Source organism: Caballeronia sp. TF1N1 (genome assembly GCF_022878925.1).
In the GTDB taxonomy this organism is placed as follows: domain Bacteria; phylum Pseudomonadota; class Gammaproteobacteria; order Burkholderiales; family Burkholderiaceae; genus Caballeronia.
In genome coordinates this window covers 458,054-515,724 of sequence record NZ_CP084627.1, presented here as the reverse complement: position 1 = coordinate 515,724, position 57,671 = coordinate 458,054, and the positions used below count along the sequence as shown (strand labels likewise).

43 protein-coding genes (2 of these 43 running past the window's edge) are annotated in these 57,671 nt (G+C 62.4%); 15 read left to right on the top strand and 28 right to left on the bottom strand.

The features are described from left to right. From LDZ28_RS16345 to LDZ28_RS16330, 4 genes are all read right to left on the bottom strand, one after another. On the bottom strand, positions 1 to 66 hold the beginning of the coding sequence (locus LDZ28_RS16345; RefSeq protein WP_244829438.1) for a hypothetical protein. Its footprint begins 111 nt before the window's first position; 66 of the gene's 177 nt are visible here — the first part of the coding sequence; it begins with the start codon at positions 64 to 66; the stop codon falls past the left edge of the window. Between the two features lie 204 nt (positions 67 to 270). Then, entirely contained in the window at positions 271 to 2,775 is a 2,505-nt protein-coding gene (locus LDZ28_RS16340) for a fimbria/pilus outer membrane usher protein (protein WP_244829437.1), read from the bottom strand. Between the two features lie 309 nt (positions 2,776 to 3,084). Continuing rightward, the gene (locus LDZ28_RS16335; RefSeq protein ID WP_244829436.1) at positions 3,085 to 3,798 is read right to left on the bottom strand and encodes a molecular chaperone; all 714 of its coding nucleotides are present in this window, start codon (positions 3,796 to 3,798) and stop codon (positions 3,085 to 3,087) included. A gap of 120 nt (positions 3,799 to 3,918) precedes the next feature. Beyond that, the gene (locus tag LDZ28_RS16330; RefSeq protein ID WP_244829435.1) at positions 3,919 to 4,485 is read right to left on the bottom strand and encodes a fimbrial protein; all 567 of its coding nucleotides are present in this window, start codon (positions 4,483 to 4,485) and stop codon (positions 3,919 to 3,921) included. Positions 4,486 to 5,066: 581 nt separating this feature from the next. On the opposite strand from LDZ28_RS16330, the gene LDZ28_RS16325 reads away from it, so the two are divergent. After that, positions 5,067 to 6,005, top strand: a complete 939-nt coding sequence (locus LDZ28_RS16325; RefSeq protein ID WP_244829434.1) for a DMT family transporter — start codon at positions 5,067 to 5,069, stop codon at positions 6,003 to 6,005. Between the two features lie 4 nt (positions 6,006 to 6,009). On the opposite strand, the gene LDZ28_RS16320 is transcribed toward LDZ28_RS16325, so the two are convergent. Further along, positions 6,010 to 6,210, bottom strand: a complete 201-nt coding sequence (locus LDZ28_RS16320; protein WP_244829433.1) for an XRE family transcriptional regulator — start codon at positions 6,208 to 6,210, stop codon at positions 6,010 to 6,012. A 586-nt stretch (positions 6,211 to 6,796) separates the two neighbouring features. On the opposite strand from LDZ28_RS16320, the gene phaP reads away from it, so the two are divergent. Continuing rightward, entirely contained in the window at positions 6,797 to 7,366 is a 570-nt protein-coding gene (gene phaP / locus LDZ28_RS16315; RefSeq protein WP_244829432.1) for a TIGR01841 family phasin, read from the top strand. Positions 7,367 to 7,414: 48 nt separating this feature from the next. Here phaP and LDZ28_RS16310 read toward each other — a convergent pair whose 3' ends face one another. Next, complete coding sequence (locus tag LDZ28_RS16310; RefSeq protein ID WP_244829431.1) at positions 7,415 to 7,780, bottom strand: DOPA 4,5-dioxygenase family protein; 366 nt, start codon at positions 7,778 to 7,780, stop codon at positions 7,415 to 7,417. Between the two features lie 131 nt (positions 7,781 to 7,911). Between LDZ28_RS16310 and LDZ28_RS16305 the strand changes: the two genes are divergently transcribed. The 3 genes from LDZ28_RS16305 (at position 7,912) to LDZ28_RS16295 (ending at position 11,871) form a co-directional block, all read left to right on the top strand. Then, entirely contained in the window at positions 7,912 to 10,320 is a 2,409-nt protein-coding gene (locus tag LDZ28_RS16305; protein WP_244829430.1) for an ATP-dependent DNA helicase, read from the top strand. A gap of 248 nt (positions 10,321 to 10,568) precedes the next feature. Then, positions 10,569 to 11,066 (top strand): hemerythrin domain-containing protein, encoded by a 498-nt coding sequence (locus tag LDZ28_RS16300; protein ID WP_244829429.1) that lies wholly within the window; start codon positions 10,569 to 10,571, stop codon positions 11,064 to 11,066. Between the two features lie 82 nt (positions 11,067 to 11,148). Then, positions 11,149 to 11,871: a 2OG-Fe(II) oxygenase gene (locus LDZ28_RS16295; RefSeq protein WP_244829428.1), complete on the top strand. Its 723-nt coding sequence runs from the start codon at positions 11,149 to 11,151 to the stop codon at positions 11,869 to 11,871. A gap of 16 nt (positions 11,872 to 11,887) precedes the next feature. On the opposite strand, the gene ribA is transcribed toward LDZ28_RS16295, so the two are convergent. Together ribA and LDZ28_RS16285 are read right to left on the bottom strand one after the other, a co-directional pair. Next, positions 11,888 to 12,556, bottom strand: coding sequence for a GTP cyclohydrolase II (gene ribA / locus LDZ28_RS16290; RefSeq protein WP_244829427.1), 669 nt, complete (start codon positions 12,554 to 12,556; stop codon positions 11,888 to 11,890). Between the two features lie 125 nt (positions 12,557 to 12,681). Then, positions 12,682 to 13,377 (bottom strand): NADPH-dependent F420 reductase, encoded by a 696-nt coding sequence (locus LDZ28_RS16285; RefSeq protein WP_244829426.1) that lies wholly within the window; start codon positions 13,375 to 13,377, stop codon positions 12,682 to 12,684. A 178-nt stretch (positions 13,378 to 13,555) separates the two neighbouring features. Between LDZ28_RS16285 and ahpC the strand changes: the two genes are divergently transcribed. Further along, a complete protein-coding gene (ahpC, locus tag LDZ28_RS16280; protein ID WP_244829425.1) occupies positions 13,556 to 14,119 on the top strand; it encodes an alkyl hydroperoxide reductase subunit C in 564 nt (187 codons plus the stop codon). A 164-nt stretch (positions 14,120 to 14,283) separates the two neighbouring features. Continuing rightward, complete coding sequence (gene ahpF, locus LDZ28_RS16275; protein ID WP_244829424.1) at positions 14,284 to 15,858, top strand: alkyl hydroperoxide reductase subunit F; 1,575 nt, start codon at positions 14,284 to 14,286, stop codon at positions 15,856 to 15,858. A 215-nt stretch (positions 15,859 to 16,073) separates the two neighbouring features. Here ahpF and LDZ28_RS16270 read toward each other — a convergent pair whose 3' ends face one another. Both LDZ28_RS16270 and LDZ28_RS16265 read right to left on the bottom strand, forming a co-directional pair. Beyond that, a complete protein-coding gene (locus tag LDZ28_RS16270) occupies positions 16,074 to 17,303 on the bottom strand; it encodes a sensor histidine kinase (protein ID WP_244829423.1) in 1,230 nt (409 codons plus the stop codon). A gap of 239 nt (positions 17,304 to 17,542) precedes the next feature. Then, positions 17,543 to 18,478 (bottom strand): LysR family transcriptional regulator, encoded by a 936-nt coding sequence (locus tag LDZ28_RS16265; protein WP_244829422.1) that lies wholly within the window; start codon positions 18,476 to 18,478, stop codon positions 17,543 to 17,545. Positions 18,479 to 18,643: 165 nt separating this feature from the next. Between LDZ28_RS16265 and LDZ28_RS16260 the strand changes: the two genes are divergently transcribed. The 3 genes from LDZ28_RS16260 to LDZ28_RS16250 all read left to right on the top strand — a co-directional run bounded on the left by LDZ28_RS16260 (position 18,644) and on the right by LDZ28_RS16250 (position 24,778). Beyond that, the gene (locus LDZ28_RS16260; protein WP_244829421.1) at positions 18,644 to 20,227 is read left to right on the top strand and encodes an aldehyde dehydrogenase (NADP(+)); all 1,584 of its coding nucleotides are present in this window, start codon (positions 18,644 to 18,646) and stop codon (positions 20,225 to 20,227) included. 727 nt (positions 20,228 to 20,954) lie between these two features. Further along, positions 20,955 to 23,099 (top strand): zinc ribbon domain-containing protein, encoded by a 2,145-nt coding sequence (locus tag LDZ28_RS16255; protein WP_244829420.1) that lies wholly within the window; start codon positions 20,955 to 20,957, stop codon positions 23,097 to 23,099. Positions 23,100 to 23,635: 536 nt separating this feature from the next. After that, positions 23,636 to 24,778 (top strand): TAXI family TRAP transporter solute-binding subunit, encoded by a 1,143-nt coding sequence (locus LDZ28_RS16250; protein WP_244829419.1) that lies wholly within the window; start codon positions 23,636 to 23,638, stop codon positions 24,776 to 24,778. 62 nt (positions 24,779 to 24,840) lie between these two features. Here the strand turns inward: LDZ28_RS16250 and LDZ28_RS16245 are convergent, their stop codons facing one another. From LDZ28_RS16245 to LDZ28_RS16235, 3 genes are all read right to left on the bottom strand, one after another. Beyond that, entirely contained in the window at positions 24,841 to 26,292 is a 1,452-nt protein-coding gene (locus LDZ28_RS16245; protein ID WP_244829418.1) for a PLP-dependent aminotransferase family protein, read from the bottom strand. A gap of 77 nt (positions 26,293 to 26,369) precedes the next feature. After that, positions 26,370 to 26,633, bottom strand: coding sequence for a helix-turn-helix domain-containing protein (locus tag LDZ28_RS16240; RefSeq protein WP_244829417.1), 264 nt, complete (start codon positions 26,631 to 26,633; stop codon positions 26,370 to 26,372). Continuing rightward, positions 26,634 to 28,091 carry a PLP-dependent aminotransferase family protein gene (locus LDZ28_RS16235; RefSeq protein ID WP_244829416.1) on the bottom strand — a complete coding sequence of 486 codons (1,458 nt, stop codon included), beginning with the start codon at positions 28,089 to 28,091 and terminating at the stop codon, positions 26,634 to 26,636. Positions 28,092 to 28,233: 142 nt separating this feature from the next. On the opposite strand from LDZ28_RS16235, the gene LDZ28_RS16230 reads away from it, so the two are divergent. Beyond that, the gene (locus LDZ28_RS16230; protein ID WP_244829415.1) at positions 28,234 to 30,555 is read left to right on the top strand and encodes an FdhF/YdeP family oxidoreductase; all 2,322 of its coding nucleotides are present in this window, start codon (positions 28,234 to 28,236) and stop codon (positions 30,553 to 30,555) included. 455 nt (positions 30,556 to 31,010) lie between these two features. Here the strand turns inward: LDZ28_RS16230 and LDZ28_RS16225 are convergent, their stop codons facing one another. Genes LDZ28_RS16225 through LDZ28_RS16215 form a run of 3 tightly spaced genes read right to left on the bottom strand, consistent with a single transcriptional unit; the run spans position 31,011 to position 36,205 of the window. Further along, the gene (locus tag LDZ28_RS16225) at positions 31,011 to 33,746 is read right to left on the bottom strand and encodes a glucosidase (RefSeq protein ID WP_244829414.1); all 2,736 of its coding nucleotides are present in this window, start codon (positions 33,744 to 33,746) and stop codon (positions 31,011 to 31,013) included. Between the two features lie 51 nt (positions 33,747 to 33,797). Beyond that, complete coding sequence (locus LDZ28_RS16220) at positions 33,798 to 35,732, bottom strand: amylo-alpha-1,6-glucosidase (RefSeq protein ID WP_244829413.1); 1,935 nt, start codon at positions 35,730 to 35,732, stop codon at positions 33,798 to 33,800. Continuing rightward, complete coding sequence (locus LDZ28_RS16215; protein WP_244829412.1) at positions 35,729 to 36,205, bottom strand: nuclear transport factor 2 family protein; 477 nt, start codon at positions 36,203 to 36,205, stop codon at positions 35,729 to 35,731. The genes LDZ28_RS16220 and LDZ28_RS16215 overlap by 4 nt, the downstream gene beginning before the upstream one ends. 409 nt (positions 36,206 to 36,614) lie before the next feature. Here LDZ28_RS16215 and LDZ28_RS16210 point away from each other — a divergent pair, with 409 nt between their 5' ends. Further along, positions 36,615 to 37,994, top strand: coding sequence for a hypothetical protein (locus tag LDZ28_RS16210; protein ID WP_244829411.1), 1,380 nt, complete (start codon positions 36,615 to 36,617; stop codon positions 37,992 to 37,994). 4 nt (positions 37,995 to 37,998) lie between these two features. Here the strand turns inward: LDZ28_RS16210 and LDZ28_RS16205 are convergent, their stop codons facing one another. From LDZ28_RS16205 to uvrA, 3 genes are all read right to left on the bottom strand, one after another. After that, entirely contained in the window at positions 37,999 to 39,279 is a 1,281-nt protein-coding gene (locus LDZ28_RS16205; RefSeq protein WP_244829410.1) for a DUF445 domain-containing protein, read from the bottom strand. Positions 39,280 to 39,285: 6 nt separating this feature from the next. Further along, on the bottom strand, positions 39,286 to 39,723 hold the full coding sequence (locus LDZ28_RS16200) for an ACT domain-containing protein (RefSeq protein ID WP_244829409.1): 438 nt from the start codon (positions 39,721 to 39,723) through the stop codon (positions 39,286 to 39,288). A 61-nt stretch (positions 39,724 to 39,784) separates the two neighbouring features. Beyond that, positions 39,785 to 45,607, bottom strand: coding sequence for an excinuclease ABC subunit UvrA (uvrA, locus tag LDZ28_RS16195; RefSeq protein WP_244829689.1), 5,823 nt, complete (start codon positions 45,605 to 45,607; stop codon positions 39,785 to 39,787). A 426-nt stretch (positions 45,608 to 46,033) separates the two neighbouring features. On the opposite strand from uvrA, the gene LDZ28_RS16190 reads away from it, so the two are divergent. Together LDZ28_RS16190 and LDZ28_RS16185 are read left to right on the top strand one after the other, a co-directional pair. After that, positions 46,034 to 48,019, top strand: a complete 1,986-nt coding sequence (locus LDZ28_RS16190; protein ID WP_244829408.1) for a glycoside hydrolase family 28 protein — start codon at positions 46,034 to 46,036, stop codon at positions 48,017 to 48,019. Between the two features lie 466 nt (positions 48,020 to 48,485). Continuing rightward, entirely contained in the window at positions 48,486 to 48,911 is a 426-nt protein-coding gene (locus LDZ28_RS16185) for a methyltransferase domain-containing protein (RefSeq protein WP_370652207.1), read from the top strand. Positions 48,912 to 48,917: 6 nt separating this feature from the next. On the opposite strand, the gene LDZ28_RS16180 is transcribed toward LDZ28_RS16185, so the two are convergent. Next, on the bottom strand, positions 48,918 to 50,042 hold the full coding sequence (locus LDZ28_RS16180) for a succinylglutamate desuccinylase/aspartoacylase family protein (RefSeq protein ID WP_244829407.1): 1,125 nt from the start codon (positions 50,040 to 50,042) through the stop codon (positions 48,918 to 48,920). Positions 50,043 to 50,070: 28 nt separating this feature from the next. Next, positions 50,071 to 50,835: a transporter substrate-binding domain-containing protein gene (locus LDZ28_RS16175; protein WP_244829406.1), complete on the bottom strand. Its 765-nt coding sequence runs from the start codon at positions 50,833 to 50,835 to the stop codon at positions 50,071 to 50,073. Positions 50,836 to 50,953: 118 nt separating this feature from the next. On the opposite strand from LDZ28_RS16175, the gene LDZ28_RS16170 reads away from it, so the two are divergent. Further along, on the top strand, positions 50,954 to 51,871 hold the full coding sequence (locus LDZ28_RS16170) for a LysR family transcriptional regulator (RefSeq protein WP_244829405.1): 918 nt from the start codon (positions 50,954 to 50,956) through the stop codon (positions 51,869 to 51,871). Here the strand turns inward: LDZ28_RS16170 and LDZ28_RS16165 are convergent. The 7 genes from LDZ28_RS16165 to LDZ28_RS16135 form a co-directional block, all read right to left on the bottom strand. Next, positions 51,856 to 52,359 carry a DUF6496 domain-containing protein gene (locus LDZ28_RS16165; RefSeq protein ID WP_244829404.1) on the bottom strand — a complete coding sequence of 168 codons (504 nt, stop codon included), beginning with the start codon at positions 52,357 to 52,359 and terminating at the stop codon, positions 51,856 to 51,858. The two genes, LDZ28_RS16170 and LDZ28_RS16165, sit on opposite strands and share 16 nt — an antisense overlap. A 72-nt stretch (positions 52,360 to 52,431) precedes the next feature. After that, on the bottom strand, positions 52,432 to 54,273 hold the full coding sequence (locus LDZ28_RS16160; RefSeq protein ID WP_244829403.1) for a VWA domain-containing protein: 1,842 nt from the start codon (positions 54,271 to 54,273) through the stop codon (positions 52,432 to 52,434). Beyond that, the gene (locus LDZ28_RS16155; protein WP_244829402.1) at positions 54,273 to 54,950 is read right to left on the bottom strand and encodes a TadE/TadG family type IV pilus assembly protein; all 678 of its coding nucleotides are present in this window, start codon (positions 54,948 to 54,950) and stop codon (positions 54,273 to 54,275) included. The genes LDZ28_RS16160 and LDZ28_RS16155 overlap by 1 nt, the downstream gene beginning before the upstream one ends. Then, complete coding sequence (locus tag LDZ28_RS16150) at positions 54,947 to 55,429, bottom strand: TadE/TadG family type IV pilus assembly protein (RefSeq protein WP_244829401.1); 483 nt, start codon at positions 55,427 to 55,429, stop codon at positions 54,947 to 54,949. Before LDZ28_RS16150 ends, LDZ28_RS16155 begins: the two co-directional genes overlap by 4 nt. 5 nt (positions 55,430 to 55,434) lie before the next feature. Further along, the gene (locus tag LDZ28_RS16145) at positions 55,435 to 56,331 is read right to left on the bottom strand and encodes a lipopolysaccharide assembly protein LapB (protein WP_244829400.1); all 897 of its coding nucleotides are present in this window, start codon (positions 56,329 to 56,331) and stop codon (positions 55,435 to 55,437) included. Further along, entirely contained in the window at positions 56,328 to 57,287 is a 960-nt protein-coding gene (locus LDZ28_RS16140) for a type II secretion system F family protein (RefSeq protein WP_244829399.1), read from the bottom strand. The genes LDZ28_RS16145 and LDZ28_RS16140 overlap by 4 nt, the downstream gene beginning before the upstream one ends. Next, on the bottom strand, positions 57,284 to 57,671 hold the final stretch of the coding sequence (locus LDZ28_RS16135) for a type II secretion system F family protein (RefSeq protein ID WP_244829398.1). The gene runs 587 nt beyond the window's last position; the window shows 388 of its 975 coding nt (coding positions 588-975); its start codon lies off the right edge, out of view; it ends in the stop codon at positions 57,284 to 57,286. Before LDZ28_RS16135 ends, LDZ28_RS16140 begins: the two co-directional genes overlap by 4 nt.

The window sequence follows — 57,671 nt, the reverse complement described above, 5'->3', positions numbered from 1 at the left end:
CGCGGCCGCCGCGCGTAACGCCCTGCAGTGCGCGGCATGCCGGAGCGTCGCCAGCAAGCGCACCATTTGCCTTGGTCCGGTCCTCATGCCCACCTCCCAGAGAGTTGAGAATCTACTTTAACTCTAGGCGGTAAATGCTCGCGTGCAAAGGTGCGAATTGAAATTAAGACGGGTTCGGGTTGGCAACTTCAAACAGCTCGGGCTTTCACGCGCGCCGGACTCTCGGAGGCCCGGTCGCAGTTGCAAGCTCCTCCAACTTGCACGTTCATGTCAGAACGCGTTTGCCGCCATCACCGTGCGCGGCAAGCAATGCGCTTCGATCGATGCATACCCCGCGTCCGCCTTGCCGCTCTTGGCAGGCAACGAATAATCGACGCTGCATTGTTCGCCCGCGTGATCGCCCCACTTCACTACGAGCGTGCCCTTCTCGTCGATACCGCGCGCGAAAATGCGGCTGTCCTGCGCGACGACGCCCGCCACGCGGCCTTCGCCATCCACGACTTCCGCGCCGAACGGCAACGCTTCGCCATTCAGACGCGGCGCGCGAATCAGCGCTGCGCGTCCCGTCACCGTCTTGTATTTCAACATGACGATGGAACCGAGATGCGGCGCCGACTTCTCGGATGTCGATGCAAACTCGACATCGGTCGACGTGCCCTTCGGATCGATATCGACGCTGTTCATGTCGTACGGCGTGAGATACGGCACGACCGCGTAGCCATGCGAATCGACCTTCACGCCACTCGCGCTCGACACGCTCGCGCCTTCCGCGCCCTTTGCCTCGACGATTCCGAACGTGTCGCCGACCGTCTGCGAAAACGTCACGCCGCCGGGGTGCGCGACGATCGAACCGCTCACGCCCGCCGACACCTGCGAAGAATTGGCTCCCGCACTCGCGGATGCCGTGACCTGTCCATGCGCGCCGTGATACGCGCCGCTCGCGCCAGCGTTCATGTTCGCCGACGAACTCGCGCTCTGACCGCCTGAGCCGTAGACGTTGTATGAATACTGATTCTCGGCGCCCGCGTTGCCGCTTAGACTCGTCTGCACGCTAGCCGAGCCGTTGCTCGCGCTTAGATTCGTCGTCAGTTGTGGCGAGTGTTGCGAATGACCGAGCGGGATCGTCGTGCTGACCATGATCTGGTTCGAAGGCGTGCCGTCCGCGTCGGTCGAGCGGCCCGCCGTAATGCTGTAAGTGCCGTACTTGAAACTGTTCGAGTAACCCGCCTGATAGAACACGTCGCGCCCCGGCCGATTCCAGTAGCTTTGCGCCGATGTCGTCAGAAACACCGAACCGTGATCCTTCAACGGCTGATTGATGCTCACCTGCAGGCGGCCGCGGTTACGATCGGTGGGCGTGCCGCCGAACATGGCTTCGTCGCGGACGCGGGCGGCATCGCTCAGATTGAGATAGCCCGCGTCCGAGTAGCGATACGCGCCAAAGGTGACGTTGGTGCCGGTCGGATCGATAAACTTGTTGTAACCCACGTGCAGACTGCGCCCTTTCTGCATGGAAGCGCCCGGGACTTGCGTGCGCGCGGAGGTGATGTCGGTCGCGAAAGCGCCGAACTTCGTGTTGAGCGCGGCGCCGAAGTTAGCCGCGACATAGCCTTCCGATGCAATCGCGCCGCCGTACAGCGTGACCTGATTGGTCAGCCCGCGTTGCAACGTGAATTGCGCAAAGCCCGGTTTCGTGTGCAACGACTCATCGCGCAACTGGCCGGCCGTGACGGCGAAGCGCGTCGTGCCCGCGCGCAGCGACTGTGCCACCGATGCGTACGGCACTTCGAAATGTTTCGCGCGGCCATCGGCCTCGGTAACGGTGACGTCCAGATCGCCGCCGTAACCGGTGGCGTACAGATCGCGAATCTCGAACGGTCCCGGCGACACGCTCGTCTCATAGATCACCTGGCCGTTCTGACGCACCGTCACGCGCGCATTCGATTCCGCCGTGCCGCGCACCACAGGCGCATAGCCGCGCAGCGATTCAGGCAACATGCGGTCGTCGGTGGCAATCTGCGCGCCGCGAAACGCAATGCTGTCGAACACCTCGCCGGTGGTCTGCGCGTCGCCGAGCGTCGCTTGCGCCTTGAACTTCGGCACGTCGTGCTGGACATAGGTCGCGATGTCGTCGAACTGGGTCGCCTGGCCTGTGCCGGACGTGATCGACGATTGATGCCGAAAGTGCCATCCGCCGATGTTCACGCCCGCGTTGAGGCCGAGGTATTCCTGCGTAGCGTGCATACCGCCGCTGTCGCTGCGGTACGCATTGGCGTTGTAGCTGAGAAAGCCGGCGTTCACGCCGTTGTCCCACAACTCGGGCGACACATAGCCGCGAGCCGCATTGCGCAGATACTTTTGCGGGATCGACAACGTTAGCGTCTGCTCGGCGAAGTCGAAGCTGACGGAGGCATCGGGCACGAGCGAGGTCAGCTCGACGCATGCATTCGCATCGGCCGATGCAGTGTCGGCGGCATGATCGGCTGCGAGCTTCGTGAAGTCCAGACCATAGACTTCGAGCATCTTGCGCGTGAGGCACGGCGTCGCGTTTTCTCCAACATGCGAGGCGTTGAAGCGCACGTCCTCGCGCGCGACACGGTTGCCGTTGACCACGATGTCGACTGCATACGCGCCCGGCGATACAACGTTACCGCGCGAGAAACGCGCGACGTCGACGCCGCTTGTCGAATCCATTTGCAGGAAGGTCGTATCGAATTCGGCTGCCTTCTTCGGTTCGTTCGCGAGCGCGCTTACCGGATGCATCCAGGCAGCCATGCCAAAGGCGCATAACACGATCGCCGCAACCGGTCGCAGCACGAACGAAGATGCTGTAAAGCCGTTGGAAATCCGCTGCTGACTTGATTGCGACGATTGCATGGAGATAGCCGGGTGCATGAGGCGCGAGACATTTGCCGATCCACCGATGCTACGAATTAACGAGATGAAAGTAGCTAGGACGAATTCTATTTTTGAGACGCGAAACACCATGTAAACAAAAGAAAAGCGCGCATCGAACAAGATGCGCGCTGTTAATTTCGAGACGTTGCGATAGGTCGCTGGAGGTCTGCCCGAATGGGCTTCCGATCAAGGCGCGAGTTCGGCATCGCCTTCGATGGCGCCGCCGTAATCGCTGATGGCGATGTAATGGACCTTGCCGCCATGCACGTCGCTCATCTTCGGCACGGGGATGACTGCATCGCCACGCGGCGGAACCATGCCGCCGGTTTCGTTCTTGAAGGTGCGTCCGTTCGACGTCACGCCAATCTCGCTGAACGAAACGTGATACGCGCTCGGATTCGTAATGGAGAGCGCGTCGCCACCGCCTTGCCGCGCGGGCACGACTTTCCACTTGAGCATGCGCGGTGAATCCTCGGGCTTGCCGGACAGCTTCGCCGGGCGCACGAACATCTTGATGCGCGTGCGATACGCCAGTTGCAGCGTGTTGACATCGGCTTTCACCTCCGCCTTGGGCGGCACGTCGAGCACGTTGAGCCAGAACACCGACTCGCGATCCTGAGGCAACGCTTCGCCGCCATACATGACGCGCAATGTCTGCGACTTGCCCGCATCCATCCGAAAGATGGGTGGCGTGATCACGAAGGGCGTCTTGCTGTCGGCGGGCTTGGTGTCGGCGTTGCCGCTATCCATCCAAACCTGCACGAGCGCCGGGTGCGAGCTGTCGTTGTTCAGCTTCACGGTGACTTCACGCTGATCCAGCGGATACACCACGCGCGTCGCGCCGATTGTCACACTGGCGTGCGCGGAGCCCGCGACCATCGCGGCAAGGAGACCTGCCATGGCGAGCGATCGTTTCATCGATTTCATTGCGGCCATCACTCGACGGTTGATGTCATTCACTGCAACCGGACGCTTGCCGAATCAAAACGTGGCGCGCGCCCGGACCCTGCATCGATGGCTTTACTGATACTGAATGGAGTACTGGACCATCGTGTTGACCGCGCCCGGCTGAGCCTGACCCGTCGCATAGTACTGCGCGAAGTAGTTGAGGTTGCCCGCGCCGGCCGAGATCGATGCGCCGTTGACCGCGACATCGTTATTGGCGTTGGTGAGGATGTTGATCGGCTGCATTTGCGAGTTCAAGAGACGCACTTGCACGTTGGTCGCCGGCTGCGTCAGCGCCTGATTGATCAGATTGCCGCTGCTTTGGTCAACGGTGGAACCGTTCTCGAAGTGCGCCACTGCCTTGGTGGCCGAGCCCGTGCAGCCGGTCAATTGCAACTGGATGTCGCCGAGCTTGGAAACGCCCGCCGTGGCGCCAGCCGACGCAAGCGCGCTTGCGGAAACGGTCGGCAACGTAGCCGTCACGTTTGCCGGCGAACCGGCAGCCGTGCCATTGATCGAGCAGGTCGTATCCGACACCGCGCCGTTGATGGTGATCGTGCCGTCGGCGGCGTTGGCGTTCATCGACGCAAGGGCGACCATCATCGAGAAGAGTGCGGCGCTGAGGGAAATAGCTTTCTGCATGAAGAAACTCCGGGAAACGAATAATGAATGTTTGACGCTTGACGCGGCCATCGACAAGTTGCTGCTTGCGTCGTTCAAGGTGCGTGGCGTTGAGAGAATAATAAGCAGGCAGAGCTAGGATTGATCTAATCTAATTCTCAAAAACGCCATCCATTTTTTTCGGAACTAACTCAATAAAGCTTCACCCTCAGAATAAGAGACGCGGCGACCGGACAATTCGAGATTGCCGAAATTCAGCGGTTCGCTTTCTTGAACTTTGCTGAATGGGTTTATAGACGGACCAGATTCGATTTCGAGACATATCGGCGAGACTTTTGAGAAACGACGGCGACGCGCACCGAGCGCCTTCGCGTCCCGAAAAAGTGCGCGCGTGCTTTGTTCGAACCGTCTAGTTCATTTGTCGACGCGCCGTGACCTGAGCACAACACGACGGAAAAGAAGATTACTGTCGGCTTGCCACGAGCGGTCGACGTCCGCAAAATGGAAGCAACGGCTTAAAACGCCGTCATCCATAAGAGACTGCCCGACGGAGCGCAGCCTTTTTCGAGGCGCGCCCGCGATCAGGCGAACAACGGACACCCATGGCAACCATTGAGGGCAAAGCGCGTTTCCGCATTGATACCGATAACACGGTAGCCGGCATCGCGATCATGGTCTTGACGACCGCTACCTTCGCCGCGAGCGATTCCACCGTCAAGGTCATCGGCACGGCGGTTCCCATACTGGCGCTTCTTTGGGTGCGCTATCTATTCCAGATGATCGTGCTCGGCGTGTGGCAAGCGCGGCTCGGCACGCTCAAGCTCTTTCGCACCGACAGCCTGAAGCTGCAGATCGTTCGCGCTTTACTGCTGCTCACCAACTCGGCGTGTACTTTCGCTGGCTTGCGGCATCTGCCGCTTCCCGTGACGACATCCCTTGCGATGCTCGCGCCGCTCATCTCCACCCTGCTCGCCGCACTCGTGCTCAAGGACCATGTCCCGCGCAGCAAATGGGCAATGGTCGTGCTCGGGTTCATCGGCATGTTGCTGGTGGTGCGGCCGGGTGGCAGCCAATTCACGTGGACCGTTGTCTTTCCGATCGGTGCGGCCACGACGTTTGCGTGCTTTCAGGTGGTATCGAGCCATCTGTCGCGCGTCGATGACGCCGTCACCACCAACTTTCTGACGGCGCTCGTCGCAACCATCGTGCTGTGCACGTTGATGTGGATGGATCAGTCGCAAATGCTGCCGGAACTGGCGCTCGTGGAATGGAAAAGCTGGCTGCTCGTGGCGCTCATGGCAACAATGGCGACCATCGGCCAGCTTTTGATGTTGCAGGCGCTCAGGCGCGCGGCACTGTCGGTGCTGACGCCCTTCTCCTATTCCCAACTTGCTTTCGCGGCCTTTTTCAGCTGGGTGTTATTCGGTCAGGTGCCTGACCGATGGATGGCTATCGGCATGTGCGTGATCGCCGCGAGCGGTATTGGAACCGTGCTCATGCATGGGCGCAAACCGGCAGTGTTGCCGGATTCGACGCCCTAAACGCTTAGCCCGCGACTTGCGCTTGATGTGTTTGCTGCGCCTGGCCTGTGCAAAGCCAGTGCACGTCGATGTCCAGTTGCCTGGCAATACGGTTGAACGCATGCAGCGGCGGCACCGTGATGCCGCGCCGCCAGAAATGCACGTCGTGCTCGGTTACGTCGAGCCAGTCCGCGGCCTTGGCGGAACTGACGTTGGCTTTCTGCATTGCCCGATCGAGCCGCGCGGCAATGGCGCGGCGCAGAGCGTTATCTTCGTGACTACGTTCAAGGTGTCCGATGGTTTGGGAATGTCGCCCCATTTTCTGTCCGTTCTCTCGATTTATAACTACTGCCGTTCAGCGCCGGCTCTTTAGCGCAAGTTCGCATGCTAGATAATCACGGTGACGCGACGGTGACAGGAAAAAGTCCTTTCGATGTTCACGCGCGGACGCCGTTTGTTGCAGTGCGAGATTTTTTCAAGATAGCGTCAGAGCGTCAAGTAGGGGAAACAACGTTATGCGCGGGTTGTTACTCGTGGTTTACCTTGAGCAGGCAAACGGGAGATATCTTAAGCACGCCCGTTCGTTCTTGTTTCTCCGCGATTAGGTGGTCCGTTCGTATTATCCGCCTAGTTCAAAATCAGCGAGATAATCAGACGCGATTGAAACTTGACTTTCTTCGGATACGAATTCAAATCGCCATCGGTTAATAAAAAAGGCAATTGACACGCCTCGCGCTATCCCTACAATAGAGCGTTCGCTGCACCGCACAAATCGATCGTCTTTCAAAACGCAACGTCCAATGGAGTCCAGCATGAGCAGTCTTGCGCCTGAAAATCTCATCGCGTCACAGAAAGCAGGATTCGACGCCAGCTTCGGTCTCGCTACACGAGCCGTGGAAGGTTTCGAGAAACTCATCGACCTGAACACGCGCACGTTCAAGACGGCGCTGGATGAACATCAGAACTTCGTTGCTCGTGTGTTTTCCGTACGCGATCCGAAAGAGTTCTTTGCTTTGCAAAGCCAACAATCTCAGGCCGGCGCTCAACGCGTCGCGGCTTACTGGCAGAGCTTCCACGAAATCGCGGCAGGCGTGCGCGGCGTTTATGTGGAAGCGGCGCAGGACCAGTTGGAGAAGTCGCAGCGCAACGCGCAGGCGCTTGTCAGCACGCTTGCGAGCAGCGCGCCAGCCGGCAGCGAAGCGGTGGTGAATGCGTGGAAGTCGGCTATCGACGCCGCAACGGAATCTGCAAATTCGGCTTATGAAGCGGCGAGAAAGTCCGCGCGTCAGGTGGTGGAAGCGGCAGAAACCGATGCGAGCGTCGCGACGCAGGGCGCAGTGCGGGTTGTGTCGTCGAAGGGAACGAGCGTCAAAAAGGCTTGAGCGTTTTCAAGCAACGAGAAAGGGCGGACCACTCCGCCCTTTTTTCATTTATTTCCAGCCATCCAGCCGCAATTCATGCGATCGGCCAATCCACACCGCGGAATCGCGATGATCGCGCAATTCGTCCTCGGTATTCGGATGCATGAAAACATCGAGCGCGCCGTGATTCAAGGTGAGCCATTCGAAAATCGGCACGAGATCTTCGCGACCAAAGCCGAGTTGAAACGACCACATCGGGTGCGGTCCAACCGGACGTTCATGAAAGCGTCCCAAGATAAGCTTGCCGGTTTCAAGTTCCGCCGCAAAGTGCGTCGAGATGACCTCCCAAATTGCCCAGGCCGCGTCGCGGCTCGCGGCATCGAAATAAATATGCGCGTGCCAGCCTTTGATTGCGGATGTGTTGATTGCATGCATTGTTTCGGTCGCGCGCGGCAATATTGAGATGTCCGTCATTCTAGCGAAACGCCAATCGCCACGACATTTCATGCCTTAAAGGCAGCAACGCATTTGTTGCGGCGAATGACGGAAATGCTAGACTACTGTACATGCATACAGCCTCTGACTCGGCCGCCAATCTGGCGTGCGGCGATCCTGCTTACACCGTCGCTGTGCGCGCGCTTTGCGAATTCACGTCGAAACAGGGCGATCTCGATTTGCGCTTCACGCCAGCGCCAAGCGCGCAGGAAGGCATTGCCGGACATGTGACGGTCGCAAGCCGGCGGCCAGCTGGTTATCTCAAGGAAATTTCCCTCGCCGAAGACTTCGGTCCGTTGCGCGTGCGCGGCCGCGCGGATGGTTTCGATCCGGTGCGCAATCGGCTGGAAGAAGTCAAAACGTATCGAGGCAAGCTGGAATCGATGCCGCAGAATCATCGGCATCTGCATTGGGCACAGGCGCGCGTGTATGCGCATCTCATGTGCAAGAAGCTCGGTCTCGATGAGATCGAAGTCGCGCTCGTTTATTTCGATATCGTCGAACAGACTGAAAGCGTGCTTGTGGAGACGCAAACCGCGCTGGCGTTAAAGGCGCATTACGAGGATCAATGCACGCGGTTCATCGCGTGGGCCGAACAGGAGATGCGGCACCGTGCGGCGCGCGAGGCGGCGCTTACCGCGCTGGTGTTTCCGCACACGGAGTTTCGGCCTGGGCAGCGGGCCCTTGCCGAGGCGGTCTATCGCGCGGCCGCATCGAGCCGATGTTTGCTTGCACAGGCGCCGACGGGTATCGGCAAGACGGTCGGCACGTTGTTTCCGCTGCTCAAGGCTTGGCCGAAGCAGCAGTTGGACAAGATCTACTTTCTCACGGCGAAAAGCGCGGGGCGGCAGCTTGCGCTCGATGCGCTCGGAACGATCGTCGGGGCGGCGGAAAAAACAGCGGCGCCAGCGGACGCGGCAACGGCAAAAGCCAAAGCGACCGCCACGCCCTTTCCCTTACGTGTAATCGAACTCGTCGCCCGCGACAAAGCCTGCGAATATCCCGACCGCGCGTGTCACGGCGATTCGTGCCCGCTCGCGCGCGGCTTCTACGACCGCCTTCCCGCCGCGCGCGCCGATGCCCTCGCGCGTGCACACCTGGACCGCGCGTCGACAGCCGAAGTCGCGCGACACCACGAAGTCTGTCCGTACTATCTGAGCCAGGAGCTCTCGCGCTGGGCCGATGTCATCGTCGGCGACTACAACTATTACTTCGACACCAGCGCAATGCTTTTCGCCCTAGCTGAAACGAACCGCTGGCGCGTGTCGGTACTCGTCGATGAAGCGCACAACCTGATCGATCGGGCGCGCGGCATGTATTCCGCATCGCTCGATCGCGCCTCGTTCGATGCAATGCGCCGCGCCGCGCCGCCGCTTCTGAAAAAAACGCTTGCGCGCGTCGCCCGAACCTTCAGCGACACGAGCCGCGAACAGGAAACCGCGGGCATCGACTACGCGCCGCTCGCCGAACCGCCCGCCCAGTTGCTGACCGCGCTCGGCCAGGCGGTTTCGCTGATGACGGAAATGCTCGGCGAGCAAGCCGACCTCTTCTCGCCCGACACCATGCGCTTTTATTTCGATGCCGTGCACTTCACGCGCATCGCGGAGCGCTTCGGTTCGCATTCGATCGTCGATATCTCGCTTTCTGGCCACGCGTCGGCGAAGAAGCGCAATGTCGTGCTGTGCCTGCGCAACGTGATTCCCGCGCCGCATCTCGCCGGGCGTTTCGCGAGCGCCCACAGCGTCGCGTTGTTTTCCGCGACGCTCACGCCCACGCACTTCTACGCCGACACGCTCGGCTTGCCGGAAACGAGCGCGTTCATCGACGTGGAGTCGCCGTTCTCAGCGGATCAACTCGATGTACGCGCCATCGCCGATGTCTCGACGCGCTATCGCGACCGCCGGCAATCCGTTGCGCGCATCGCCGACATGATCGCGGCGCAGTACGGTCTCGCGGAAGGCAACTATCTGAGCTTTTTCAGCAGCTTCGAATATCTGGCGCAAGTCGCGGCGGAATTCGCGGTACGTCATCCCGGAATTCCGAGTTGGCAGCAGTCACGCGCGATGAGCGAAGCCGCGCAGCACGACTTTCTCGCGCGCTTCGTTCCGGATGGACGCGGCGTCGGTTTCGCGGTGCTGGGCGGCGCGTTTGGCGAGGCGGTGGATCTGCCGGGCACGCGGCTCATTGGCGCCTTCGTCGCGACGCTCGGTCTGCCGCAACTCAATCCTGTCAATGAGCAGATGAAAGTGCGGATGCAGGACGCTTTCGGCGCCGGCTATGACTACGCTTATCTTTTTCCGGGCTTGCAGAAGGTCGTGCAGGCGGCCGGACGCGTGATTCGCGGGCCGCAAGACCGTGGCGTGCTCTACCTGATCGACGACCGCTTTGCGCGCTCGGAAGTGCGGCGTCTGTTGCCGGCGTGGTGGCGGGTCAATGTCATGCGCGAGCGGGACCTGTCGGCGCTTTCGTCGTCGGCATGATGCGGCGTTAAGGCGGACGTTCATTCATGTCGCTCCGTGCTCCGGTTTTGTTCGCGCAGCACGCAGGCCGGCATGACGCGCTCCTATCCGCTTAAAGCCATGCCAACCTTATCTTTGCCTGCTTCGAGCGCGGGCACCGGGTTTGCTCTAGAAAACCTGCCCAGAGGCAACTAAAAGCGACCCGAAGGCACCCCCAAGGCGCGACAGACGCCCCAAAGGTTTCGCCCCGTCCCCACAGGAGAAACGATATGACCGCCGCGCAAGCACCGCATCCGCAAGACGCACTTGCCATTCTCGAAGCCGACCATCGCGCTGTCGAGCAGCTATTCGACGCCTTCGAACGCGCCGAAAAAGACGATCTCGAACGCAAGACGACGCTGGTTCAGCGCGCGTGCGAGTTGTTGTCGATCCATTCGATCGTCGAGGAAGAGTTGCTTTATCCCGCCGCCCGCACCGCACTCGGCACGGACGAGAAAATCGATGTCGACGAAGCCTACGTCGAACACTTTCTGGTCAAGACGCTGATCGAAAAGTTTTCGCAGATCAAGGCCGGCGACGAAGGTTTCGACGCGACCTTCAAGGTACTGTCGGAGAACGTCAAGCATCACGTGGAAGAAGAAGAAACCGAGCTGTTTCCGGAAATCCGCAAGACGAAGAGTGTCGATCTCATCGCGCTCGGCAAGAAGATCGAAGCGCGCAAGGAAGCCTTGCAGAACCGCATAACCGAAGTCGCGACCGCGCATTGAATTGCGCAGCAATTCCCGGAGTGCGTGAGCGCGGTTCAGGACGCACACTGTGCGGCAATCACGCCAATCCGGAGAACTGCAGATGAAGGTGCTGGACAGAGACATCAACGCGCGCGTCGATGCACTCGACTGGACGGATATCGAGCATCAACTCGATTCCCAAGGCTCGGCCATTGCGCCGGGCCTTTTTTCGCGTGAAGAGTGCGCGACGCTCGCCGCGCTGTACGACGACGACGCGACCTTTCGCAGCCGTATCGTGATGGAACGTTACTCGTTCGGGCGCGGCGAGTACAAATACTTCGCGTATCCGTTGCCCGAGACGCTGCAAACGGTGCGCAGCACGGTGTATCCGCATCTCGCGCCCATTGCGAATAAATGGCACGAGGTAATGGGGATCGAAACGCGCTTTCCACCGGTGCATGGAGAGTTCATCGAGCGTTGTCATTACGCCGGACAGACGCGGCCGACGCCGCTTCTCCTACGCTACGTTCCCGGCGACTACAACTGTCTGCATCAGGATCTGTACGGCGAACACGTTTTTCCGATCCAGATGGCAGTTCTACTTTCTGCGCCCGAACAAGACTTCACCGGCGGCGAATTCGTGATGACGGAACAGCGTCCGCGCATGCAATCGCGCGCCGAAGTCGTACCGCTCGCGCAAGGCGACGCGGCGTTCTTCGCCGTACACCAGCGGCCGGTGCAGGGATCGCGCGGGCCGTATCGCGTGAACATGCGGCATGGCGTGAGCCGCCTACGCTCCGGGCGGCGCCACATGCTAGGCGTGATCTTCCACGACGCAAGCTAGATCGCGGAAGACGCGCTTATTCGTTCTCGTCGAAGTAATGTCCGAAGCGCGCCTGCTTCGTCTTGATGTAGCGTTCGTTTTCCTCGCGCATGGGGATGGCGAGCGCGACGCGTTCCTTCACGGGGATGTCGTGCCTGAGCAGCGTGTCGAACTTCGACGGATTGTTGCTCATCAGGCGCACCGATTTGACGTCCATCGAGCGCAGGATGGCGGCGGCGGAATCATACTCGCGGGCGTCGTCGGGCAAGCCGAGATGCAGGTTGGCATCGACCGTATCGAGACCCTGCTCCTGCAACGCGTAAGCGCGGATCTTGTTGGCGAGCCCGATGCCGCGTCCCTCGTGTCCGCGCAAGTACAGCAGAATGCCGCGATTCTCGGCGGCGATATAGCGCAGCGCGAGATCGAGCTGCTCGCCGCAATCGCACCGGTACGAGCCGAAGACGTCGCCCGTCACGCATTCGGAATGCAGGCGCGTAAGCACGGATTCGCCGTTGCTCACGTCGCCCATGACGAAAGCGATGTGCTCGACATCCGTTTCCTTCACGCGATACACATACGACGCGAACGTGCCGTAGCGTGTCGGAATGGTGGCCGTGGCGGCCAGTTCGACGTCGTCGCATTCGGGGCATTCGCCAAAGCCGGGGCGAGGTTTCAACTGGTCAAACGCGGGAGATGCGGTTTTCATAGGGCAATCTGCAAGTCTTGATGCGGGCGTTCGCGCTGTCGGAGTCGAGCGCGGGAGCCCGGCACGTCATGTTAAAGCGCATCGTGAAAGTTTGCAGATTGTCGCATGGCGCGCGTATTCGGCCGTTAGCGCGGATTGTCGAAGTCTCCCGGGCTTTCATCTGTCGCGCGCCACTCGGGTTTGCGCTGCGGGCTGGCTTCGTGCAGCGCGTGGCGAACGCCCGCCGCGTCGAGGTCCGCCGTGTAGACGGGCGTGGCGGGTTGCTGACGCCAGGAATCGTCGATTTCGCCGGCATCGACCGGATCGAAGCCGATTTCATCGACCAGTTGCATAACGACTTTCTTCGCCTTGTGGTCGTCGCCCGCCACGGGCAGCGCAATGCGCCCCGCCGTTCCCGCCGGCTTGCCGTGGTTGCGCAGATGCGCCGCGTAGATATTGTTGAACGCCTTGATGACCGGCCGGCCGATCTTCTCTTCCACCCAGCGGCTTTCCGGCAGACCGTTTTCGATTCCGTCGATTCGACCGTCGCGCTGCCGCGGATAGTAATTGCCAGTATCGATCACGATGAGACTCGCCGGCGCACCCGCGAGCAAATCCTTCGAAAGAAGCGGCACCTTCGACTCTGGAATGGTCACGACGACGAGATCCGCGCCCTGCACGGCCTCGCGCGCCTCGACGGCTTGCGCGCCAGTCGCGCGTTCGACTTCGCCGAGCGTGTCCGGCCCGCGCGAATTGGCGATGCGCACCTCGTGGCCGCGTTCGCCGAAGCGCAACGCCAGAACTTGCCCGATATTTCCCGCTCCAATGATGCCGATTTTCATGGTGCCTCCTGGGTTCGTGATCGATCTCGGCGGCATCGCAAACCCCGCACCCGATGCGACGAATCGACGTGATAGTCCAGATCAATTACAATGATAAAATCAATCCACTTCCAAGGTTTGATAGTTTTAGTTCATACTTCGTTCACTTCTTCAACACACACTTAAAGGGAACCGATCAATGCCGATCATCAACACCCAAGTCAAGCCGTTCAAAGCAACCGCCTATCACAAGGGTGATTTCGTCACCGTTACCGAAGAAAGCCTGAAGGGCAAGTGGTCCGTGTTCGTGTTCTACCCGGCCGACTTCACCTTCGTGTGCCCGACGGAACTCGGCGATCTGGCTGACCGCTACGAAGAATTCAAGAAGCTGGGCGTTGAAATCTACAGCGTTTCGACCGACACGCACTTCACGCACAAGGCATGGCACGACACGTCGGACACGATCCAAAAGATCAAGTATCCGATGATTGCCGATCCGACGCTCGCCATCTCGCGCAACTTCGACGTGCTGATCGAAGAAGAAGGCCTGGCGCTGCGTGGCACGTTCGTGGTCAACCCGGAAGGCGAGATCAAGCTGTGCGAAGTGCACGACAACGGCATCGGCCGTGACGCCGGCGAACTGCTGCGCAAGGTGCAAGCCGCGCAATACGTCGCATCGCATCCGGGCGAAGTTTGCCCCGCCAAGTGGACGCCGGGCGCTGAAACGCTGAGCCCGTCGCTCGACCTCATCGGCAAGATCTGAGTCTCGGGTTCTCCAGAGACTGACGAGGCGCGCGGCAGGCCCGCTGCGCGCCTTGCACCCCCAGTTTGTACCCACGCATTCCGTTTCGGCGCCGCTTTATGGCGGCGCTTGGACGGAGTGCGTCCAAAGATTCCAAAAACTCTCGTCAGGGAACGACACACGCCATGCTGGACGCCAATCTCAAGACTCAGTTGAAAGCCTATCTGGAAAAAGTCACGCGGCCCATCGAGCTCGTCGCCTTTCTCGACGACAGCGACAAATCGCGTGAGCTGAAAGGCCTGCTCGACGAAATCGCTACGCTGTCCCCGCAGATCAGCGTCGTCGAGAAAGAGGACGTTGCGGCACGCCGTCCGTCGTTCACCATCGGCGAGCCGGGCAAGGCGGCGGGCATTCACTTCGCCGGCATCCCGATGGGTCACGAATTCACGTCGCTCGTGCTGGCGCTGCTGCAAACCGGCGGCCATCCGATCAAACTCGACGACGAAACCATCGAGCAGATTCGCGCGCTCGACGGCGATTACCGGTTCGAAACGTATTTCTCGCTGTCGTGCCAGAACTGCCCGGAAGTCGTGCAGGCGCTGAATGTAATGGCGATCATCAATCCGCGTATCAAGCACGTGGCGATCGACGGCGCGCTGTTCCAGAAGGAAGTCGAAGACCGCCAGATCATGGCCGTGCCGACGATGTTCCTGAACGGCGACAGCTTCGGCCAGGGCCGCAGCAGCGTGAAGGAAATTCTCGCCAAGCTGGATACGGGCTCAGCCGCGCGTGCCGCGAAGCAACTGGAAACGAAGCCGGTATTCGACGTGCTGATCGTCGGCGGCGGTCCTGCAGGCGCGGCAGCGGCGATCTACGCGGCGCGCAAAGGCATTGCGACCGGCGTGGTCGCCGAGCGCTTCGGCGGCCAGGTGCTGGACACGATGGCTATCGAAAACTTCATCTCCGTGCAGGAAACGGAAGGACCGAAGTTCGCGACGGCGCTCGAACAGCACGTCAAGAGCTACGAAGTCGACGTGATGGACGTGCAGCGCGCCGACAAGCTGATCCCGGGCCGCATCAACGAAGTGCATCTGGCAAGCGGCGCGGTGCTGAAGGCAAAGACCATCATTCTGGCGACGGGCGCGCGCTGGCGCGAAATCAACGTGCCGGGCGAGCGTGAATATCGCGGACGCGGCGTGGCCTACTGCCCGCACTGCGACGGCCCGCTCTTCAAGGGCAAGCGCGTGGCGGTCATCGGCGGCGGCAATTCCGGCGTCGAAGCGGCCATCGACCTCGCGGGTGTCGTTGCGGCGGTGACGCTGATCGAATTCGGCAACGAGTTGCGCGCCGATGCCGTGTTGCAAAAGAAGCTGCGCAGCCTGTCGAACGTGACCATCGTCACGAGCGCGCAGACCACGGAAATCACCGGCGACGGCAAGAAGGTCGACGGCCTGAACTACACGGACCGGGCGACGGGCGTCTCGCACCGCGTGGAACTCGAAGGCGTGTTCGTGCAGATCGGTCTCGTGCCGAACACCGAATGGCTGAAGGGCACGATCGAGCTGTCGAAGCATGGCGAGATCATCGTCGATGCGAAGGGCGCGACGTCGATCCCCGGCGTATTCGCTGCCGGCGACGTGACGACGGTGCCGTTCAAGCAGATCGTGATCGCGGTCGGCGAAGGTGCGAAGGCATCGCTTGGCGCGTTCGATCATCTGATTCGCGCGTCGGTCGAGGAAGAAGAGACGGTGGCCGCGTAAAAGCTTGCCTTGCGGCGAAGGAGAAAGGCGAACGGGCGCTGCTCGTTCGCCTTTTTTTGTATTGCGCGTGTGTTGGAATTGGCGCTTGAAGCACGCGTCCATTCGGCTCGCTTTTCCAGCGCGCTGCCGAAATAGACGGCTGTGGCAATGAGTGGGCGAGGTTGGCGATGACGCTCATGAGCAAAAACCCGCTCACGCCGAAAACCGCCCCACCCTCAGGTTGCCGACTTCGCTTTCGGCTTGAGCACCAGCGGGAAGATCACTTCGAACACGCTTCCATGTCCTTTCACCGACTGGAAACGCAACTCGCCCTCGAGCGCACGCGACAGTTCCTTCACGATGGCAAGCCCAAGCCCCGTGCCGGGAATATCGTCCTCGGCCGCGCGCTCGAATTCCTCGAACACGCGCTCCTGATCCGCCGTACCGATGCCCGAACCTGTGTCCGTTACGCGCAAGCGCCAGCGGTCGTCCGCCACGGCGTCGATCGTCAACACGATTTCGCCCGCCGACGTGTACTTGATCGCGTTCGAAAGCAAGTTGATCGCGACCTGCTTTACCTTCAGCCGGTTCGATGTCACCGTGCCGAGCGTCGGTTCCAGATGCCCGACGAGCTTCAGGCCCTTTGCTTCGGTGCCGACGCGGTTCAACTGCATTAGTTCGTCGAAGAGACCGACGAGATCGAACGCTTCGACTGTCAACAGCGAATCGTCGCCGAGGACCTTCGAATATTCGACCATTTCATCGACTAGACTCGCCATGTCGGACACTTGCCGGTTGGCGAGCCCAAGCGCCGTCTCGCGTTTCGCGGGCGAGCGGCCAAGCAGTTGCAGCGCCGTCGAGAATACGTTGAGGAAATTGCGCAGATCGTGCGCGACGCGGCGCGTCACCTGCATGCGCGTTTCGTAAAGTTCGCTGATCAGCTTCTGACGCAGCGTGAGCTCGTAATTCGCGCGCTCCAGCATGCCGGTGTATTCGTCGATCTTGCGATCGCGCTCGCCCACCGCTTCACGAATCGAGGCCAGCGTGACGAAGCTCACCACTTCATCGGTCATGAGCCGCGCGTGTTCTTCGTCCGTGCGCGAGAGATCCGTGTGCGCGGCGGCGTAATCGCCAATCGCCTGAAGCAGAATCTGGCGGAACAGGTCGAGCTCACGCACCAGTTCGTCGATGCGATACCCTTGCTGCCAACGCCATTGCCCGTGCTGCCGCGCGTTTTGTTCGATGACGCCTTCCTGATCGCGCAAATTACGCGATTCCAGCACGACGCAGATTTCCTCGAAGACTTCCGGCAAGTGGTCCGCCAGTTGCCGGTACGTGAGCTGATCCGAGTGTTCGACTTCCTGATCCCCGAACACGAGCTTCATCCATTTTTCAGTCAGCGCGGTCCGCTGCTCGCGCAACGAAGCCACGAGACCGTCCAAGCCGTTGGCTGCCGTTTCGGCCATCTGCGATTCCTCGATTGCAACGCCCAGTTGCCGCTCGTGCGGCGCGTGGTGCTCGTATGGAAGTGCTGGTAAGGAAGTGCTGGGGTGAAACCGCCGTGGAGCGCGAAGCTCGAAGGCCGCGATGCCACGCCAGTATAGGCCCAGCTTCAGGCAAAAAGTTCGAGTACCCGACTATCGTAAACGGGCAAAATTGCTAACGCATTCGCTAATTGACAAGGTGGACAGGCGCGACGCACGCCTTAATGCGGGCGACCTTTTTCACGCAGCATCTGCACGAACTGGCGCGCGGCCGGCGACAGCGCGCCTCCCTTTCTCGTCACGATGCCATACGTCTGCGACTTCGATTTCATGCGGATCGGCAAGATGCGCAACATGCCGTAGCGCTCGAAAAGTTTCGCGACGCTCGCCGGCAATATCGCCACCATATCCGCGCTCTGCTGCAAAAGCGTGACCGTCACGAGCGGCGACGCGGTGGAGATGGGGTTCGCCGGCATCGGCAAGCCGGCGAGGTCGAGTTCGCGTTCGAGCAGCGCGCTCATCGGCAGATAACTCGGGTATGTCACCCAGCGATGACCCGCCAGTTCCGCGAGCCCGACTTCGCGTCCCGCCGCGCGCGGATGGTCCTGTCCCACGACAATGGCAAGCGGTTCGTCGGCGAGCGGCTGATAGTGGTACTTTGTCGGCTGGTCCGACACGCTTGCGCGGCCGATCACGAGATCGACATGGCCGTCGTCCAGCATGCCGAGCATGCGCGCGCTGGTGTCCTCGACAATTTCGATGGCAAGGTCCGGATGCTTCGCGTGCATCTCGCCGACGATCGGCGCGACCACGCCCGGCACCGCGCCCATGATCGTGCCGACCGTCAGCCGCCCGCCCGTGCCCGCGCGAATCTGCGCGACTTCCTGGCAAAGCGCGCTCAGATCGGCGGCCAACAGACGCGCATAGCGCACCACGGCGCGGCCGAACGGGTTGGGAATCACCCCGCTCTTGGCGCGCTCGAACAAGGGCGCTTCCAGCATCGATTCGAGTTCGGCGAGCGCCTTGGAAGCGGCGGACTGAGTCATCGCCATGGCGCTCGATGCTTTATGCAGCGATTTATGGTCGTCGAGCGCGATCAGCAACTGCAATTGCTTCATGCGCAGCCGCGACATCAGAACATCCAGGGTGTTTTTCATGCGACAAACGATGCGGAAGAAAAAGGCGGGGTGATTCCAGAAAGCGATCACTCGATGGAAAGGATTCACTATACAGCGGCGCCTCTCGCGCCGTATAGTCGGCGCAGCGCGACGCTCGCATCCGCCGCAGTCGCTACGACTCACTCAAGTCAAGGACGAGACACCATGCAACTCACAGGCAATCTGCTCATCGGCCAGCAATCCATTTTCGGCAGCAACGGCTCGATCAAGGCCGTCAACGCGTCGACGGGCGCGGCCATCGAACCGGCATTCGGGGGCGCCACGCTCGCCGATCTCGACCGCGCAGCCGCCCTCGCCTGGGCCGCGTTCGACGTATATCGCGAAACCGCGCCCGAAGCGCGCGCGAAATTCCTCGAAACCATCGCGCAAAATATCCTCGACATCGGCGACGACCTGGTCGAGCGCTGCATCATCGAAAGCGGATTGCCGCGCGGACGGATCGAGGGCGAACGCGGCCGCACGGTCGGCCAACTGCGTATGTTCGCGGAAGTGGTGCGTAACGGCGACTATCTCGGCGTGCGCATCGACCCGGCGCAACCCGAACGCAAGCCGCTGCCGCGCGTGGATCTGCGTCTGCGTCACATCGGCGTCGGCCCGGTCGCCGTGTTCGGCGCGAGCAACTTCCCGCTGGCGTTCTCGGTCGCGGGCGGCGATACGGCTTCCGCGCTCGCCGCCGGCTGCCCGGTGATCGTCAAGGCGCACTCGGCGCATCCAGGCACGGCGGAACTCGTCGGCCGCGCGGTGCAAAAGGCCGTGAAGGACTGCGGCATGCCCGAAGGCACGTTCTCGCTGCTGTTCGACAGCGGTCGTGACATCGGCCAGGGCCTCGTCAAGGACAACCGCATCAAGGCAGCAGGCTTCACGGGCTCGCGCGGAGGCGGTACGGCGCTGATGAAGCTCGCCGCCGAGCGTAAGGAACCCATTCCCGTCTATGCGGAAATGAGCAGCATCAACCCGGTCGTGTTGTTCCCGGCCGCGCTCAAGAACCGTGGCGAAGCCATCGCGAAGGCATTCGTGCAATCGCTCGTGCTCGGCGCGGGCCAGTTCTGCACGAACCCTGGCCTGATCCTCGCCGTCGATAGTCCTGACCTGGACAAGTTCATCGCGGCGGCATCGGCGGCGCTGACGGAGACGGCTGCGCAGACCATGCTCACGCCGGGCATCCACAAGGCGTACGAAGGCGCGATCGACAAGGCTTCGAGCCAGGCGGACGTGAAGACGCTCGCGCGCGGCGTCGAAGCGAAGAGCGACAATCAAGGCCAGTCGGCGCTGTTCTCGACCACGGCTGCGAACTTCCTCAAGAACCACGCGCTGCAGGAAGAGATTTTCGGCGCGTCGTCGCTGGTGGTGCGCTGCCCGGATCAGAAGACGATGCTGGACCTGATCGAATCGCTCGAAGGCCAGTTGACGTCGGCGCTGCATATCGACGAAGCCGATTACGCCGAAGCGCGCGACTTCCTCCCGGCGCTCGAACGCCGCACGGGCCGCATTCTGGTGAACGGTTTTGGCACGGGCGTCGAAGTGGGCCACGCGATGGTTCACGGCGGCCCGTATCCGTCCACGGCGGATGGCCGTTCGACCTCGGTCGGCAGCCTCGCGATCAACCGCTTCCTGCGTCCGGTGAGCTATCAGGACCTGCCGGATGCGCTTCTGCCCGACGCGCTGAAGACCGAGAATCCGCTGGGTCTGAATCGTCGCATCGACGGCAAGTTGCAACTGGCTGAATAAGCCGGTCGCATAAGCTGCAAATCGAGGCCGCGGCGCTGAACTTCCGGGTTCGCGTCGCGGCCTTCCGCTTATCGCGAATTGCTTCGGATGGCTAAATTGTCCGCACTTTCGCTCACGCACGGCGCAAACGTTCGCGCCGGCGCGCGAGGCAGTTCGTATCCGCCATGCAACGTGCGAACGGGTTTCATTTCGCGCCCTAACCGCTTTTGCATCAGTGGGTTATCGCGCGGTCGTTCGCCCTTGTCGGTTATTGGCTAAGGATTGGCGTCACGAAACCGCCGCCGCGCGCCCAGAATGTCAAAAACATTGTGAGAGAGCGATGCGTGGCGCTTGGCCGCGAAGCCCTGAAACGGCGACGCGGGCGCACCAGTCCCGGCCGCGTTTTCGTATCGACACGAGGGCCAGCGCCATCAAAAGGCGCGGTTACGAGGCGCGCTGGGAGCACGGAGTTTCGCGTGCCGCCGGCGCGATGATGTAGTCGCTTAAATTCAGGCGGCCCGAGGTAGGTGCGAAACGCGATTGACGTCCGAACTCGCTTCAACGATATTCGGACTTTCGTTTTTCGGACGCACGCAGTCGATGTTCATTCGACATACATTCGCGCCCGACAAACGATACGAAGGATTGTTGCCGCAGGACTTCGCGCGCGCGATTGCGGGCGGTCCGAAGCCAGTATAGGCACTCAAGCGGCCACGTTATCGCACATGTCCTTCGAGGGCTTAAAAGCATGACCACGCGTCTGACGTTTCCTGCATCCATGTTCTCCGTCGTCTGCCAGCGTTGCGGCAGCACGATGCGCAAAAACGCCGACAGTTGTCCAAACTGCGGCGCGGATCGTACCGCCGCGTCCGCTCAACCGCGCCAGGCCGCCGCACCGCAAGAACGGCCGCGCGTCAATATGTTCGAGCAGACGCTTTCCAAACCGCTTCCGTCGATGTCGACCTCGGCAACGGCTTCCGCCGCCGCATCGGCTGGCGCTGGCGCCTCCGCTTCCGGCGCGCTGCCGGAAGACCCCGCAACGGAACGCGGCTGGCCCGCGGGTTGGGACCCGAAACGCGCGAGCGAACGTATCGCGCAAAAGGCGGCGGAGCATCGGGCGAAGCGCCTTGAGGAATCCGCGCGCAGCGCTTATGCGAACACCGGCCGCGATCCCGACGCGCTGCCCGGCTCCGAATCCTGGTCGAAACGTAAGACGGTCATCGCGGGCGTTTGTTCGGTCGTGCTCGCGCTCGGCGCGGCCGCTTATTTGCAATACGGCGATTCGAACGATGACGACGCCTCGCCGTCCGCCGATCACAGTGTCTCTGGCGCGATCGATTCCAGATTCAGCTCGCTCGTGCCGGGTACCGCGCCGAACGTGAACCCAAATGTGGCGACAGGCGCGGGCAATGCCTCGGCCGATGCCCGCGCGTCCGTTTCCGGCGATACGCTGCGCAGCGTGCGCCTTGCGCTGGATCAGCATGACCTGACGCTGGCGCGCGCGCGCCTCAAGACCGTTCCCGCGTCATTGCAGACGCGCCCCGACTACGATTCGATGAAAGACGAACTCGCGAAGCGCGAGTTGCAACGCGACGCCGCGCTGCAACTGGCGCGGGCCTGCGAGCGGACTTCGGCATGGTCGTGTGTGCAGCAGAACGCGGGCGAAGCGCTCGCTATCGATGGCGGCAATGGCGAGTCGCAAGCGATGCTAGAACGCGTCATCTCGCACGCGGGCTGGATGGTCGCGACGCCTGCGGGCGCGAAGAAGCCGCTGCCATCGGCGGTGACGGCTGCTGCCCCGGCGCCCGCCGCGCCTGCCAGCGTGGTTGCCGCCAACGTCGGCAAGCCTGCGACCACTGCGAACTTGGAAGTTGCGACACCGCCGGTCAAGACCGTGACCATCGCGCCGAAGACCGTGGTTGAGCGGCACGCCGCGCAGCGCGGAACGGCAGCGGCGGCACGGCGGGATGCGATCGACGAAGCGCGGGATGCATCGACTGATTCGCGCGCGGAGAAGATCGCGCGGGCTCAGGCGGCTACGAATGCCATTACCGCGGCGACGGTTGGGCCTGCTGCTACGGCTAATGTTGCCCCGGCCAATGCGCCTGCGACTTCGGCCGTTGAATTGCCTGCCGCGAAGATGTTCGCACCGTCCGCTGCGACGGCGACGGCGACGGTGGCACCGGCGACTTCCGGCAATGCCTTGCCTGCCGCAAGGACAACGGCAGCGACGACAGCGCCTGCCGTGCCTTCCACGACGCCCGCGCCTTCCGCTGTTGCAGCCACGGCCGCTCCTTCGGTTGCTGTGCTGACGCCCGCGCCCGTGACGACCACGGCGACGCGCACGGCGCCCGCCAACGCTGCGCCGCCTCCGGGGACGAGTCGCACCGCGCCCGCCGCCGTGGCAGCCAACACGCGGCCCGCGCCTCAAACCGGCGCGACGCGCAACACCGCGTCGACCGGCCTGTACGATGCCTCTTCCGCCAATCACGCCAACGCGAGCGATGAGATGTACGTCGCGCCGCAGAATCGCGGAGCGACCGCGACGGGCGGCGGCGCATCGAATAACGGCATGTACGATGCGACGTCCAATCGCGGCAGCACGTCCAACGGGATGTATGTCGCGCCGTCGGCGTCGGGTGCCGCACCGCATGCATCGACGTCATCGACGGCGACTGGCGCGACGCCTGTCGCCGTGCGCAATACCGCGCCGCAAGCTCAACTCGCCGCCGCGCCCGCGATCAGCCCGCCCGCAGCAAGCCCGCGCGCTGCCGCGTCGTTTGGCGCATCGAACGTATCGGCGCATATGGACGCGGACAAGACCGAAGAACTGGAACGCGCCATCAAGCAATACGGTTGGACGAGCGGCGCGGCTTCGAAGTCGGCGCCGTGAAGATGGGGAGATAGAAACATGGAAGAGCGCATTGAATGAAGAGTCGGCGCTCTGCGGGTGAAAGGCAACCACGCAAGCAAGGCGCCTTGCGAAATCGAAGCGGCTCCGAAGAGAGCGCTTCAGAAATAGAAGAGTCTCGGTAACGACGCGAATCTGAAGAAGCCCGACTCGGGAAACGAAGCATCTTTGAAGGAGCGAGGTCTCGAATATCAAATCGCTTCTAAAGCGGCGATGTCTCGGGAGACGAGACTCGACGGAAGAGACGACGCACATCGGCGGGTGTGCGAGCAAGAAATAAGCATCCAAAGAACGAAGCAAATCAGGAAAAAAGCATTAACGGAGACAAAGCTTTTTTGGCACAGCAACGTGCCCGGAAAGAACCCGGCATCTCGCGAACGGAAAGAGTCGCCAGAACAAACTGCATCGGCTAAAACTAGCCCGCGCGCAGAAACGCATAACCGATTTCGCACGATGCGACGCTCTCGCATCGCGCGTGTTCCACAGCACCCGTCCAACTCAAGAATCGAGGGTCAATCATGTTCTCCACGAAAATCATGCGGAACGCCGCGCGAGGTGCGCTTGCCCTCCTTGCCGTAATTGGTTTCGCAAGCGTCACGGGGACGAGTTTCGCCGCCGACGCCGTGCCCTACAAAATCACTACCGGGCCGGATCGCGGCACGTATATCCAGATCGGTCAGGACCTGTCCAAGTACGTGGCCGACCCCGCCGGCATGGAACTGGAAGTGCTTTCTTCCAAAGGATCGGCGGAAAACGTGCAGCGCATGCGCTATGAACCCGGCGTGAAATTCGCGCTCGTTCAGTCGGACGTATATCAGGCTTACGTCGATATGGCCGCGTCCGGTAACGCCGATGCCGGCAATATCATCAAGCCGCTGCGCCTCATCATGCCGCTTTACGACGAAGAGATTTACTTCGTCGTGCGTTCGGATTCGCCGCTCAAGTACATCCAGGAAATCAAGGACAAGAACATTAGCGTGGGGCTGCTCGGAAGCGGCACGGCGCAGTCGTCGGCGACGCTGTATCGGCTGATGTTCGGTGAACCTATCGCCGATCAGAACGCGCAGCACTATAGCAACGAGGACGCGCTCGCAAAGCTGATCGTGCGCAAGATCGACGTCGCGGTGATCGTCGCGGGACAGCCTGCCAAGCTCTTTCAGGACATGAACCCGGAACTGCTGCAGCAGATCAAGCTGTTGCGTCTGGACCCGGCCGCGCCTGAAACCGCGCGCGCCAAGCAAACGTATTTCCCGGCGACGATCCGCACATCGAGCTATCCGAACTGGATTCAGGAGGACACGCCAACGCTCACGGTCAAGGCGTTCCTCGTGACGTATGACTATGGTCTGCGCGGCACCGTCGGCGCGATGTCGAAATTCGCCGATTCGCTCTGCACGAACTTCGATACGCTGCAGGCGAGCGGGCATCCGAAGTGGAAACAGGTGCATCTCGAACTGCCGCCGCTGACGAAGGGCTGGAAGTACTATCCGCCGGTTGAAAAGCATTTGCGGTCGTGCATCGCCAAGCGCGCGGCGCTCGCGCAGCAATCGCAAGGCGGCGCGCAGACCGTATCGGCGCGTTCGACGGATGGCGCCGCGCCAAAAATGAAGAAAGCAAGTTGCACCGCGCAGGAGAAGGTGTTGTTGCTGTGCGATCAATGACGTGAACGCACGCGCTGTTGTCTGCATGACGACAGCGCGTCGCGCGATACGCAAACAAGCGCCTACGCCCTCATCCCCGCCATAACCCCCGCCAGCCGCTTCAACCCACGCTCGATAGCCGGGACGCTCGTCCCGCCATATCCAAGCAACACGCCTTGCAAGAGCGGCTTGCCCGCATAAAACGGCGCGATGCCGTACAACCCCACTTGCGCCTCGCGCGCCGCCGCGACCACGCGCGCTTCCTGCCACGGCTCTAAAAGCCGCGCGACCAGATGGATGCCGGCCGTCGATGGCATCGGCTCGAACCAGTGCGCGAGAGCGCCAGTCAGATGCGCGATCAACGCGGCACGGCGTTGCGCATACGCCTTGTGCATGCGGCGCAAATGTTTCGCATATTCGCCATCCAGCATGAAGGCGCCGAGCGCTGTCTGCGTGAGCATGCAGCCGTGCAGATCGCAAACTTGCCGCGCGTTCCAGAGCGGCTCGGAAAGCGTCGCGGGCGGCACCACGTAGCCAATCCGCAAATCCGGAAAAAGCGTCTTCGAGAACGTGCCGACATACGCGACCAACCCTGCATGATCCAGGCTCTTCAGCGACTCGACCGGCCGCCCTTCGAAGCGAAACTCGCCGTCGTAGTCATCCTCGACGATCACCGCGCCGCGTTTGGCTGCCCATTCGAGTAGTTCGATCCGGCGCGCGAGACTCATCGGCATGCCGAGCGGAAACTGATGCGACGGCGTCACGTAGACGAGCCGTGTATTGCGCGGCAACTTGTCCACGACGATCCCGTGCTCATCGACGGGAACGTGCGCAATGCGCGCGTGCAGCGCCGAGAAGATGGCGCGCGCAGGCGGATAACCCGGCTCTTCCATCGCGACGACATCGCCCGGCTGGACCACCACGCGCGCGAGCAGATCGAGCGCCTGCTGTGCGCCTTGCGTCACGAGAACGTCCTGCCAGTTGCACACCACCGCGCGGCTGAACGCCAGATAGCGCGCAATGCCGAGCCGTAGCTCCTGCTCGCCGGCCGGATCGCGATACGACGCCACGCCGCCGCCCGTGCGCGCCTGCGTGCGCAGCGCCTGGTTGACGCAGCGGCGCCAGGCATCGAAGGGGAAAAGCGTCTTGTCGGTCACGCCGCCCTTGAAATCGCAGTCGAGCGTGATGTCGGCGGGCGGCATGGGCATCGACATGCGTTCGGGCATCTTGCGCCAGATGCCGGTGGCGCGGGCGCGCGCCGAGGTCGGCTCGGCGCGGGCGGCGGGCAGACGCGTGAGGCCATCGGCGACGAAGGTCCCATCGCCGGCGCGAGTGCGAAGAAAACCTTCGGCGATCAGGCGATCGAATACATCGAGCGTCGTCTTGCGAGACACGCCGAGCTGCGCGGCGAGATCGCGCGTGGACGGCAGGCGCGCATGAGCGGCAAGCCTCCCTTCGATGATGCCCGCGCGCAACTGGCCGTAGATCTGGCCCGTGAGGTCGTGACGGCCGTGCAGGGTGATGTGGATGTCCAAGGTGAAGCACCGATTGAGCGTGGCTACCTAGGATGAATGGATTTCGATGCTTTCACAAGACCAGCGCCGCGTTCGCCTCACCCTTCCGCCCCAAACACCGCCGCACATAACGTCACCCCTTCGGCGCTCAACCACGCACTTCCCGCGCCCTCTTCCGTGATCGTCATCTCGATCAGCCCCGCATCCGCGAGCCCGGTAAGCTGCCGCCGCAACGCGCTCATCGGCAAATCGGACTGCTTCGCCAACTTCGCAAGCGACCACGGTTTCTCCGGGCTCTCCCGACGCGCGCGCCAGAGTTGCGCCAGAACGGCGACGAGTATGGGATCGATGTCATCGCTCATCTATGTCTCCTTCTCTATGTCGTCTCGTGCCGCGCGCCGATCGATTTCGCCGACGAGTTCGCCCAAACGCTGCAACGCCGCCTCGCTCTGCGCGGTCCACGGATAGCTGTAGTTCAGGCGAATGAAGTGGCTGAAGGCATTGCGCGTCGAGAACATATAGCCCGGCCCGACCGTGATACCGCATTCGAGCGCCGCGCGATAAAGCTGCATCGAATCGACGCGCTCCGGCAATTCGACCCAAAGCACATAACCGCCCTGTGGCGCGGACGTGCGCGTGCCCGCCGGAAAGAAGCGCTCGACCATCGCACGCATGATGCGCGCCTGTTGCTGATAGAGCTTGCGCACGCCGCGCAGATGCCGGTCGTAACCGTCCTGACGAAGATAATCGGCGACGGCGACTTGCGGCACCGAAGGCGTGGTCAGCGTGTTGAGGAACTTGAGCTTCTCGACTTGCGCGCGAAAACGTCCCGGCATCGCCCAGCCGATTCGATACGACGCCGTGAGACTCTTCGAAAACGACGCGCAGTGAAGCACGAGCCCCTTGGTATCGAAACTTTTGAGTGTCGTAGGCCGCGCATCGCCGAAATAGAGCTCGTGATACACGTCGTTTTCGATCACCGGTATCTCGTGCTCGCTCAGCAATTCGACGAGTTGCCGCTTGCGCGCATCCGGCATCAGAAAGCCGAGCGGGTTCTGAAAATTCGGCATCACCATGCAAGCAGCAATCTTTCTTTTGCCGATGATCTGCGCCAGCGCCTCGATGTCGATGCCATCGACGGCATGCGTCGGCACCTCGATCGCGCGCATGCCGAGCCGCTCGATGGCGTGCAGCATCGCGTAATACGTTGGCGACTCGACGGCCACGGTATCGCCCGGCTTCGCGACCGCCTGCAAACTCAGATTGATCGCTTCGGTCGCGCCGACCGTAATCACGATTTCGGCCGGGTCCACGCTCACGCCGTTCTCCGCGTAGCGCCGCGCGATCTGGCGGATGAGCTCGGGGTTGCCGGGCGGCAGATCGTCGATGAGATTCCAGCTCGTGTGCCGCCGCGCGATGGCGTTTGCGTACTGGTTGATGCGCCGCCAGGGGAACGGCTCGGGATCGGGATACGGCGAGCCGAACGGCACGGCGTCGTGCGCGCGGATGCTGCGCAGCGTGGCGAGCACGAGCCGGCTTACGTCCACTTCGGAAGCCACCGCCACGGGACGCGCGCGGCGCTTCGTCTCGTCACGCGGCGTTTCGGCCTTGGGTCTGGCGCGCACGAAATAGCCGGATTGCGGACGCGTTTCCAGCACGCCGCGGCCTTCGAGCAACGCATAGGCATGCAGCACGGTCTTGATGCTCACGCCGTGCTGCTGGCTCGCCTGCCGCACCGACGCAATGCGCTCGCCCGGCGCGAACACGCCACGGCGCACGGCGGCTTCGATCTCATCGGCGAGCTTTTCGTAGAGGGTCACGGCGGCGGTCGTGTCGAAACAAGGAGGGCGTTCAGTCTACCAACTGTATCCCTCCTATTTCACGTTTTCTGTGCGCCGCGCGCCATTTGGGAAACAGTAGGATCGACGTATCGAATCGTCCTGTGCGTCGACACGCCACACCATGAAGAAGCCCGAAGCTCGCATCGAACCGTACACGCACCCCGCCGCAGGCTGGGGCGCGCTCAAACAGGTGGCTATCAATCTCGTCAAGGAGAAGGTCGCGGGCGGCAATTACCGGACGCTCTTCAAGCAGAATCAGCCGGATGGCTTCGACTGCCCTGGTTGCGCGTGGCCGGACCGGGCGCATGCATCGACATTTGAATTCTGCGAAAACGGCGTCAAGGCCGTTGCCGCCGAAGCCACGGCGAAGCGCGTCACGCCCGCGTTCTTCGAGGAGCACACGGTGACTTCGCTGATGGCGCAGTCGGACTACGAACTCGAACAGCATGGCCGCCTGACCGACCCGCTTGTCTACGACGCCAAGCGCGACCGTTATGTGCCGATAGAATGGGACGCGGCGTTCGCGCTAATCGCATCGCACATCAACAAGCTGGACCATCCGGACAAGGCCGCGTTCTACACGTCCGGCCGCGCAAGCAACGAAGCCGCTTTCCTTTATCAGCTCTTCGTGCGGATGGTCGGCACGAACAATTTCCCCGACTGCTCGAACATGTGCCACGAGGCAACGAGCCGTGGCCTGCCGCATACCGTGGGCGTCGGCAAGGGCACGGTGACGCTCGACGACTTCGAACACGCCGACACGCTGCTGCTCTTCGGTCAGAATCCGGCGACCAATCATCCGCGCATGCTCGGCGAGTTGCGCGACTGCGCGAAACGTGGCGCGACCATCGTGTCGATCAATCCGCTGAAAGAACGCGGCCTCGAACGGTTCGCGAGCCCGCAGCACACACTCGACATGCTTTCGCCCAAGGGCGTGAAGATCAGCTCCGTATTCATCCGCCCGAAAGTGGGTGGCGACTTCGCGCTCATCAAGGGCGTGGCGAAACGCGTGATCGAACTCGACGATGCCGCGCTCGCCAATGGCCAGGCCCGCGTGCTCGATGTCGATTTCATCGCGCAACACACGGTTGGCTTCGACAGCTTCGCCGCCGACTTGCGCGCCGAGAACTGGGAGATGATCGTCGCGGAATCGGGCGTGGCCATCGACGAAATCTTGAAGCTCGCCGATATCTACGCGCAAGGCCGCGCCGTCATCTCGACGTGGGGCATGGGCCTCACGCAGCACAAGAATTCAGTGCCGATCGTGCAGTTGCTGTCCAACCTGATGATGATGCGCGGCAATATCGGCCGGCGCGGCGCGGGGCTTTGCCCGGTGCGCGGCCATTCGAACGTGCAGGGAGATCGCACGGTGGGTATCGAGGAAAAGCCGACGCAGGCGTTTCTCGACAAGCTCGGCGCGGCATACGACTTCGAGCCGCCGCGCGAGCACGGTTACGACGTGGTCGAATCCATTCACGCGATGCTCGAAGGCCGCGTGAAGGTGTTCATCGGGCTGGGCGGCAATTTTTCGATCGCCACGCCCGACACGCCGCGCACCTGGGAAGCAATGCGTTCGTGCGACCTCACCGTGCATATCACGACCAAGCTGAATCGCAGCCATCTCGTGCATGGCCGCGACGCGCTCATTCTGCCGACGCTCGGCCGTACCGAGATCGACATGCAGAACGGCGTGGCGCAAGGCGTGAGCGTGGAAGACTCGATGAGCATGGTCCACATCTCGTATGGCATGAACAAGCCCGCTTCGCCGAATCTGCTTTCCGAGGTGGCGATCGTCGCGCGCATGGCGCATGCGACGCTCGGTTCGGGCAAGGTGGACTGGCTTGCGCACGCGAACGACTACGCGCTGATTCGCGACGGCATAGAAAAAGTGGTCGAGGGCTTCGAGCGCTATAACGAGCGGTTGAAGCAACCCGGCGGCTTTCATCTGGGCGTGGCTTCACGCGAGCGCGTCTGGAAGACGCCGAGCGGCAAGGCGCAGTTCATCGTGCACGCCATTGCCGTCGATACGCCGATTCACCGCGCCCGCGCCCTGCATGGCGCGCGCCTGATGACGCTCATGACCACGCGCTCGCACGATCAGTACAACACGACGATCTACGGACTCGACGACCGCTATCGTGGCGTGTACGGACAGCGGCGCGTGCTCTTTGCGAACCGCGAGGATATCGACATGCTCGGCTTCGAACCGGGCGACCTCGTGGATATCACGAGTGTCTGGGATGACGATGTCGTGCGCCAGGTGGACGGCTTCACCCTCGTTGCGTACGACATTCCTCGTGGATGCCTGGGCGCATACTATCCTGAGACCAACCCGCTAGTGCCGTTGTCGTCCACTGCTGATGGTGCCGGGACGCCGACTTCGAAGTCCATTCCCGTGTTGCTGAGTTCCGCGAACGAAATCCGCCAGAGCGCTGCTGCTTGAGATCGAAGTTGATGCCGCACCGGGCCACCGCGTTGTGACGCGCGCGGGCGCGTGCGTTCAGGCGGCGCTCCAGTGCATCGGGACCCGTGCACCAGCGGTGAATGATGGCGCCGAGCGCGCCCAGAATGCCGACGCCCGCCATCCAGCCGAGCGCGATGCTTTGCAGCGTGGCCGACACATAAGCGCCGCCCAGCATGGCCGCCGCGAACACCACCACGACCATTTTGTAGGGCGGACTGTCCTGATTTTCGGTCCGTTGGCGGGTTGCGGCGCCCCATTCGGTCTGATAGCCGCTGACAGAATATCCTTGCGTAGTTTGTTTCATTTTTATCTCCAAACCGTCCTCAAGTTTGCGTTTTCGCAAACTTACGCAGATGGAGACACAAGCGATATACGACTTTTCCTAACTATCAGCCGGATGGCAGAGGTTGACTTTTAGCGACGATGACGGACCGTTACTTGGCGCCGGCAAACTCCTGCACCTCGGCATCGGTTTCGCCGGCGAGCGGCACGACGCCTGACGGTCCCATCGCCAAGGGCTGCAACAGCAACGCAACAAGCCCGCTCCAGCCGGTCTGATGCGATGCGCCCACGCCGCGTCCGTTGTCGCCGTGAAAGTATTCGTGGAACAACACGAGATCGCGCGAACGCGGGTCCGCCTGGAGTTGCGGATACGCCGCCATCACCGGACGTTCGCCGTTCTTGTCGAGCAAGAAGAGCGTGGTCAGACGGCGCGCGAGTTCGTCGGCGATCTGTTTCAGCGAAAACTTTTGTCCCGAGCCGGTCGGATACTCCACGCGGAAATCATCGCCGTAATAGCGATGAAATTCGTGCAGCGACGCGATCAGCAGATAGTTCACCGGCATCCAGATCGGCCCGCGCCAGTTCGAGTTGCCGCCAAACACGCGCGAGTTCGACTCGGCCGGCAGATACTGCACCGAGAAGCTGTCACCGTTGTGATAGAACACGAACGGATTGTCGCGATGCACCCGCGACAGCGCGCGCACGCCGTGGTCGGAGAGAAACTCGCTTTCGTCGAGCATGCGTCTGAGCAGCGCCTTCATGCGATGCCCGCGCAACAGCGACAGCAGCACGCTATTGCCCTGCCCCGCGATATTCCATCGCGACACGAGCCGCGCGAGATCCGGCCGATGTTCGAGGAACCAGTGCAGCCGGTCGCGCAGTCCCGGCAGCGCCTTGTGCACGTTCGGTTCGAGCACGTGCACGGCGAACATGGGAATGAGCCCGACGATGGACCGCACGCGCATCGGTACATTCGAGCCGTCCGGCAGACGCAGCTTGTCGTAGAAGAACTCGTCCTCGCCGTCCCACAAACCCGTGTCGCAGTCGTCCTCGCAGCTCACGGCTTCCGCGATATACAAGAAGTGCTCGAAGAACTTCACCGCGATATCCACGAACACCTTGTTCGCGTAGGCCAGTTCGAGCGCGATACGCATGAGGTCGAGCGCGTACGCGGCCATCCATGCGGTGCCATCGGCCTGATCGATATGACCGCCTGTCGGCAGCGGCGACGAGCGATCGAAGATGCCGACGTTATCCAGCCCGAGAAAGCCGCCCTGGAAGATGTTGCGGTCGTCGGCGTCCTTGCGGTTGACCCACCACGAGAAGTTGAGCAGCAGCTTGTGGAATACGAGTTCCAGGAAGTCGCGGTCGCCTTTGCCGGTGATCGCGCGGTCGATCTCGTAGACGCGCCACGTCGCCCACGCGTGCACGGGCGGATTGGCGTCGCCGAAAGCCCATTCGTAGGCGGGCAGCTGGCCATTCGGATGCTGATAACGGTCCTTCACGAGCAACAGCATCTGGCGCTTGGCGAACTCCGGATCGATCAATGCGAAGGCGGCCGCATGGAACGCGAGATCCCACGACGCGTACCACGGATATTCCCACTTGTCGGGCATCGACACGATGTCCGCGTTGCACAGATGCCGCCACTCCGCATTGCGCCCGCGACGGCGCGATTGCGGCGGCGTAGGCTGCAGCGGATCGCCGTCGAGCCAGCGCGTAACGTCGAATTGGTAATACTGCTTCGACCACAGCATGCCGGCCAGCGCCTGACGTTGCACGAGCCGCTGATCGGCGTCGGTGATGTCGTGCTGCAACGCGCCGTAGAACTCGTCGGCTTCCGCGATACGGCGCGCGAAGAGCGCGTCGGCATCGAGCGGCACGGTGTCGGGCGCGGATTCGGGACGCCAGCGCATGAACACCGTCGCCGTCCCGAATGGCGCGATCTCGAGATGCGCGCGAGCCGTCGCGCGCGTGCCGGTGTCGCGGCGAATCGCGTGTTCGTCCTCGTGGACGATGTAGTCGTTCACGCCATCCTTGAACGGACCCGGGCCCTCCATATTGAAAAGACGCTTGACGTTGGTCTCGTTCTCGCAGAAGAGCCATTCGACATCGGGCGTATCCGGCGACCATGCCGTGAGTACCATCTGTTCGTGTCCGCCGTGTTCCGCCGCGACATAGGTCACGCCGTTCACCGTCTGAAGTTTCAGCGAGGGTTTATCGGACACCTTCTTCCACGACCACGTATTGCGCGCCCACATTTGCGGCATCACGTCGATGGTAGCGGCGCAGTCCGCGCGATTCTCCACTTTCACGCGCATGACGATATCGTCCGCCGTGTGCTTCGCGTATTCCACCTGCACGTCGAAGTAGCGGCCATCGTCGAACACGCCGGTATCGAGCACTTCGTATTCGGGCTTGTCCGCGCCGCGCCGCGCGTTTTCCTCGATGAGATCGGAATAAGGAAACGCCGCATGCGGATACTTGTAGAGCATGCGCATGTACGAGTGCGTCGGCGTGCCGTCGATGTAAAAGTACAGCTCCTTCACATCCTCGCCATGATTGCCCTGCTCGTTGGTGAGCCCGAAAAGCCGTTCCTTGATGATTGGATCGGCGCCGTTCCACAAGGCGAGCGAGACGCACCAGTTGAGCTTGTCGTCGCCGAATCCGGCGATGCCGTCCTCGCCCCAGCGATACGCCCGGCTGCGCGCGTGATCGTGCGGAAAGTAATCCCACGCGGTGCCGTTATCGCTGTAATCCTCGCGCACCGTGCCCCATTGCCGTTCGCTCAGATACGGTCCCCAGCGTTGCCAGCGCGGGCAATCGCTCGAATGCAGACGCGAGCCTTCGACGGTGTCGATCTGATTGACGGCGCGCGATTTCGGCATGGATATTTCTCCTGATGAGCGGCGTTCGATGCCGCGGGCAAGACTCGTAATTTAGCGTGTTTCGGTCAGAAGCTTTTCTATGCGCAGCAATTCGCCGAGCGACCACGCCTGGAACGGTGTGCCGCCAGGCGTATGGGGTGCATCGCCGTCGGCGACTTCGGACAGATGATCGAGACCGTACCGGTCCAGATGCGCTTCGAGCGGCGCAATGAAGCGCTCGCGCGCGCCCGCTGCGCCATGCACACGAATCCACGCCTCGATGAACGGCCCGATGAGCCAGGGCCACACGGTTCCCTGATGATAGGCGCCGTCGCGTTCCAGCACGCCACCCGCATAACGCGGACGATACGCCGGGTCGGCCGGCGCGAGCGTGCGCAAGCCGAGTGGTGTCAGCAGTTGGGTTTCCACTTGCGCGAGCACGGCTTGAGCGATGTCGCCATCGACGAGCGCGAAAGGCAGACCGCCCAGCGCAAAGATCTGATTCGGACGGATCGAACGATCGAGCTTGCCGGCTTCGTGATCGGCATCGACGACATCGTACAGCGCGCGTGTGTCGGGATCGACGAAGCGCGCGAGGAAAGCCGCGAGCGCAGCGTCGCGCGGCGCGGTCCAGCGCGCATTCCACGCGCTTGCTATCGACAGCGCGTTGAACCACAGCGCCTCGACTTCCACCGGTTTGCCGATGCGCGGCGTCACCACCCAGTCGCCCGCCTTCGCGTCCATCCACGTTAGCTGAACGCCCGGGACGCCCGCGCGCAACAGACCGTCCGCGTCCGCCGCGATGCCAAAGCGCGTGCCGCGCGTATAGCCTTCGAGAATGGAATCGACCGCGTGTTGCAGGCGGCTCGCGGTCGCGGCGCTGGCGTGGCCCGTCGCCAGGTAATCGTGCACCGCCACGGCGAACCACAGCGAGGCATCGACCGAGTTGTATTCGGGCATGCCGCCGCCGTCCGGGAAGCGGTTGGGCAGCATGCCGTCCGAGAGCGTATCGGCCCATTCGAGCAGAATCGATTCGGCATCGGCGAAACGGCCCGCCGCGAGCAGAAGACCGCGCATCGAGATGAAGGTGTCGCGGCCCCAGTCGGTGAACCACGGATAGCCCGCGATGACCGTCTTGCCGACGTTGCGATCCACGATATAGGCGTCGGCGGAACGCGCGAGCCGCGAGCCGAACGCGGCGCGCCTTTGGCTCTCTCGCGTGGCGAGTCGGGTGGCAAGCGCTACCGCATTGCCCTCGTGCGCCTGTTCGCGGCCGGTGTCGGCATGAAAGATTAGCACCGCATCGCCGCGTACGAGATCGAAGCTGAAGACGCCGGGTGCGGCGAGGTCTTCGGTGAAATCGAGACCGCGGTCGCGCTCACGCGCATAGCTAAAGTTGCGATACCAGTCCGGCGCGTGCCGATAAGCCCCGTTCGACGTCGCGCCGATAGCCGGCAGATCGGCGTACGGACGCCAATGCACACGCTCCACGTCGACGGTTGCATCGAAGGAAAACGCGCCGTTCTCGTGATGCAGCGCGTGATAGTCGCGGCCCGAAAGAAGCGGCCGTACTTCGAGCGTGGCTTTCGGCACGGGCGTTTCGAGCCGCCAGCGCAGCACCGTCTCGCCGCTGTCCTTCACGACGAACACTTCCGCGCTCGCCACCGTTTCGTCGCCAATACGAAAGCGCCACGTGGGCCACGGCGAGGTATCGAAGGAGAGGAGGCTCGCGGAGATGTCCGGGTAAAGCACGTCGGGCGCGTAGCGTTGCATCGTGAGCGCGTGGCGCTTTCCGTTTACATCGAGCCATGCCTCGACGCCATTCACCAGCACGACGCGCCCGGCGGGCGGCGCGGTGGCGGCGAGCAGCAACGCCTGATAGCGCCGCGTGCGCAACGTGCCGACGGTGCCGGACGCGAAGCCGCCGAAGGCATCCGGTTCGAGCCATTCGTCTTCCAGGCGCGCGGCGTCGAAAGGCGCGTCCCGATTCGCTTCGATACGCGTCATGTCGCCGCCTTGTTCCGATAATCGCTGAGCGCGCGCCGCGCCTTCTTCTGGATCGTCGCGCGCATTCGCGGTGTCCAGCCGAGCAGCAAACCGCTCGCGCCGAGCGCCTGACGGCTCCAGCGCCAGAGATCGAAGGTGTCGATGTGCTCGACGATGAAGCCATCGCGGATAGCAAAGCGCGACTCGATGCGATTGACGACCGGCCGGCCCGTGGCCGAATAGGTATAACGCGCGATGGCGACGGCGCTCGCGGTCTGCCCGATCGAGCGGATTTCATCCACGGTCAGCGAGAAATCCGCCGCGCGGCCGAGCAACATGCGCCACATGTCGCCGACCTCACGGCCGTGCAGCAGGCCGAACGCGGGGTCCTGAAAGCGGACATCGGGCGCGTAACACGCGGCCATCCCCTCGGCGTCGCGCTCCTGAAAGGCGAGGTAGAACCGCTCGATGAGTTCGGTGTTTGAATTGGGCATGAGCTTCCGGAAGGGCCGCTGGCGCGTGCAAGTTCGCATTCTCTCCCGGCTCGCGCAATGCTGCAGCGCTAATTCTTCGCGACTGCGTGCTTTGTTCGGCGTCTTTTAAACGCGATAGATGCGAAAAAGCAGGATTACAGTCGAGTGATATTCAACTTGTCTTCAAATGCATCTGCAAATGATTACCCACCCATGCACACCCCCCGAAAAAAGGCGAAACCATAATTGACGCCGAAAAATTGTTTATCTAAATTCGTGTCACTTCCTACTCTCTTTAGAAACCTTCGTTCTTGCCGATACAGCATCGCAATGAAATTGCGGTGAAGCGTCTACACGCTTATTTAGTTTAGTTTCCCATTTGCGCTTCCAAAAGCCGATCATTCCACAACCGCCCGCTCTCGAGGCAGTCATGCGATTCCGAAAACCAAGAAATGCGCTGATCAATGGGCAGGCCGAGTCCTTTCTCATGGATACCCGAAGCGGCTCGATTATCCGGTCGATCGATAATGCGGATTCTGATTGCGTTACCTACGTGCTTAAAACCCGCGAGAACACACATTATTGCGCGTTATTGAATAAACTCGATCACCCCTACCGAAACGCATTACTGCAGCTTTCAATGGCGCTTGGCTTGCCGGTATCGATCAATGCTAATTGCCAACGATTTATTGACGTTGTTTCCGTAGGCTTGAAACACACGCGGTTATCCGAGACCTCGCTCTTCAAATGGAACCTGCTGAACGACGTCAGGACCGGACTCATCGTGCAGATAGACGATGCCGACAGCCTCGGAACCTTCGGCTATATTCTGCGCTGCCCCGACGGTTCGCATTATTGCGCGCAAATGACGTCCGACGATAACCGCAATCGCCATATGCTGATGCTCATGGCATTCAGATCGGGCTTGCCGGTGACTATTCGCGCCAGCGCGGATTATTACGTCACGGGCGTTTCGATCGGCTCACGGCGCTTCGGTCCGAATCTCGGATGCACGGCCGAGCCGCTCGGCAATACGCCGCGTACAGGTTTCATCGAAGAGATAATCGACACCGAAACCTGCGACACGCTCGGCATCGTTCTAAAAAGCGTGGACGGCGCGCGTTATCACGCTCGTCTGGAACGGCGACCGGACGCTGAAAAACTCGGGTTAATGATAATGGCAGTGGGTGCCGGCCTGCCACTTACCGTATATGGCAATGAGTATCATTATGTCACCGGCCTTTCAATCGGCACTTATCTCGCCGAAGAAACGCCGCCGCTGATCTGTTTCAGTCTCAGGCTGACCGAAACGCGTACCGGCTTTCTCACTCGCATAATCGATTACGACACGCTCGATCGAGTCAATTACCTTTTGCGCGCGTGGGACGGCCGCCAATATTGCGTGCAAATGAACGCGAAGATCTGCCCTCACCGCCACCACATGTTGGTCCGCGCGCTGGCGTGGGGGTTGCCGGTCAGTATCACCGCAGACGTCAATTCCGTCGTAACAGGCGTCGCGGTCGGCCTGCCGCGCGCGGGCAGTCCCAGTTTTCATTGTGGTGACGATCGTCATGCCGGCACGAAAACGGGCAATGTCACACGCCTGATCGATGCCAACTGCGCCGGCGACCAGCCGAGCTACGTGCTCCAGACACCCGACGGCATGGAGTGGCGTGTGCGGACCGCCGCGAACGCCGACGCGAACCGCAACGCGTTGCTGGAAATAGCGCTTACTTCCGGCTTGTCCGTGACCGTCGATGACGCCGGCGGCAGGCGCTCCGCCGGGCGTCTGAGCGTGGAGCGGCGATAAAGCGTCAGGCCGTAAGAACCGTTACCGCATGAATCAGCAGCCCGACTGCGCCGCCCACGAGCGTGCCGTTCACGCGAATGAACTGCAGATCGCGGCCGATATTCAGCTCGACATCGCGCACGAGCGTGGCGTCGTCCCATTGCTTGACGGTCGCGGCGATGTGTTTCGCGATCCCCTCGCGCAACTCCGGCGCAAGCGCTTTCAGCGCGTCGCGCATGTGTTCGTTGATCGAATCGCGCAAGGCCGGATCGCCGCCCAGCGCCTGCGCAAAGCTGCCGGCCACCGCCACGACGCGCCCGTGCAGCGTCGAGTCCGGGCGCTTGAGATCGGCGTCGAGCCAGCCGATGAACTCGTCCCAAAGGCCGCTCACGTAGCCGCGCAACTCCGGCCGCGCGAGCCACTCGCGTTTGTGGTCGTCGATACGCGACTTGAACGCCGGATCGCTCCTCAGACGCTCGATGAAGCGCGCGACGGCTTCGTCGAAAGCCTTGCGACGCTCGTGTTCCGGGTCCTCGCTGACATCGTGCAGCCATTGATTCGCGCCGCGCACGAGACCTGCCGCGAACTTCGCGCCGAGTTCCTCCGCGTTCAGTCCGACGAAACCCAGCATGCCGATGAGCTTCGGATACTCCTCGCCCGCCACGCCGACGATGCGCGCCGCCAGCATCTCCTGCACTTCGGGCTTGTCGAGCCACGCGGCCATCTGCTTCAGGCCTTCGTCGAGCAGCAACTGATGACGGCAATCTTCCGTCAGCGTCGACAGTACTTCGCCCGCCGCGCCCGCGAGATCGAATTGCTCGGCGCGGCGGCGGATGGCTTCGTGAAGCATCGACTTGACGCGCTCGTCGTCGATCAGGGACAGCAACTGACCGACCGCCGTCACTGCCTTGTTGCCGAGCAGCGCGGCGTTCTTGGGCTCGGCGAGCCAGAGCGACAGGCGGCTTGCCGGGTCGAAGGCGTTGACGCGCGCGACGAGCGCATCGGTGCCGAGAAAGCGGTCGCGCACGAATGCGGCGAGGTTGTCCGCCACCCGCGCCTTGTTCGCGGGAAGGATGGCGGTATGCGGAATCGGTACGCCGAGCGGATGCCGGAACAGCGCGACGACCGCGAACCAGTCCGCGAGCGCGCCGACCATCGCGGCTTCCGCGAACGACGAGACCCACGCCCACGCGCCGGCATCGTGCTGACTTTTGGCGAGCGCGAAAAGCGCGCCCGCCGCGACGAGCAGCGCGGCTGCGAACCACTTCATGCGCTTGAGCGCGACGGCTTTATCCTGCGTATCCATGCTGTGCTATCGAGTTGGCGGGTTTGACGAGGGCGCAAGCTTATCAGCACTTCGCTGCAAGGCTAAGAGGGTTTCGATTGCGCGCCCGGCATGGTCCACCGGCACGAAGATGTGATCGTGATAAGCCGCCGCAAGCACATTGCAACTGATGCCCGCGTCGCCGAGCGCACGCGCGAACGCAGCCGTCAGCCCGACCGCGGCGAGGTCCGAATGCACCGTGAGCGTGATCCACGCGGCGCGAAACAACGGCGCGATGTTCGCCGCTTGCGCCGCCGCTTCCTCCATCACGACGGTCATGCCTTCGCGTTCACGGAACGTGGCGACGATGCCCGCGCCGCTCACCACCGCATCTTGCGGCAGGGACGCGAACACATAGACGCCGGGCTGAAGCTCGGGACGCATTGAAGCGAGCAGCGTGTTTAGATCCGAAATGGCTTGAGACATGATTGCTCCACCCAATGCGACGGCGCGGGCTTGACTGCAAGCCCGCGCCAGATCGCGATTTTCAGGCCGCGTCTTCCGTCGCGCGCGTTCGACCAAGCACGGGCCGCAGCGCCGTTCCGGTGTGACTGCGCGGATGGCTCGCCAGCGTTTCCGGGTCCGCCGCCGCGACGATCGTGCCGCCGTTCACGCCGCCTTCGGGTCCGAGATCGAGCACCCAGTCCGCTTCGGCGATCACATCGAGATCGTGCTCGATGACGATCACGCTATGCCCGCCATCCACCAGCCGATGCAGCACGCGAATCAGCTTGGCGACATCGGCCATATGCAGACCGACCGTCGGTTCGTCGAGCACGTAGAGCGTGTGCGGCGGCTTCTGGCCACGCCGCGTGATGTCGTCGCGCACCTTCGACAACTCGGTGACGAGTTTGATGCGCTGCGCCTCGCCGCCCGAGAGCGTCGGCGACGGCTGTCCGAGCGTGAGATAACCGAGGCCCACGTCCTTCATCAACTGCAACGGATGCGCGATGCTGTTCATCGACGCGAAGAACTCCACGGCTTCGTCGATCTCCATGGTCAGCACTTCGCCGATATTCTTGCCGCGCCAAGTCACCGCAAGCGTCTCCGGATTGAAGCGCTGGCCGTGGCAAACATCGCACGGCACCTTTACGTCCGGCAAGAAGCTCATGGCGATAGTGCGCACGCCCTGGCCTTCGCACGCCGGGCAGCGTCCGTCGCCGGTGTTGAACGAGAAACGCGATGGCGTGTAGCCGCGCGCGCGGGCTTCGAGCGTATCGGCGAAAAGCTTGCGGATGGTGTCCCACATGCCGATATACGTAGCCGGACACGAACGCGGCGTCTTGCCGATGGGCGTCTGATCCACTTCCAGCACGCGATCGATCGACTCGAAGCCGGTCACGCCCGCGCAGCCTTGCCACGCGTGCACGACATCGAACTTGGGGCGCGGCGCTTCGCGTGCGAGCACGGAAGCGCGCGACTTCGCGGGCGCATCGGTCTGCACGGCGCGGCGCGCGCGCCGCACGGCGGGCGACGAAAGCACCGAGCGGCCGACGGCATCGAGCAGGTTAGTCATCAACACGTCGCGTGCGAGCGTGGACTTGCCCGAACCGGAAACGCCCGTGATGGCGACCAGACGATTGAGCGGCACGCTCGCCGTCACGTTGCGCAGATTGTGCAGCGTCGCCTTTTCGACCGTGAGCCATTGCTCGGGCACGGCGGGCCGCTTGCCCGCGGCCGCGCGCACTTCCCGACGCGGCTGCAACGGATGCACGATCGGGTTCGCGAGCATCTGACCCGTGAGCGAGTCCTTGTGCGCGGCGAGGTCCGACACCGTGCCCTGCGCCACCACCGTGCCGCCGCGCTTGCCCGCGCCCGGCCCGATATCGATGATGTGATCCGCGCGGCGAATGGTGTCCTCGTCGTGCTCGACGACGACGAGCGTATTGCCCTTGTCGTTGAGCTTCTTGAGCGCGGACAGCAGGATCAGATTGTCACGCGGATGCAGTCCGATGGTCGGTTCATCGAGCACGTAACACACGCCTTGCAGGTTGCTGCCAAGCTGCGCCGCGAGCCGGATGCGCTGCGCTTCGCCGCCCGACAGCGTGGGCGCGGCGCGATCCAAACTCAGATAACCGAGGCCCACTTCCTCGAGAAATTGCAGACGCCCTTCGATCTCGCTGATGACATCGCGCGCAATGTCCGCATCGCGGCCTTGCAGCTTGAGCGCCGCGATCCATTCGCGCGTGTCCGTCACGGTCCAGCGACCGACCTCCGTGATCGGATAGTTGCCGAACGTGACGGCGCGCGCCACGTCGTTCAGACGCGTGCCTTCGCACTCGGGACACGGTTGATCGACGATATCGTCCGGTTCCTGATCCACCGAACCGATGCTCTGTTCGCGGCCGCGATCGTCCTGCGCGAAGACTGTATCGTCGAATGCGGCGCGCTGTTCGCGCGTGAGTTTCACGCCCGTGCCCACGCATGTGTTGCACCAACCGTGCTTGCTGTTGTAGGAGAACATGCGCGGATCGAGTTCGGGGTAACTCGTGCCGCAAGTGGGACATGCGCGCTTGGTCGAGAACACGATGGTCTCTTCCTTGCCGCGCTTCTTGCCATTGGACAACGCGCCGTGCAGATCGTCGAGCGGCGCGCACAAATGCATCACGCCCTTGCCGAGTTCGAGCGCATCGTCCAGCAGGCGGCGCAGTTCCGCTTCGTTATCCGCCGATACCACGAGGTCCGCCACGGGCAGTTCGATCGTATGTTCGCGGAAACGATCGAGCTTCGGCCACGGATCGACGGAGAGGAATTCGCCATCCACACGCAGATGCGAGTTGCCGCGCGCCTTCGCCCATTTCGCGAGATCGGTGTAGACACCCTTGCGATTCACGACGAGCGGCGCGAGCAGGCCGACGTGCTGACCCTTGTAGTCGCGCAAAATCTGCGCGGCTATCGACTCCGAACTTTGCGCCTGCACCGGCGTGCCGTCGTTGACGCAGTGCTGTATGCCGAGCTTCACATAGAGCAGCCGAAGGAAGTGCCAGACTTCCGACGTGGTCGCGACCGTGCTCTTGCGGCCGCCGCGCGAGAGACGCTGTTCGATTGCCACGGTAGGCGGAATGCCATAGACCGCATCGACTTCCGGCCGGCCAGCGGGCTGCACGATGGAACGCGCATACGCATTGAGCGATTCGAGATAACGACGCTGACCTTCGTGGAAAAGAATGTCGAAGGCGAGCGTCGATTTGCCCGAGCCCGACACGCCCGTGACCACGTTGAACTTGTTATGCGGGATATCGACATCGAGCGACTTCAGGTTGTGTTCGCGCGCATTCACGATACGCACCACGTCCTCGCCCTGCAGAGCACGGCGCGCGCTCGCCACTTCCGCGGCCAGTTGCAGCGGCACGCCCGCGCGCTTGTCGGCGGCGCCGGGCGCCATCGCTTCTTCATAATCGACGAGCGCGCGGCCCGTGTGCGAATGCTCGCACGCGGCCACTTCATCCGGCGTGCCGACGCATACCACCTGACCGCCGCCGTCGCCACCTTCCGGACCGAGATCGATGATCCAGTCGGCCGCGCGAATCACGTCGAGATTGTGTTCGATGACGATCAAAGAATGCCCGCGTTCGAGCAAACGGCCGAGCGCACGCATGAGCTTGGCGATGTCGTCGAAATGCAGGCCCGTGGTGGGCTCGTCGAACATGAAGAGGCGGCCGTGCTTCGCTTCGCTCTTGCTCGCAGGCGACGCGGTTTCCGCCAGAAAACCCGCGAGTTTCAGGCGCTGCGCTTCGCCGCCCGAAAGCGTGGGCACCGGCTGACCGAGCTTCACGTATTCGAGGCCGACATCGACGATAGGCTGCAACACGCGCAATACTTCCGCATCATTCGCAAAGAGCTCGACGGCTTCGCTCACCGTGAGTTCGAGCACGTCCGCCACGCTCAGATGGCGGCCGCCGCGCTCGATCTTCACATCGAGGATTTCCGCGCGATAACGCCTGCCGTCGCAATCGGGACACCGCAGATAGACGTCGCTCAGAAACTGCATCTCGACGTGTTCGAAGCCCGAGCCACCGCAAGTCGGGCAGCGGCCATCGCCGGAATTGAAGCTGAACATGCTTGCGCTATAGCCGCGCTGTGCGGCAAGCGGCGCTTTCGCAAAGAGCTTGCGCAACTCGTCGAACGCGCCGACGTAACTCGCCGGATTCGAGCGCGCCGTGCGGCCGATAGGCGATTGATCGACGAAGACCACATCGCTCAGTTGCTCCGCGCCCTTCAACGCGCGAAATGCGCCCGGCGTCTCGGTCGCCTTGCCGAAGTGACGCATGAGCGCGGGCGCGAGCACGTCCTGAATCAAGGTCGATTTGCCCGAACCCGATACGCCTGTCACGCAGACGAGGCGTTGCAACGGAATCTCGACCGTCACGTCTTGCAGGTTGTGATCGCTCGCGCCTTCGAGCACGAGACGCGGCGTCTTCGCGTCGGTCGCGCGACGATTCCAGTTCGACGCGTGCGCCACTTGCTTGCGGCCGCCGAGATAGGCGCCGGTGAGCGTGTCGCTCGACTCGACATCGCCCGGCGTGCCGTCATAGACGATCTGCCCGCCGCGTTCACCCGGCCCCGGACCCATGTCGATGAGACGATCCGCCGCAAGCATCACCGATGGATCGTGCTCCACGACGACGAGCGTATTGCCCGCATCGCGCAGACGATGCATGGCCTCGACGATGCGGTTCAAATCGCGCGGATGCAGCCCGATGCTCGGTTCATCCAGCACGAAAAGCGTATTGACGAGCGAAGTGCCGAGCGCGGTCGTCAGATTGATACGCTGCACTTCGCCGCCCGACAGCGTGCGGCTCTGCCGGTCCAGCGTGAGATAGCCGAGCCCGACATCGCACAGATACTTCAGACGCGTGCGCACCTCGGCGTGCAAGAGCTTGAGTGCTTCATCGAGCAAGGTCGAGGGCAGCGTGAGCGAATCGAAGAAGCGGCGGATGCGCTCTATCGGCATCAGCATGAGATCGTGCACGGTGAGACCGGGCAGCGCTTCGAGCTGCTCGCGTGTCCAGTCGACGCCCTTCGGCATGAAGCGACTGGCCGGCGCGAGCACGGCATCGGCCTGCTCCTTCGTGCCGAGACGCCACAGCATGGATTCGGTCTTCAGACGCGCGCCGTCGCATGTCGGGCACGTCGTATAGCTGCGGTACTTCGAGAGCAGCACGCGGATATGCATCTTGTACGCCTTCGACTCCAGATAGTCGAAGAAGCGCTGCACGCCGTACCACTGGTTCTGCCACTTGCCGGTCCAGTCGGGCGATCCGTGGATGACCCAGTCGCGTTCCTTCTGCGTGAGTTCGTTCCATGGCACGCCGAGACGAATGCCCGCCTTCGCGCCATAGCGCACGAGATCGTCCTGATTTTCTTTCCACGCGGGCGTTTGCAGCGTCTTGACCGCGCCCTCGCGCAGCGTCTTCTTTTCATCGGGAATGACGAGGCCGAAATCCACGCCGATCACGCGGCCGAAACCACGGCACGCTTCGCACGCGCCGTAGGCCGAATTGAACGAGAACAGCGCGGGCTGCGGATCCGCGTAACGCAGGTCGCTTTCGGGGCTATGCAGACCGGTCGAGAAGCGCCAGATTTCCGGCTCGCCTTCGTCCTTCAGCATGTAGACATTCACGCGACCGGTGCCGCGCAAGAGCGCGCTTTCGATCGCTTCGAGCGCGCGCGAGCGTTCGGTGTTGTGCAGGCGAAAACGGTCCGCGACGACGTCGAGCAACTGGCGCTTGCCGCTTTCGGTTTCGATGTGACGTTTCGCCTGAACGCGCGTATAGCCGCTCGCGGAAAGCCATTGGGCAACTTCGTCATCGCTTGCGCTGTCCGGCAATTCGACCGGGAACGTGATCGCGAGACGCGGGTCGTCCGTGCGCGTGCGCTCGAGCAGTTCGGCGTAAATGGTTTCCGGCGTGTCGTGACGCACGCGCAGCGCGGACTTCTTGTCGAACAGTTCGGCGGCGCGGGCGTAGAACAGTTTCAGGTGATCGTTCAGTTCGGTCATCGTGCCGACGGTCGAGCGCGAGCTGCGCACCGGGTTCGTCTGGTCGATGGCGATAGCGGGCGGCACGCCATCCACGCGATCCACCTGCGGCCGGTCCATGCGATCGAGAAACTGCCGGGCGTAGGCGCTGAAGGTTTCGACATAGCGCCGCTGGCCTTCGGCATAAAGCGTGTCGAACACGAGACTCGATTTACCCGAACCGGACGGGCCGGTGACGACCGTCATCTGGCCGGTGTGCAGGTCGAGATCGAGATTCTTGAGATTGTGTTGCCGAGCGCCGCGGATGCGGATTGCGTTGTTCGATGCCAATTTTTCAACCGGTTCAATGAGTTGGACGGCTGTCACGAGCCGCTTGCAGCGGCGCGTCGATTGCTGGATACGCGCCTATTGCAGCGAACAGCACTGTACACGCATACAGTATTCGCTGCCAAACGTCGCGGAAGTGTCAGCCGGGGTGTTGGGTAGTGTCGCAAGGTTCTCGCCCGGCGCTCTTCGGAAATATCGGGCCGCTGTTCGGTTGCGTTCGGCCTGCAAGCTATGCGGGAAAGTCCCAACCCGACGCTGCCTGACTTTACTTGACCAATGCCTGACAACTTCGATATCGTAAGTCAGGAAAACGATTTCCCGAAGCTTCGTCTCGATCCATTTGCTGCAACGCAAGCATCCGGTTAACCGTTGTACGAAGACTTCACCGAATCCACAAAACCGGCCCCGACCGGATCCAGGAGACAACAAATGAAATCCCCAAAACCGTCAGCAGGTTCACTATCACGACGTTCTTTCGTCAAACTCGCGGGCGTCTCGGCAAGCGCCCCACTTTTCGGCGGAATCAGCGCAATGAGCCTTCTTAGCGCCTGCGGCGGTCATGACGATTCGGCCCCGGCCACCGTGCAAGACGCGATCTGGGGGCCGTCCGGCTCCGCCACGCAAATCGTCAATGCGCTCAAGGGTGTATCGACGTCGATGGTGCCGAGCCGTCAGTTCCTCGTCACCGATTACGGCGCGAAGCCATGCGCTGTCGTGGCGGCGGCGAATCCTTATACGGATGCCACGAAGTCGCCCCTGAGCAGCGGCGCCGATCAGACGCAAGCGCCCGGCTCGTTCGATTCGCGTCCCGCCTTCTTCGCGGCAATCGCGGCGTGCAGCGCGGCGGGCGGCGGACGCGTCGTCGTGCCAGCGGGCAACTGGTATTGCGCGGGGCCGATCGTGCTGCAATCGAACGTCGACTTTCATCTGAGCGCGAACTGCGAAATCTTCTTCAGCCCGAACCCGGCCGATTACGCGAAAGACGGCCCGATCGACTGCGGCCCGAACGGCAAGTTGTTTTACAGCCGCTGGCAGGCAAACGATTGCCTCAACTACGGCCCGCCCGTCTATGCGCGCAATCAGACCAACGTCGCGCTCACGGGCGAAGGCGATACGTCCGTGCTCAATGGCCAGGCAATGACGCCCTTTGCCGGCAGCGGCAACACCGCGACGAGCTGGTGGACGTGGAAGGGCAATAACGGCGTGTATGGCTGCGTCAGTTCGTCGACGCCGTCACAAGCGTCGAGCAACTCGAAGAACGTCGATCTCAAAACCGCCGCGCCCGGCATCTCCGATGCGCTCTACGCCGAACTCACCAACCCCGCCACGCCGTGGCAGCAGGACCAGAACTATCTGCCCGCGCTGTCCGAGGCGGGTGTCGCTATCGAGAAGCGCATCTTCGGTCTCGGGCATTATCTGCGGCCTTGCATGGTGGAATTCATCGGTTGCACGAACGTGTTGATGGAGAGCTACCGCACCATCAATACGCCGTTCTGGCAGCATCATCCGACCGACTGCAAGAACGTGGTGATGCGCAGCGTGACGGTGGACAGCATCGGTCCGAACAACGATGGCTTCGACCCCGACGCCTGCGACATGGTCCTGTGCGAAAGCGTCGTGTTCAACACGGGCGACGACTGCATCGCCATCAAGTCGGGCAAGGATCTCGACACGCAATACGGCCCGGCGCAAAACCACGTCATTCAAAACTGCACGATGAACAGCGGCCACGGCGGCATCACGCTAGGCAGCGAAATGGGCGGCGGCGTGCAGAAAATCTATGCGCGCAATCTGCAGATGCTCAACAAGTTCTGGGCGACCAACTCGCTGAACATTGCGATTCGCGTGAAGACGAACATGAATCGCGGCGGCTTCGTGAAAGACTTCTACGTCGATAACGTGACCTTGCCCAACGGCGTCAGCCTCACCCCGTCCGGTTACGGCAGCAGCCTGCTCGCGGGCAGTCCGATCAACGCGACCGTGCCGCTCGGCGTGGCGACGGCCAGCGCGGCGAATCCATCGGCGGCGCAGGGCGGCATCATCACCTTCGATTGCGATTATCAGCCGTCGAAAGACGCCATCCGCACGCGTCCCGCTCTCGTGCAGAATGTGAACATTTCCAACGTGAAGGCGAGCAACGTCACGGCGAACGGCGCGACGGGATCGTGTTTTCAGGCGATCGTCGCGCAAGGACCGGTCGCGTTCGATTACAACGGCCCCGCGCCGGTGCCGGCCATTCCGGCCATCACCGGGGTGACCATCACCGATTGCGATTTCGGCACGCCCGTTGCGGCCGGACCGGCGACGGCGGCAACGCCCGGGCCGATCTATGCGTACAACGTGCATGACATCGTGTTGAAGAACACGGTGATCGCGGGGCAGACGTTGAATCAGACGGTGAGTGACGCGCGGTAAGAAGCTTTGGGCTGCGGGCTTTCGAGTCCGCAGCCGCTTGCCGTTACGTGCCCATTCGCGGCATGTTGAAATGCGCGCCCGCTTTCATCTGGTACGACGATGCTGTTCGACGGCATGAATAAGGCTGCGCCTTACTCGACATGCAAATGCTGCGCGAAACCGAGCGCCCTGTGTCGACTCGCCGACTTCTCGCGCGGTGGCGCGGATCATCTGGCTGGATGTAAAGTCGATCCGTATTTCGGCACATCGATCTACTACTATCGTTGCGAGCAATGCGGATTTATCCACACGCCCGCCTTCGACGACTGGACGCCAAACGACTTTAGCGAACACATCTATACGCGGCTTACGAACGGCAAGATCTTGACTACACCTTCGCGCGGCCAAATGCCAACGCACGGATGATCGCCGAGTTTTTTCCCAGCCTCGCGCAGGAAAAGCTTCTCGATTACGGCGCCGGACAGGGATTCTCGAACAGCAACTTCGGCTTCGCGGGTTCGAACGAATACGCTCGTACGATCCCTTTGGCGAAGCGTCCGACCATACGTCACTGATCGACCGATACGGCGTCGTGCTTGCATTCGAAGTCTTCGAGCATCACGTCGAGCCGCTTAGACTCGTCGAAACACTGGCAAGCCTTATCGAGGGCAACGGCGCAATGCTCATCAGTACGCTGTTCGTTCCTCAAAGCAATTTGCGCGATGATATCGGACAGTGGTGGTATTGCATGCCTCGCAACGGCCATGTGTCGTTTTATACGGCGTCTGCACTGGCGCTACTGGCATTGGTGAACGGTCTCGAAGCCGCGACATTCAGCGAAGGCCTGCATCTTCTTTATCGCGGCGAATTTCCGGATTGGGCGAGGCACGTCAACCACACGCTCCTGCCCTAACCCACCTCACGCCCCGATCAACACCCCCGTCCTGAACGCCGTCTGCCCCGTCACCCGCCCCATCGGTGCACCGGCCTGCGCGAAACGGATCGCACGCCGCATATAAAACACGCCATCGTTTTTCGTCGCGACCGTGGTCACGGCATCCGTCAGCGGATCGACGATATCGAACACCGCGTCGCCAGCCTTCAACCTCGCCCCGACCGACGCGCGATACACGACGATGCCGCTCACCGGCGCAATCAATTGCTCGCTGCCCGCAAGCGGCGTCGCGCCGAGTACGAGCGGCGGCAACGCGCGCGCCTCGCCTTCGATCACGCCGCGCGCGATCAGAAAGTCAACGATGGCATCCGCATCGTGTTGCGCCGTCTCGTAGCTCACGTCGCGCTGCCCGCGATGCTCCACCGTCGCCGCGATGTTCGGCCCACCGAGCGGCACGTCGCCGCCGAGCAACGCACGGACTTCGTTCCACAAGAGCGCGTGGATTTCGTCGAACGACTGCCCGCCCGAATCCGTTGCGAGCAGCACGCCGTTCGCGCCAAGATAATGCGCAAGCGGTTCCAGCGCGGGCCAGCTTGCCGGGCTCGTGTAGAGATGCATCGTGGCTTCGAGCGAACAATGCAGATCGAGCACGATGTCGGCATCGGATGCGAGCGTCAGCAGCGTCAGCCGCAGCGACTCGAACTCGTTCTTCGCGCGCATTTCGCCGAGCATGTCCCGCACGGCGCAACGCAAGAGGCGCGCGTTGTATGCGGCGTCGCTGCTCGACCACGCCATGCCGATACGTTCGATCAACGCCTGCGCGGGCGGCATCGGAAAACCGCGGTTGAAGTTGTGGCCGCTATTCGCCTCAAAGCGGCCAAGGAATTGCCCGAGCACATGCTGCGACAAGCCGACAGGATTCGCCACCGGCACGAGGACGATCTCGCCACGCAAGCGCCCTTCCCCTTCGAGTTGCATCAGACGCTTCTTCAGCTGCCACGCCGTGAGCATCGCGGGGGTTTCGTCAGCATGCAGCGAGGCCTGGATGTAGACCTTCTCGCCGCTTCGTTCCGCACCGAAATGAAAGCTGACGAGTTCGCGCGCCGTACCGAGCGTCGTGGAAGCGAGCGGCGTGTGTCGTGTTTGCATCGATGAAAAAGTCCGTGAAAGATGAGGCTCAGTCGCCGTAGACGTCGAAGTCGAAGTACTTGTGCGCGATCTTCTGATACGTGCCGTCCGCGCGCATGTCGGTCACGGCCTTGTCGACCTTCGTCTTCAGCGCGGCATCGTCCTGGCGCATGCCCATGCCCACGCCATGATCGCCCATGGAAAGCGGTGCGCCGACGAACGCGAAGCCCGCGCCGCGCGCGGTCTTCAGGAAGCCGTGCTCTGCTTCGACCGAGCCGAGCAACGCGGCATCGAGCCGGCCCGCGACGAGATCGTTGAACACACCCTCCTGACTCTGATACGCAACGATTTCCACGCCGCCCGGCTGCCAGTTCTTCATGGCGTAGGTCTCGAACTGACTGCCGCTTTGCACGCCGACGCGCTTGCCGGCGAGACCCTGCGCGCTCGGCGCGAGCGACGCGCCGCTCCTTGCGATCAGACGTGAGCGGAACTGGAACAGCTTCGTCGAAAACGCAATCCGCTTCATGCGCTTGTCGGTGATCGCCATCGACGACATGATCCCGTCGATCTTGCGCGCTTGCAGCGCCGGAATCATGCCGGAGAATTCCAGCTCGACCCACTGGCAGCGCATCGCGATGCGGCGGCAGATTTCATCGCCGAGATCGACGTCGAAGCCCGCGACATGGCCGTCGGGCGTCTTCACATCCATCGGCGGATAACCAGGGTCGATGCCCAGGCGCAAGGTATCGGCGTCCTTCGCGCTCGCAACGAACGGAGACATCGCAAGCGTGGCGGCAAGAGCGCTGCTGAGCATGAACGTTTTGAACATGGGTCGGCGGGATATTTTCGGGATTGGAGCGCTCATGCTAAGCGGACAAAGCGCCCTTAAAAAGAGGCATTTTAATTATCATGATCACTTTTCGAGATCGCCGATGGAATTGACGCTGACCCAGTTGCGAATCTTCGTGGCCGTTGCAGAGGCGGGCAGCCTGCGCGCGGCCGCGCGGCGTCTGACGATTGCGCAGAGCGGCATCACTCAGCAGTTACGCAAGCTGGAAGCGCTAGCGGGCGGGCCGCTTTTCGAACGCGATGTACGTGGCGTGCGGCTGACGAGCGCCGGCGAACGCCTGCGTGTGCGCGCCGATCTAATACTCGGCGAATGTGCGAAGACCGAAGAAGAGATGCGTCAGATGCGCGGCGAATTAACCGGCAGCGTTGCGCTTGGTCTGGCAGCCGATGCGACCATGCGGCTTTTTCCCGCGCTGCTCGCGAGCTTCAGAGAGCGCTGTCCGCGTATCGATGTGCATTTGACGAGCGCGACGTCGCGCGTGCTGACGTCATGGGTGCGCGAGGGACGGCTCGATTTTGCCCTCGCACTCATTGCGCCCGACGCGGACATCCATGATATGGAGACGACACGGCTGTTCGATTCCAATGTCGCGGTGATCGCGCGGAAGGGGCATCCGCTTGCACGCGCGCGCAAGCTTTCGAGTCTCTGCAATGCCGAGTGGGTGAGCACGCGTCACGCGGGCAACAAGCTGTCCGCGCTATTCGACACGGCCCGGCTCACGCCGCCCAACGTCGCGGTAACCACCGAAGCGGTCTTCGACACGCTTCATTGCATTACCGCAAGCGACTACCTCGCGCTCGAACCGGCGAGCCTCGTGGCGCATCCGTTTTTTCGGGAACACATCACCGTGATCCCGATTGCCGAACGCGCCGCGCCGACGCCCGTCTGCCTGCTTCGAAGAGCCGGCGTGCCGCTCACGCCCGCGGCGCAAGAACTCGCGATGATGGCCGTATCGTTCGCGCGAATGCTCCCGCGCGCGGCGGATCAACGTGCCGAGTGACGCGCAGATGAACCCTTCGATGCAGCGCTGGCGTTCTTGCGCCGCGTTGCCCAGCCCTTCTTCGCGGCAGCCGAGCGATCCGCCGCCGAGCGCCGGCTCGCGCTTGCATGCGCCTGCCGCGACAGCGACTTGTGCGATGCCGCCTTCGTGCTTTCGCGCTTCAGCACGCGCGTGGACGTCGCGGAACGCTTTGCCTTCGACTCCGTGCTCGGACTCTTTCTCGTGCGATGCGCGGCTTTCGTGTCTTGTGCGGCTTTCTCGCGCGTGGCCTCGGACGTGGTGGCCTTCTTCGGCGTCTTGACCTTTACGCCGGAGCGGCGGGCTTCGGATAGACCGATGGCGATGGCCTGCTTCGCGGACTTCGCGCCATGCTTGCCCTCGCGGATGTGATCGATCTGTTCTTTCACGAAATTGCCCGCCTGGGTACTGGCGGACTTGCCTGCGCGCTTCGCCTTGGTGGCGCTTTCGACGGTTTTCTTTTCGGGCATGTCGGTACTCCTTGGGAAGTTGACTTGCACCGGGGAAGGCGAGCAACGCACGTGCCCGCCTGCCGCTTTCCCTTACTGCGTAAGACGCAATACACCCAGGTTGCCCGCGATCTGCTGGAAGATCTGATTGAGCGTTGCGTTGTCGGGTGCGTGATAGTAGTTGCCGCTCGTCGCGCAGGATTGCATCGTGTTTTGCGCAGCCACGCTCGCCGAGTCCGTCCCGTAGGTGCCGAAAGTGATCGCGTAGATGATGATGCCGCTGTTCTTCATTGCCTGACAGATACCGAGCTGGAACGTATTGACGTCGTCCGGGCTGGACACCAAACCGTTCAGCGCGTTACCCGTGGAGTCGTACACCGTCGGCGACTTGAGCGTCTGATTGCCGAGCGCGAGCTGATTGAAGAACGGCTGCGGCATGGTCCCCGACGGATCGCCGGGATCGTTCTCGCCGTCGGTCAGAACGATAGCGACGCGCTGCAACCCTTGCGTCGTTTCCGGACGCGGCAGCGTGCCGTCGTTCGAAATCCAGCCGTTGTTGCTGCCCGCCACCGACTTGGACCAATCCGATGAAAGCATGCGCCAGCCCCACAGCAGACCTGTCGGAATCAGAGTCGAGCCATTGGCCACCATGTTGTTGATGGCCGTCGTCAGCGCGTTCTGGTCTTGCGTCAGGAACACGGCAGGCTGGATGGAGCATGGCCGGCTGTCGTAGTCGCTGCCATTCTGGTCATAAGTGACCGTACCCGAATACGGATACTGCGCCATGAAGTTGGTCGGCACCGTGGTCGGCGTCTTCGACTGGCAAAGCCCCGGCGATGCGTAGTAATACGCGTAGCTGAGCGGCACGCCCTTCACGACCGTCGTGCCGTTCTTCTGCAGATTACAGTTGTTGTCGTAAGTCTGGACCGTGAAGCCGGTAGACGGCACGTTGAAATACCAGGGCGTAAAGCCCGGCGAATCCTTCGGCGCGTAAGCCTTCGGATAGACGTTGCCGGCCGTGTCGCGTGGCTCGACCGCGCATCCACCCCACTTCGACATCGACATGTTGGTGGGGTTGTAGGCGAACTGCTTGCTCGTGGTCTGCGTCATCCAGGTTCCGCTCGAACTGAGTGCCGAGCCGACGTTCACCATCGTCGTGAACGGCACGAGCCCGATATACGAGTCGTTGCCCTGCACGCCAAGGATATTCGCCACGAGCGAGTTGGCGGCATCCTGCAGGCCGCTCAGCTTGCTCGTCTTGCCGCCCTTGGCGGCGGCGGAAGCCATCGAGCCCGTGTTGTCGAGAATCAACGCGAGTTCGAGCGTGCTCTTGGGCACGCGCAACGCCGTATTGCTCGCCGAGATAGTTTGCGTGCTCGGCAAGGTGCTGCCCGAACTTCCGGAGCCCGAACCCGATCCACTCGACGATGTCGACTTGGTGTTGAGGAAGGTCGGCGCGTAGAGCGGCACCGAACCCGATGCCGACAGCTTGATGACCTGCCCGGTGGCTGGCGTCCCGCTCACCGACGCCGCGAAATTCTGGTCGGGCATGGTGAGCGACATGTAGCCCGTCGGCATGTTCGCGTTGTAATAGGCGCGCGCGTCGGCCTGCCATGCAGCGAGGTCCGCGCTCGTTGTCATTGCATAGTGCGAGAGGTCGGCACCGGCCGAAAGCGTCGCCACGTCGAGCGCCATCTGCATGCGGCCCTGCGTCTGCGCATAGTCGATGGTGTCGATCGCCGTGCACAGCGTGCCGATCATCATGCTCGCGGTCACGGCGAACAGCACGGTCAGCGCGCCCTCGTCGCCACGCACGAGTTGAGCGAGCGTGCGGGGTGCGGCGGGACCACCGAAGTTGGCGAAGAACGGCGCGCGCAGCGCGGGCGTCGCGCAGGAGGAAGCGCCGCGGCGTGTCGGAAAGAGTCGGCGTTTCATCAGGAGCTCGCCAGGTCGAGCGGCTGGCCGGTTCGCGAGCGCACGTAGATGCGTTGATAAAGCGTCTGCGTGCCGACCGAGTTCTTCCAGAATGCGGAGGTCATGGCAAACGGGTTGAACTGGTAGTAGATCTCGACGATGATCGCCGAGTCGCCCGCGCGAAACGGCCAGGTCGACGGCAACGGCGCGGTGCTCGACACCTTGGTCGTCAGGCCCGACAAGTTCCACGGCGCCGATGCGCGCCAGTGAACGACGGCCTTGCCGGGATCCGTCCCCGGCTTGCCCGGCGGCAAGACGCAGGTCGTGGCATTGGTGTCGCACACCGAGGTGATGATGACCGCGCCCTGCCCGTTGATCGTATTGGGTGCGGCGAGCAGCGTGGCCGCCGACCACAGCGAACCGAGGTTATTGGCGTTGCTGGTGGAATTGTCGTTGATGACGCGCGGCATCTGACCGAGCGAATCGGCGAGTGTGAAGGTCGCATGTTCCAGCACGCTCACCGCGCGCAGATACATGTACGCTTCGACGAAGCCGGTCAGGATCAGCGCCATCAACGGGAAGATGATCACGAACTCTATCGTGACGCTGCCGCGCTTCGAGCGCCACAGGCGGGAGAGAAAGCTGCGGCGGCGCGACGCGCTGGCGGCCCCGGAAGCGGATGAGCGAGCGTGGGTCATTTTTCGTTCTGCACGATGTAATTGCGCTGGAACGTCAACTGGTTGACGCCGAAGATACGGGGAATGCCGGTGATGGGCGGCATGGTCAAGGTGATGTTGTAGGACACGACATCGCCGAAATTGCCCATGCTGCTCTGGTAGTTGCTCGTGCCCACGTTGCTGTAAGTCCCGTAGGTCAGCGTATTGATCGTTATCGTCGCGCCGATGTTGGTCCAGCCGCCGAGCATGTTGTTGATGAGGTTCTGCGCCTGCTGATCGCGCGTTCCGCTCGCCGGCGCGCTGGTCGTGAGCCCGGCGCGCGACGCTTGCTGCGCGGCGATCTGCACGGTGGCGTCCACCATCATGTCGAGACCGAATTCGATCGTCGCCAGAATGAGGATGAACGAGAGCGGCGCGAGTATCGCGAACTCGATCAGCGAGCTGCCGCCGTCATCGCGCAAGAAGCGCGACACGTTGCGGTGTGCCCGGGCATGAAGCACGGCGCTCACCTGAGGCTCACGGCGGCCACCGCCGGCGCAGCGACGGGCGCCACGCTTGCGTTGGAGCCGCTGGTGGCCGACGCGCCCGACGCGCCCGAAGTGCCGATACGCTGGCGCTGCAGTTCGTAGAAGCGCAGGTTGTCCTGCACCGACGCCTTCGGCAAATCGCGGCTCAGGATTTCGGCGGCGGCGTCATCGTTGCCGAGCAGACCGTAAGCAAGCGCGAGATCCTGGCGGGCTTGCGGCGGCGCGGCGGGAAAGCGCGTCACGTCGAGCAGCACGTTCGCGCCATCGCGCGGCTTGCCCGCCATGATGAGCGACGTGCCCAGGTTCACGGAAAGCGAGGTATCGCCGGGATTGCGCTTGAGCGCATCGCGCAGCACGGCTTGCGCCGTCGCGTGGTCGCCCTTCATGTCGTACGCGGCGCCGAGACCGGCGGCCGCAAGCGGATCGTCCGGGCTTTCGGCGAGCACATGCCGATACGTCGCGATGGCGTCGTCGAAACGGCGCTGATGAATCGCCACGCGCGCCATGCCGATGAGCGGCGCGGGGGCGTTTCCGTCGATGGCTGCCGCCTTGCTGTAGTAGACGCCGGCGCGCGTAAAGTCGCCCACCGAGTAGAGCGTGTTGCCAAGGCCGGTCATGGCTTCGACCGAACGCGGGTTCGCCCGCAGAATCTTTTCGTAGATCGTGGTCGCCATGTCCATGTTGCCGGACTCGAGCGCGGATTCGGCGATACGCAATTCGCTCATCGCACCGGGAGCGCCGTCTTGCGACACGGAGCGCATGCCGGACACCTGATGCGAGGTCGTGGCAGTGGTCGTGCAACCGCTCGCGACGAGCGCGATGAGCACCGCGCCGGCAAGCACGGGAAGGCGGCGAAGATAGAAGTCGGTCTTCATTTGGTTTTGGCGATAACGTCCAGTAGTTGGAGCACGGCCGGCCCCGCGGCAATCACGACAATGGCCGGGAGAATGAACAGCATCATCGGCACGACCATCTTGGGGGCGAGCTTTGCGGCCTTTTCTTCCAGCGAGACGATGTGCTGCAGACGCTCGGTACGCGACAACGTGCGCAGCGCCTGCGTGATCGGCGTGCCGTAGCGCATCGACTGAGTGAGGGTGGAAATGAGCGCGCGGATCGAAGGCAGATCGATGCGCTCCGCGAGCCCGTTCAACGCGCGCGTGCTGTCGCCAGAAAGCTTCAGTTCGTCGGCGGTAAGGGAAAATTCGTCGGAAAGCGGCGGGCAGATGCTTGCGAGTTCGTCGGCCACGCGACGGATCGACACGCCGAGACTATTGCCCGCGTTGGTGCAGATCACGAGCAAGTCGAGCGCGTCGGGCAGCGAGGCGGCCATCGCCCTGCGGCGGCGAGCACCCACGAAATTCAGCAGATATTCCGGAACGATCATGCCGACGATGAACACCATCAGCATCGCCGCGCCGCGCACCGCGGGATACGCGCCGATCATCGGAATATGCGAGCCCAGCATGACCGTGAGCGTCGCGCAGATGAGCCCCACGCAGAATTTCGACGCCAGCAGAACCGAGACGGCGAGATTGCTGCGATAACCGCTTCTGATCAGTTCCTTGCGCAGCTTCAGGCGATACTTGGCGTCGAAGAGCGGCAGCTTGTCGCCAATGCGCGCGAGACGGCGCATCACGCGCGCGCGAAAGTTGAGTTCGTCGTCGTTGCCGGTAGCGAGGTCGATGCGCTCGGCATGCGCCGCGAGCCGCGTGCGCTCCGCAATGCGGCCGCGCTGGCCGCCATGGCGCGTCAGCCACCAACCCGCGAGCCCGGCAAAGAGCGCAATCAGCATCAGCAGGTTGATGAGCGTCTGGATCTGTTCCGGGTTCATCGCGAGGTATCCAGCTTCGAAATCTTGTTGATGACCATGAGTCCCATGACGATCGAGATCACGGCGAAGGTCAGGAGCTTGCTGCCGCTGTCGGTGTTGGTGAGCACCTTCATGTAGTCGCGGTTGAGGAAGTACAGGCTGCCGATAATGCAAGCCGGCACCGCCGCCAGAATCTTGGTGGTGATGCGCGCCTCGCCTGTGAGCGCTTTGGTCTTGACGCGAATCTCGCGGCGCGTGCGCACGATATTCGCCAGGTTTTCGAGCGTCTCGCCGAGCTGACCGCCGGTTTCCCGCTGCAGGAGCAAACACACGCAGAAAAAAGAGAAGTCCGCGATCTCGATCCGCTTGACCGCCACCGTCAGCACTTCCTCGAGGTCTAGACCC

What these genes read in the sequence shown, in the direction of transcription:
- ahpF (WP_244829424.1), top strand. Translation starts at nt 14,284, where the DNA reads ATGCTGGACGCCAATCTCAAGACTCAGTTGAAAGCCTATCTGGAAAAA.
- LDZ28_RS16155 (WP_244829402.1), bottom strand. Translation starts at nt 54,950, where the DNA reads ATGACCCACGCTCGCTCATCCGCTTCCGGGGCCGCCAGCGCGTCGCGC.
- ahpC (WP_244829425.1), top strand. Translation starts at nt 13,556, where the DNA reads ATGCCGATCATCAACACCCAAGTCAAGCCGTTCAAAGCAACCGCCTAT.
- LDZ28_RS16145 (WP_244829400.1), bottom strand. Translation starts at nt 56,331, where the DNA reads ATGAAGACCGACTTCTATCTTCGCCGCCTTCCCGTGCTTGCCGGCGCG.
- phaP (WP_244829432.1), top strand. Translation starts at nt 6,797, where the DNA reads ATGAGCAGTCTTGCGCCTGAAAATCTCATCGCGTCACAGAAAGCAGGA.
- LDZ28_RS16330 (WP_244829435.1), bottom strand. Translation starts at nt 4,485, where the DNA reads ATGCAGAAAGCTATTTCCCTCAGCGCCGCACTCTTCTCGATGATGGTC.
- LDZ28_RS16220 (WP_244829413.1), bottom strand. Translation starts at nt 35,732, where the DNA reads ATGACGCGTATCGAAGCGAATCGGGACGCGCCTTTCGACGCCGCGCGC.
- LDZ28_RS16205 (WP_244829410.1), bottom strand. Translation starts at nt 39,279, where the DNA reads ATGGATACGCAGGATAAAGCCGTCGCGCTCAAGCGCATGAAGTGGTTC.
- LDZ28_RS16240 (WP_244829417.1), bottom strand. Translation starts at nt 26,633, where the DNA reads ATGAGCGATGACATCGATCCCATACTCGTCGCCGTTCTGGCGCAACTC.
- LDZ28_RS16170 (WP_244829405.1), top strand. Translation starts at nt 50,954, where the DNA reads ATGGAATTGACGCTGACCCAGTTGCGAATCTTCGTGGCCGTTGCAGAG.
- LDZ28_RS16175 (WP_244829406.1), bottom strand. Translation starts at nt 50,835, where the DNA reads ATGCTCAGCAGCGCTCTTGCCGCCACGCTTGCGATGTCTCCGTTCGTT.
- LDZ28_RS16160 (WP_244829403.1), bottom strand. Translation starts at nt 54,273, where the DNA reads ATGAAACGCCGACTCTTTCCGACACGCCGCGGCGCTTCCTCCTGCGCG.
- LDZ28_RS16340 (WP_244829437.1), bottom strand. Translation starts at nt 2,775, where the DNA reads ATGGCTGCCTGGATGCATCCGGTAAGCGCGCTCGCGAACGAACCGAAG.
- LDZ28_RS16165 (WP_244829404.1), bottom strand. Translation starts at nt 52,359, where the DNA reads ATGCCCGAAAAGAAAACCGTCGAAAGCGCCACCAAGGCGAAGCGCGCA.
- LDZ28_RS16250 (WP_244829419.1), top strand. Translation starts at nt 23,636, where the DNA reads ATGTTCTCCACGAAAATCATGCGGAACGCCGCGCGAGGTGCGCTTGCC.
- LDZ28_RS16210 (WP_244829411.1), top strand. Translation starts at nt 36,615, where the DNA reads ATGCGATTCCGAAAACCAAGAAATGCGCTGATCAATGGGCAGGCCGAG.
- LDZ28_RS16255 (WP_244829420.1), top strand. Translation starts at nt 20,955, where the DNA reads ATGACCACGCGTCTGACGTTTCCTGCATCCATGTTCTCCGTCGTCTGC.
- LDZ28_RS16230 (WP_244829415.1), top strand. Translation starts at nt 28,234, where the DNA reads ATGAAGAAGCCCGAAGCTCGCATCGAACCGTACACGCACCCCGCCGCA.
- LDZ28_RS16325 (WP_244829434.1), top strand. Translation starts at nt 5,067, where the DNA reads ATGGCAACCATTGAGGGCAAAGCGCGTTTCCGCATTGATACCGATAAC.
- LDZ28_RS16300 (WP_244829429.1), top strand. Translation starts at nt 10,569, where the DNA reads ATGACCGCCGCGCAAGCACCGCATCCGCAAGACGCACTTGCCATTCTC.
- LDZ28_RS16200 (WP_244829409.1), bottom strand. Translation starts at nt 39,723, where the DNA reads ATGTCTCAAGCCATTTCGGATCTAAACACGCTGCTCGCTTCAATGCGT.
- LDZ28_RS16305 (WP_244829430.1), top strand. Translation starts at nt 7,912, where the DNA reads ATGCATACAGCCTCTGACTCGGCCGCCAATCTGGCGTGCGGCGATCCT.
- LDZ28_RS16180 (WP_244829407.1), bottom strand. Translation starts at nt 50,042, where the DNA reads ATGCAAACACGACACACGCCGCTCGCTTCCACGACGCTCGGTACGGCG.
- ribA (WP_244829427.1), bottom strand. Translation starts at nt 12,556, where the DNA reads ATGAAAACCGCATCTCCCGCGTTTGACCAGTTGAAACCTCGCCCCGGC.
- LDZ28_RS16320 (WP_244829433.1), bottom strand. Translation starts at nt 6,210, where the DNA reads ATGCAGAAAGCCAACGTCAGTTCCGCCAAGGCCGCGGACTGGCTCGAC.
- LDZ28_RS16265 (WP_244829422.1), bottom strand. Translation starts at nt 18,478, where the DNA reads ATGAAAAACACCCTGGATGTTCTGATGTCGCGGCTGCGCATGAAGCAA.
- LDZ28_RS16215 (WP_244829412.1), bottom strand. Translation starts at nt 36,205, where the DNA reads ATGCCCAATTCAAACACCGAACTCATCGAGCGGTTCTACCTCGCCTTT.
- LDZ28_RS16335 (WP_244829436.1), bottom strand. Translation starts at nt 3,798, where the DNA reads ATGGCAGGTCTCCTTGCCGCGATGGTCGCGGGCTCCGCGCACGCCAGT.
- LDZ28_RS16310 (WP_244829431.1), bottom strand. Translation starts at nt 7,780, where the DNA reads ATGCATGCAATCAACACATCCGCAATCAAAGGCTGGCACGCGCATATT.
- LDZ28_RS16270 (WP_244829423.1), bottom strand. Translation starts at nt 17,303, where the DNA reads ATGGCCGAAACGGCAGCCAACGGCTTGGACGGTCTCGTGGCTTCGTTG.
- LDZ28_RS16260 (WP_244829421.1), top strand. Translation starts at nt 18,644, where the DNA reads ATGCAACTCACAGGCAATCTGCTCATCGGCCAGCAATCCATTTTCGGC.
- LDZ28_RS16225 (WP_244829414.1), bottom strand. Translation starts at nt 33,746, where the DNA reads ATGCCGAAATCGCGCGCCGTCAATCAGATCGACACCGTCGAAGGCTCG.
- LDZ28_RS16140 (WP_244829399.1), bottom strand. Translation starts at nt 57,287, where the DNA reads ATGAACCCGGAACAGATCCAGACGCTCATCAACCTGCTGATGCTGATT.
- LDZ28_RS16295 (WP_244829428.1), top strand. Translation starts at nt 11,149, where the DNA reads ATGAAGGTGCTGGACAGAGACATCAACGCGCGCGTCGATGCACTCGAC.
- LDZ28_RS16285 (WP_244829426.1), bottom strand. Translation starts at nt 13,377, where the DNA reads ATGAAAATCGGCATCATTGGAGCGGGAAATATCGGGCAAGTTCTGGCG.
- LDZ28_RS16190 (WP_244829408.1), top strand. Translation starts at nt 46,034, where the DNA reads ATGAAATCCCCAAAACCGTCAGCAGGTTCACTATCACGACGTTCTTTC.